The sequence below is a fragment of the Micromonospora sp. LH3U1 genome (assembly GCF_028475105.1).
Classification (GTDB): domain Bacteria; phylum Actinomycetota; class Actinomycetes; order Mycobacteriales; family Micromonosporaceae; genus Micromonospora.
The window spans coordinates 5,070,787-5,128,457 of sequence record NZ_CP116936.1; the positions used below are offsets into that span (position 1 = coordinate 5,070,787).

General features: G+C 71.4%; 49 protein-coding genes and 2 pseudogenes (2 of these 51 only partly in view). 17 read left to right on the top strand and 34 right to left on the bottom strand.

All coding sequences use genetic code 11. The features are described 5' to 3' along the window. From gap to rapZ, 4 genes are all read right to left on the bottom strand, one after another. Nucleotides 1-895 carry the 5' portion of a type I glyceraldehyde-3-phosphate dehydrogenase gene (gene gap / locus PCA76_RS23090; RefSeq protein WP_030491582.1) on the bottom strand. Its footprint begins 110 nt before the window's first position, so the window shows 895 of its 1,005 coding nt (coding positions 1-895); its start codon is at nt 893-895; its stop codon lies beyond the left edge, outside the window. A 266-nt stretch (nt 896-1,161) separates the two neighbouring features. Next, the gene (whiA, locus tag PCA76_RS23095) at nt 1,162-2,142 is read right to left on the bottom strand and encodes a DNA-binding protein WhiA (RefSeq protein ID WP_074312802.1); all 981 of its coding nucleotides are present in this window, start codon (nt 2,140-2,142) and stop codon (nt 1,162-1,164) included. Nucleotides 2,143-2,196: 54 nt separating this feature from the next. Then, entirely contained in the window at nt 2,197-3,228 is a 1,032-nt protein-coding gene (locus PCA76_RS23100; protein ID WP_272612567.1) for a gluconeogenesis factor YvcK family protein, read from the bottom strand. Next, nucleotides 3,225-4,157, bottom strand: a complete 933-nt coding sequence (gene rapZ / locus PCA76_RS23105; RefSeq protein ID WP_442930152.1) for an RNase adapter RapZ — start codon at nt 4,155-4,157, stop codon at nt 3,225-3,227. The genes PCA76_RS23100 and rapZ overlap by 4 nt, the downstream gene beginning before the upstream one ends. Before the next feature lie 161 nt (nt 4,158-4,318). Here rapZ and recQ point away from each other — a divergent pair, with 161 nt between their 5' ends. Continuing rightward, nucleotides 4,319-6,160, top strand: coding sequence for a DNA helicase RecQ (recQ, locus tag PCA76_RS23110; RefSeq protein WP_272612568.1), 1,842 nt, complete (start codon nt 4,319-4,321; stop codon nt 6,158-6,160). Between the two features lie 62 nt (nt 6,161-6,222). Here the strand turns inward: recQ and PCA76_RS23115 are convergent, their stop codons facing one another. The 5 genes from PCA76_RS23115 to rsgA form a co-directional block, all read right to left on the bottom strand. Continuing rightward, nucleotides 6,223-6,882, bottom strand: coding sequence for a C39 family peptidase (locus tag PCA76_RS23115; RefSeq protein ID WP_272612520.1), 660 nt, complete (start codon nt 6,880-6,882; stop codon nt 6,223-6,225). 599 nt (nt 6,883-7,481) lie between these two features. Then, complete coding sequence (uvrC, locus tag PCA76_RS23120) at nt 7,482-9,470, bottom strand: excinuclease ABC subunit UvrC (RefSeq protein WP_272612569.1); 1,989 nt, start codon at nt 9,468-9,470, stop codon at nt 7,482-7,484. A 146-nt stretch (nt 9,471-9,616) separates the two neighbouring features. Continuing rightward, on the bottom strand, nt 9,617-10,099 hold the full coding sequence (locus tag PCA76_RS23125) for a Rieske (2Fe-2S) protein (protein WP_272612570.1): 483 nt from the start codon (nt 10,097-10,099) through the stop codon (nt 9,617-9,619). Nucleotides 10,100-10,332: 233 nt separating this feature from the next. Continuing rightward, on the bottom strand, nt 10,333-13,278 hold the full coding sequence (gene uvrA / locus PCA76_RS23130) for an excinuclease ABC subunit UvrA (RefSeq protein WP_272612571.1): 2,946 nt from the start codon (nt 13,276-13,278) through the stop codon (nt 10,333-10,335). 169 nt (nt 13,279-13,447) lie between these two features. Beyond that, nucleotides 13,448-14,518 (bottom strand): ribosome small subunit-dependent GTPase A, encoded by a 1,071-nt coding sequence (gene rsgA / locus PCA76_RS23135; RefSeq protein ID WP_272612572.1) that lies wholly within the window; start codon nt 14,516-14,518, stop codon nt 13,448-13,450. A gap of 178 nt (nt 14,519-14,696) precedes the next feature. Here rsgA and PCA76_RS23140 point away from each other — a divergent pair, with 178 nt between their 5' ends. Continuing rightward, entirely contained in the window at nt 14,697-15,413 is a 717-nt protein-coding gene (locus PCA76_RS23140) for a maleylpyruvate isomerase family mycothiol-dependent enzyme (RefSeq protein WP_272612573.1), read from the top strand. Nucleotides 15,414-15,420: 7 nt separating this feature from the next. Continuing rightward, nucleotides 15,421-16,074 (top strand): MBL fold metallo-hydrolase, encoded by a 654-nt coding sequence (locus tag PCA76_RS23145; protein ID WP_272612574.1) that lies wholly within the window; start codon nt 15,421-15,423, stop codon nt 16,072-16,074. Between the two features lie 246 nt (nt 16,075-16,320). On the opposite strand, the gene PCA76_RS23150 is transcribed toward PCA76_RS23145, so the two are convergent. Further along, nucleotides 16,321-16,929 (bottom strand): DedA family protein, encoded by a 609-nt coding sequence (locus PCA76_RS23150; protein ID WP_272612575.1) that lies wholly within the window; start codon nt 16,927-16,929, stop codon nt 16,321-16,323. Between the two features lie 103 nt (nt 16,930-17,032). Continuing rightward, the gene (locus tag PCA76_RS23155) at nt 17,033-17,716 is read right to left on the bottom strand and encodes a class I SAM-dependent methyltransferase (RefSeq protein ID WP_336298014.1); all 684 of its coding nucleotides are present in this window, start codon (nt 17,714-17,716) and stop codon (nt 17,033-17,035) included. A 193-nt stretch (nt 17,717-17,909) separates the two neighbouring features. On the opposite strand from PCA76_RS23155, the gene PCA76_RS23160 reads away from it, so the two are divergent. Next, nucleotides 17,910-18,113, top strand: a complete 204-nt coding sequence (locus tag PCA76_RS23160) for a cold-shock protein (RefSeq protein ID WP_229400095.1) — start codon at nt 17,910-17,912, stop codon at nt 18,111-18,113. A 47-nt stretch (nt 18,114-18,160) separates the two neighbouring features. Here the strand turns inward: PCA76_RS23160 and PCA76_RS23165 are convergent, their stop codons facing one another. The 5 genes from PCA76_RS23165 to PCA76_RS23185 form a co-directional block, all read right to left on the bottom strand. Continuing rightward, nucleotides 18,161-19,441 carry an MFS transporter gene (locus tag PCA76_RS23165; protein WP_272612577.1) on the bottom strand — a complete coding sequence of 427 codons (1,281 nt, stop codon included), beginning with the start codon at nt 19,439-19,441 and terminating at the stop codon, nt 18,161-18,163. Then, nucleotides 19,438-20,013 (bottom strand): ArsR/SmtB family transcription factor, encoded by a 576-nt coding sequence (locus tag PCA76_RS23170; RefSeq protein WP_272612578.1) that lies wholly within the window; start codon nt 20,011-20,013, stop codon nt 19,438-19,440. The genes PCA76_RS23165 and PCA76_RS23170 overlap by 4 nt, the downstream gene beginning before the upstream one ends. Before the next feature lie 110 nt (nt 20,014-20,123). After that, complete coding sequence (locus PCA76_RS23175; protein WP_272612579.1) at nt 20,124-21,008, bottom strand: hypothetical protein; 885 nt, start codon at nt 21,006-21,008, stop codon at nt 20,124-20,126. A gap of 158 nt (nt 21,009-21,166) precedes the next feature. Beyond that, entirely contained in the window at nt 21,167-22,849 is a 1,683-nt protein-coding gene (locus PCA76_RS23180; RefSeq protein WP_272612580.1) for a CocE/NonD family hydrolase, read from the bottom strand. Nucleotides 22,850-22,852: 3 nt separating this feature from the next. Next, on the bottom strand, nt 22,853-23,368 hold the full coding sequence (locus PCA76_RS23185; protein WP_272619545.1) for a MarR family winged helix-turn-helix transcriptional regulator: 516 nt from the start codon (nt 23,366-23,368) through the stop codon (nt 22,853-22,855). A 125-nt stretch (nt 23,369-23,493) separates the two neighbouring features. Between PCA76_RS23185 and PCA76_RS23190 the strand changes: the two genes are divergently transcribed. After that, a complete protein-coding gene (locus tag PCA76_RS23190; RefSeq protein ID WP_272612581.1) occupies nt 23,494-25,623 on the top strand; it encodes an MMPL family transporter in 2,130 nt (709 codons plus the stop codon). Nucleotides 25,624-25,684: 61 nt separating this feature from the next. On the opposite strand, the gene PCA76_RS23195 is transcribed toward PCA76_RS23190, so the two are convergent. Both PCA76_RS23195 and PCA76_RS23200 read right to left on the bottom strand, forming a co-directional pair. Next, the gene (locus PCA76_RS23195) at nt 25,685-26,566 is read right to left on the bottom strand and encodes a lytic transglycosylase domain-containing protein (protein ID WP_272612582.1); all 882 of its coding nucleotides are present in this window, start codon (nt 26,564-26,566) and stop codon (nt 25,685-25,687) included. A 36-nt stretch (nt 26,567-26,602) separates the two neighbouring features. Beyond that, nucleotides 26,603-28,021 carry a DedA family protein gene (locus PCA76_RS23200; protein ID WP_272612583.1) on the bottom strand — a complete coding sequence of 473 codons (1,419 nt, stop codon included), beginning with the start codon at nt 28,019-28,021 and terminating at the stop codon, nt 26,603-26,605. Between the two features lie 133 nt (nt 28,022-28,154). On the opposite strand from PCA76_RS23200, the gene typA reads away from it, so the two are divergent. From typA to PCA76_RS23215, 3 genes are all read left to right on the top strand, one after another. Continuing rightward, nucleotides 28,155-30,023: a translational GTPase TypA gene (gene typA, locus PCA76_RS23205; RefSeq protein WP_272612584.1), complete on the top strand. Its 1,869-nt coding sequence runs from the start codon at nt 28,155-28,157 to the stop codon at nt 30,021-30,023. 120 nt (nt 30,024-30,143) lie between these two features. Continuing rightward, the gene (locus tag PCA76_RS23210; protein WP_272612585.1) at nt 30,144-31,004 is read left to right on the top strand and encodes a serine hydrolase; all 861 of its coding nucleotides are present in this window, start codon (nt 30,144-30,146) and stop codon (nt 31,002-31,004) included. Between the two features lie 53 nt (nt 31,005-31,057). After that, complete coding sequence (locus tag PCA76_RS23215; RefSeq protein ID WP_272612586.1) at nt 31,058-31,759, top strand: lysoplasmalogenase; 702 nt, start codon at nt 31,058-31,060, stop codon at nt 31,757-31,759. On the opposite strand, the gene PCA76_RS23220 is transcribed toward PCA76_RS23215, so the two are convergent. Further along, complete coding sequence (locus PCA76_RS23220; protein WP_272612587.1) at nt 31,728-32,525, bottom strand: tyrosine-protein phosphatase; 798 nt, start codon at nt 32,523-32,525, stop codon at nt 31,728-31,730. The genes PCA76_RS23215 and PCA76_RS23220 overlap by 32 nt on opposite strands. Nucleotides 32,526-32,569: 44 nt before the next feature. Here PCA76_RS23220 and PCA76_RS23225 point away from each other — a divergent pair, with 44 nt between their 5' ends. Continuing rightward, nucleotides 32,570-33,667 carry a mandelate racemase/muconate lactonizing enzyme family protein gene (locus PCA76_RS23225; protein ID WP_272612588.1) on the top strand — a complete coding sequence of 366 codons (1,098 nt, stop codon included), beginning with the start codon at nt 32,570-32,572 and terminating at the stop codon, nt 33,665-33,667. A 60-nt stretch (nt 33,668-33,727) separates the two neighbouring features. Next, on the top strand, nt 33,728-34,651 hold the full coding sequence (locus PCA76_RS23230) for a C40 family peptidase (protein WP_272612589.1): 924 nt from the start codon (nt 33,728-33,730) through the stop codon (nt 34,649-34,651). A 37-nt stretch (nt 34,652-34,688) separates the two neighbouring features. Here the strand turns inward: PCA76_RS23230 and PCA76_RS23235 are convergent, their stop codons facing one another. The 3 genes from PCA76_RS23235 to pnuC all read right to left on the bottom strand — a co-directional run bounded on the left by PCA76_RS23235 (nt 34,689) and on the right by pnuC (nt 37,793). Beyond that, the gene (locus PCA76_RS23235) at nt 34,689-35,687 is read right to left on the bottom strand and encodes a TerC family protein (RefSeq protein WP_272612590.1); all 999 of its coding nucleotides are present in this window, start codon (nt 35,685-35,687) and stop codon (nt 34,689-34,691) included. Nucleotides 35,688-36,015: 328 nt separating this feature from the next. Beyond that, on the bottom strand, nt 36,016-37,140 hold the full coding sequence (locus tag PCA76_RS23240) for an AAA family ATPase (protein ID WP_272612591.1): 1,125 nt from the start codon (nt 37,138-37,140) through the stop codon (nt 36,016-36,018). Beyond that, complete coding sequence (pnuC, locus tag PCA76_RS23245) at nt 37,137-37,793, bottom strand: nicotinamide riboside transporter PnuC (protein ID WP_272612592.1); 657 nt, start codon at nt 37,791-37,793, stop codon at nt 37,137-37,139. The genes PCA76_RS23240 and pnuC overlap by 4 nt, the downstream gene beginning before the upstream one ends. 83 nt (nt 37,794-37,876) lie before the next feature. Between pnuC and PCA76_RS23250 the strand changes: the two genes are divergently transcribed. Beyond that, on the top strand, nt 37,877-38,170 hold the full coding sequence (locus PCA76_RS23250; protein WP_272612593.1) for an antibiotic biosynthesis monooxygenase family protein: 294 nt from the start codon (nt 37,877-37,879) through the stop codon (nt 38,168-38,170). A gap of 164 nt (nt 38,171-38,334) precedes the next feature. Here the strand turns inward: PCA76_RS23250 and PCA76_RS23255 are convergent, their stop codons facing one another. The 4 genes from PCA76_RS23255 to uvrB form a co-directional block, all read right to left on the bottom strand. Beyond that, nucleotides 38,335-39,195, bottom strand: a complete 861-nt coding sequence (locus PCA76_RS23255) for a helix-turn-helix domain-containing protein (RefSeq protein ID WP_272612594.1) — start codon at nt 39,193-39,195, stop codon at nt 38,335-38,337. A gap of 237 nt (nt 39,196-39,432) precedes the next feature. After that, the gene (locus tag PCA76_RS23260) at nt 39,433-39,801 is read right to left on the bottom strand and encodes a VOC family protein (protein WP_272612595.1); all 369 of its coding nucleotides are present in this window, start codon (nt 39,799-39,801) and stop codon (nt 39,433-39,435) included. 79 nt (nt 39,802-39,880) lie between these two features. Beyond that, entirely contained in the window at nt 39,881-40,792 is a 912-nt protein-coding gene (locus PCA76_RS23265; RefSeq protein WP_272612596.1) for a helix-turn-helix domain-containing protein, read from the bottom strand. A gap of 82 nt (nt 40,793-40,874) precedes the next feature. Beyond that, entirely contained in the window at nt 40,875-42,983 is a 2,109-nt protein-coding gene (gene uvrB / locus PCA76_RS23270; protein ID WP_272612597.1) for an excinuclease ABC subunit UvrB, read from the bottom strand. 643 nt (nt 42,984-43,626) lie between these two features. Here uvrB and PCA76_RS23275 point away from each other — a divergent pair. Both PCA76_RS23275 and PCA76_RS23280 read left to right on the top strand, forming a co-directional pair. After that, entirely contained in the window at nt 43,627-44,898 is a 1,272-nt protein-coding gene (locus PCA76_RS23275) for a hypothetical protein (protein ID WP_272612598.1), read from the top strand. A gap of 56 nt (nt 44,899-44,954) precedes the next feature. Beyond that, nucleotides 44,955-45,182, top strand: coding sequence for a hypothetical protein (locus PCA76_RS23280; RefSeq protein WP_272612599.1), 228 nt, complete (start codon nt 44,955-44,957; stop codon nt 45,180-45,182). An 11-nt stretch (nt 45,183-45,193) separates the two neighbouring features. Here the strand turns inward: PCA76_RS23280 and coaE are convergent, their stop codons facing one another. Continuing rightward, complete coding sequence (gene coaE, locus PCA76_RS23285; protein ID WP_272612600.1) at nt 45,194-46,375, bottom strand: dephospho-CoA kinase; 1,182 nt, start codon at nt 46,373-46,375, stop codon at nt 45,194-45,196. A 351-nt stretch (nt 46,376-46,726) separates the two neighbouring features. Then, entirely contained in the window at nt 46,727-48,238 is a 1,512-nt protein-coding gene (rpsA, locus tag PCA76_RS23290; protein ID WP_272612601.1) for a 30S ribosomal protein S1, read from the bottom strand. Nucleotides 48,239-48,658: 420 nt separating this feature from the next. Here rpsA and PCA76_RS23295 point away from each other — a divergent pair, with 420 nt between their 5' ends. The 4 genes and pseudogenes from PCA76_RS23295 to PCA76_RS23310 all read left to right on the top strand — a co-directional run. Further along, a complete protein-coding gene (locus PCA76_RS23295) occupies nt 48,659-49,465 on the top strand; it encodes a class I SAM-dependent methyltransferase (RefSeq protein WP_272612602.1) in 807 nt (268 codons plus the stop codon). A gap of 56 nt (nt 49,466-49,521) precedes the next feature. Continuing rightward, nucleotides 49,522-50,124, top strand: a complete 603-nt coding sequence (locus PCA76_RS23300; protein ID WP_272612603.1) for a Uma2 family endonuclease — start codon at nt 49,522-49,524, stop codon at nt 50,122-50,124. A 53-nt stretch (nt 50,125-50,177) separates the two neighbouring features. After that, nucleotides 50,178-50,396, top strand: a complete 219-nt coding sequence (locus tag PCA76_RS23305) for a DUF2945 domain-containing protein (protein ID WP_272612604.1) — start codon at nt 50,178-50,180, stop codon at nt 50,394-50,396. Continuing rightward, nucleotides 50,383-50,730 (top strand): annotated as a pseudogene (locus tag PCA76_RS23310) (DUF3140 domain-containing protein); the annotation flags it as partial. The gene PCA76_RS23305 and the pseudogene PCA76_RS23310, both read left to right, overlap by 14 nt. 67 nt (nt 50,731-50,797) lie before the next feature. Here PCA76_RS23310 and polA read toward each other — a convergent pair. From polA to PCA76_RS23340, 6 genes and pseudogenes are all read right to left on the bottom strand, one after another. Next, nucleotides 50,798-53,496, bottom strand: a pseudogene (gene polA / locus PCA76_RS23315) (DNA polymerase I). Between the two features lie 87 nt (nt 53,497-53,583). Beyond that, nucleotides 53,584-54,390, bottom strand: a complete 807-nt coding sequence (locus tag PCA76_RS23320; RefSeq protein ID WP_336298016.1) for an amino acid ABC transporter ATP-binding protein — start codon at nt 54,388-54,390, stop codon at nt 53,584-53,586. Further along, a complete protein-coding gene (locus PCA76_RS23325) occupies nt 54,390-55,367 on the bottom strand; it encodes an amino acid ABC transporter permease (RefSeq protein WP_272612605.1) in 978 nt (325 codons plus the stop codon). The genes PCA76_RS23320 and PCA76_RS23325 overlap by 1 nt, the downstream gene beginning before the upstream one ends. 3 nt (nt 55,368-55,370) lie before the next feature. Beyond that, nucleotides 55,371-56,282: an ABC transporter substrate-binding protein gene (locus PCA76_RS23330; RefSeq protein ID WP_272612606.1), complete on the bottom strand. Its 912-nt coding sequence runs from the start codon at nt 56,280-56,282 to the stop codon at nt 55,371-55,373. A gap of 37 nt (nt 56,283-56,319) precedes the next feature. After that, nucleotides 56,320-57,030, bottom strand: coding sequence for an ABC transporter ATP-binding protein (locus tag PCA76_RS23335; protein WP_272612607.1), 711 nt, complete (start codon nt 57,028-57,030; stop codon nt 56,320-56,322). Further along, nucleotides 57,020-57,671 carry the 3' portion of an ABC transporter ATP-binding protein gene (locus tag PCA76_RS23340; RefSeq protein ID WP_272619548.1) on the bottom strand. The gene runs 140 nt beyond the window's last position, so the window shows 652 of its 792 coding nt (coding positions 141-792); the start codon falls outside the window, past its right edge; the stop codon is at nt 57,020-57,022. The genes PCA76_RS23335 and PCA76_RS23340 overlap by 11 nt, the downstream gene beginning before the upstream one ends.

Below are 57,671 nucleotides of genomic sequence, written 5' to 3' on the forward strand. Positions count from 1 at the left end.
GCGGCGCGTCGAAGATGCACGACGCCGGGTCGGTGACGATGTCGGAGGAGACGATCGGGTCCTCGTTGTAGACCAGGATGCCCTTGAGCGGGCCGTCCGCGGCGGCCTTCAGCGCGGCGTTGACCTCGTCCACGGTGGTCTCGCGAGCCACGTTGACGGTGAGGTCGGTGACCGAGCCGGTCGGGATCGGCACCCGCAGGGCGTACCCGTCGAGCTTGCCCTTGAGGTCCGGCAGGACCAGACCGATCGCCTTGGCGGCACCGGTGGAGGTCGGCACGATGTTCAGCGCGGCAGCCCGGGCCCGACGCAGATCCGAGTGCGGCGCGTCCTGGAGGTTCTGGTCCTGGGTGTACGCGTGGATCGTCGTCATCAGACCGTGCTGGATGCCGAACGTGTCGTGCAGGACCTTCGCCATCGGGGCGAGGCAGTTGGTGGTGCACGAAGCGTTGGAGATGATGGTGTGCTTCGCCGGGTCGTAGGTGTCGTGGTTGACACCCATGACGACGGTGACGTCCTCGTTCTTCGCCGGGGCGGAGATGATGACCTTCTTGGCCCCGCCGTCGACGTGCGCCTTGGCCTTGGTGGCGTCGGTGAAGAAACCGGTCGACTCGATGACGACGTCGGCGCCGACCTCGCCCCACGGCAGCTTCGACGGGTCCTTCTCGGCGTACGCCTTGATGGTCTTGCCACCGACGGTGATCTCGTCGGCGGTGGCCTTGACCTCGTAGGGCAGGCGACCGAGGATGCTGTCGTACTTGAGCAGGTGGGCGAGCGTGGCGTTGTCGGTCAGGTCGTTCACCGCCACGACCTCGATGTCGGCGTCAGACGCCAGCACTGCCCGGAAGAAGTTACGGCCGATTCGGCCAAAGCCGTTGATGCCAACCCGGATGGTCACAGGTCCCATCTCCTCGCGTTCTGGTCCGCCGGCTTCAGACAACGGGCCGGCGGGAATGGTGTGCGCCGACCGTTGGAGCCGGCCGTCGACGGTTCATCTCGGCCACCCCGCCGCGCGGTCTGAGGACCTGACCGCCCGAGGCGGTGGGCACGACGAGGAGTGCCGGTGTCGGCCCCCTTGCCGTACGCAACGACCCTATCCGAGCGTGCGGGGCCACGCTGCGCCGGGTCGTGCTCCCGGGCGCACCGTGCGCCCCCACCGTCCTATCAGACCACGAGCATGTCGGGCGTGACGGCTGCTTCCGTATCCGGGATGCCGAGGTCCCGGGCCCGCTTGTCGGCCAGCGCCAGGAGCCGGCGGATCCGCCCGGCGATGGCGTCCTTGGTCAGCGGGGGTTCGGCCAGCGCGCCCAACTCCTCCAGCGACGCCTGCCGGTGCTCCAGGCGCAGCCGCCCGGCGTCGGTCAGGTGGTTGGGCGCCTCGTCGGCGAGGATCTCCAGCGCACGGGTGACCCGGGCGGCGGCGGCGACCGCAGCACGCGCCGAGCGGCGCAGGTTGGCGTCGTCGAAGTTGGCGAGGCGGTTGGCGGTGGCCCGCACCTCGCGGCGTACCCGACGCTCCTCCCAGGCCAGCACGCTGGAGTGCGCGCCGATCCGGGTGAGCAGCGCGGCGATCGCGTCGCCGTCCTTGACCACCACCCGGTCCACCCCGCGCACCTCGCGGTTCTTGGCGGTGATGCCGATGCGGCGGGCCGCGCCGACCAGCGCGAGGGCCGACTCCGGCCCGGGGCAGGTGATCTCCAGAGCGCTGGAGCGGCCCGGCTCGGTGAGCGAGCCGTGTGCCATGAACGCGCCACGCCACGCGGAGACCGCGCAGCACACGTTCGCCGCCACCACGTGCGGGGGCAGCCCACGCACCGGGCGGCCCCGCACGTCGAGCAGGCCGGTCTGCCGCGCGAGGGCCTCGCCGTCCTTGACCACTCGCACGATGAAGTGGCTGCCCTTGCGCAGCCCACCGGAGGCCAGCACGTGGATCTCACTCGGATACCCGTAGACCTCGGCGATCTCCCGCCGTAGCCGCCGGGCCACCGCCCCGGTGTCCAGCTCAGCCTCCACCACCACGCGGCCGGAGACGATGTGCAGCCCGCCGGCGAAGCGCAGCAGTGCGGCCATCTCCGCCCGCCGACAGCAGGGCTTGGGCACGTCGACCCGACTCAGCTCGTCCTTGACCGCGGCCGTCATCGCCATTGTGCGTCCCCTCACGGACCGGTTCCGGCGTGTCGCCGGAGATTACGTACGTGTCTAACGATCGGCACCCAGGACAGGCACCAGCGCGGCGCCCAGGGCAACCGGATCATGGCGGGGAGTGCCGTCGGTGACGGCGACGGGGGCGAGGACCAGGCGGGCACCCAGCGATTCTGCCGCACGTTCGACCGGTTCGGGGTCACCCACCGCCTTGGCATCAGCGAGCACAAGATCCACCTTGAGCTCGGGCAGGTACCAGTGCAGAGCCGCGAGATGGTCGGCGACGGAGAGCCCGAGGGTCTCCTTCTCCGCGGCGAGGTTCAGAGTGACCAGCCGCCGGGCCGAGCTGGACACGATCGCGTCGGCCAGCTGCGGCACCAGCAGATGCGGAAGCACGCTGGTGTACCAGCTGCCCGGCCCGAAGATCAACCAGTCCGCCGCCCCGATCGCCTCGATGGCCTCGGCACAGGCCGGCGGGGCGGCGGGCGTGAGCCGCAACGCTTCGACCCGCCCCGTGGTGACGGCCACCTGGTGCTGGCCACGCACGGTGCGCACCTCGTCGGGGGCGGCCGGGTCGGCGCCGCGTACCTGCGCCTCGATGCCGACCGGCTGGCGGGACATCGGCAACACCCGGCCCACCGCGCCGAGCATCATGCCGGCGTGCTCCAACGCGGCCACCGGGTCGCCGAGCAGCTCCGTGAGGCCACTGAGCACCAGGTTGCCCACCGCGTGCCCGGCCAGCCCGTCGGTGCGGGTCGCCGTCCGGTCGGCGTCGCCGGGCACCGCCGGGTCACCGGCGACGACCTGGGGTACGTCGGCCGGCGCGGTGACGAAGCGGTGCTGGAACAGCCCGGCGCTGCGCCGGGTGGCCGGGTGGTCCCCGGCCAACGCCACCAGCGCCTGGCGCAGATCACCCGGGGGCAGACCACCCCGCTCGGCGCGCAGCCGGCCACTGGAGCCGCCGTCGTCACCCACCGTGACCACCGCGGTGATGTCGAGGTCGAGTTCGGGGGCGCAGTGGCGCAGCGCGCGCAACGAGGCGGACAGCCCGTGCCCGCCTCCGAACGCCACCACCCGCCGGGCCGTCATTCCCGCCCCAGGTCGCGGTGCTGGGCGTTCGCCGCCAACCCGGAGTGGCGCAGCCGGCCGGACAACTCCTCGGCGATGGCCACGCTGCGGTGCTTGCCGCCGGTGCAGCCCACGGCAACCGTGAGGTACCGCTTGCCCTCCCGCTCGAAGCCGGCCGTGGTGGCGTTGACCAGGTCGGCGTACGAGGCGACGAAGGCGTCCGCGCCCTCCTGGCCCAGCACGTACGCGCTGACCGCCTCCTCCCGCCCGGTGTGCTCACGCAGTTCCGGCACCCAGTACGGATTGGGCAGGAAGCGGGCGTCCAACACGAAGTCGGCGTCCGGCGGCAGGCCGTACTTGAAGCCGAACGACAGCACGGTGACCCGCAGCCGGCGGGCGTCCTCGCCGCCGAACAACTCCTCGATGCGCCGACGGAGCTGGTTGACGTTCAGGTGGCTGGTGTCGATGATCACGTCGGCCTGGTCGCGCGCCTCCTCCAGCAACCCGCGCTCCACGGCGATGCCGTCGGCCAGCCGCCCGTCACCCTGCAACGGGTGCGAACGGCGAACGCTCTCGAACCGCCGGATCAACACCTCGTCGTCGGCGTCGACGAAGACCACCCGGGGCGAGAACCCGCGCTCCTTGAGCTCCCGGATCGCCCCGGCCAGGTCCGTGGAGAAGGCCCGCGACCGCACGTCCAGCACCATCGCGGTACGCCGAGCCGCGCCGCCCGCCTTGAACGCCAGCTCGGCCATGTCCAGCATCAGTGCCTGCGGCAGGTTGTCCACCACGTAGTAGCCGACGTTCTCCAACGCCCGGGCAACCGTGCTGCGGCCACCCCCGGAGACACCGGTGACCACCACGAGTGTGGTCTCCGACTCGGCCGCCAGTTGCCCGTCAACGGCAGCCGGGTCGTCGATCCGGTCACCGGCTGTGCGCGCCTCGCTCACCCGTACCCCCAAGCCGTGGCGCCGCGGCCGCCATCGGCCGCGATTGGTCAATCAGCGACTCTATCCCGCCGCCGGGTCGAGGCCGGGCACCCGCCACGGGTCGCCGCGCCACTCGGGTGCGCCGGACGGGCGCTGTCGGGGTGGGCTCGTAGACTCCGCGGATGGCTTCTCCCACCGACCTGCGTACCGAGGACGCGCTGCCGGTGCTGCGCCGGGTGTTCGGCTACGACGCCTTCCGCGGTTTCCAGCAGGACGTGATCGACCATGTGGTCGCCGGCGGCGACGCGCTGGTGTTGATGCCCACCGGTGGCGGCAAGTCCCTGTGCTACCAGATCCCGGCCCTGGTGCGCGACGGGGTCGCGGTCGTCGTGTCCCCCCTGATCGCGCTTATGCAGGACCAGGTGGACGCGCTCACCGCGGTCGGCGTACGCGCCGGGTTCCTCAACTCGACCCAGACCCTCGACGCCCGGCGTCGGGTCGAGGCGGCCTTCGTCGCCGGCGAGCTGGACCTGCTCTACCTGGCTCCGGAGGCGCTCGGCGTCCGCTCCACACTCGGCCTGCTGGACCGGGGGCGCATCTCCCTGTTCGCGATCGACGAGGCGCACTGCGTGTCCCAGTGGGGGCACGACTTCCGCCCCGACTACCTGGCGCTGTCGATGCTGCACGAGCGCTGGCCGCAGGTCCCCCGGATCGCGCTGACCGCCACCGCCACCAGCGCCACCCGCACCGAGATCGCCACCCGCCTCAAGCTCGACGACGCCCGGCACTTCGTGGCCAGCTTCGACCGGCCCAACATCCAGTACCGGATCGTGCCCAAGCGGGAGCCCCGCAAGCAGCTGCTGGCCCTGCTGCGCGACGAGCACCCCGGCGACGCCGGGATCGTCTACTGCCTGTCCCGGGCCTCGGTCGACAAGACGGCGGAGTTCCTCACCGCAAACGGGGTCGCGGCCCTGCCCTACCACGCCGGGCTGGACTCGGCGACGCGCGCCGCCAACCAGCAGCGCTTCCTGCGCGAGGACGGCCTGGTCATGGTGGCCACCATCGCCTTCGGCATGGGCATCGACAAGCCCGACGTCCGGTTCGTCGCCCACCTCGACCTACCCAAGTCCGTCGAGGGCTACTACCAGGAGACCGGCCGCGCCGGGCGGGACGGCCTGCCGTCGACCGCCTGGCTGGCGTACGGGCTGCAGGACGTGGTCCAGCAACGCAAGATGATCGAGACGTCCGACGGCGACCTCGCCCACCGCCGCAACCTCGCCGCACACCTGGACGCCATGCTCGCCCTTTGCGAGACGGTGCGCTGCCGCCGGGTCCAACTGCTCGAATACTTCGGCGACACGACGACGTCCGCCTGCGGCAACTGCGACACCTGCCTCACCCCGCCGGAGTCCTGGGACGGCACGGTCGCCGCCCAGAAGTTGCTCTCCGCCGTCTTTCGTCTCGACCGCGAACGCAACCAGCGCTTCGGCGCAGGGCACTGCATCGACATCCTGCTCGGCAAGCAGACCGACAAGATCAGCCAGTACGGTCACGACTCGCTGACCGTCTTCGGCATCGGCTCCGAGCTCAGTGAGGCAGAGTGGCGGGGTGTGGTCCGGCAACTGCTCGCCGAAGGGCTGCTCGCCGTGGAGGGCGACTACGGCACGCTCGCGCTGACCGAGGCGAGCACCGACGTCCTCGGCCGCCGCCGCACAGTGACGATGCGCCGCGAACCGGAGAAGCCGGCCTCGAGCCGCTCATCGAAGCCGCGCGGCTCGTCCACCGTCGTGACCGAGCTGACCCCGGCCGCCACGTCGCTCTTCGAGCGGCTGCGCGCCTGGCGGGCGGCCACCGCCAAAGAACAGGGCGTCCCGGCGTACGTGATCTTCCACGACGCCACGCTGCGACAGATCGCCAGTGACGCGCCGGGCACGCTGGCCGACCTGTCCCGCGTCAGCGGGGTCGGAGAGAACAAACTCGCCAAGTACGGCGAGCAGATCCTGACCGTCCTCACCACCGACTGAGCATGCCGAAGGGCCGGGCCCCCGTGGTGGGGGGTCCGGCCCTTCGGTGTTGTGTTTGTGGGTCAGCTGGTGGAGTAGCCGCGGGTGGCGATCCAGTCGGCGAGGTGCTCGACGCTGATCCAGTAGGAGGCGGTGTTCGGGTCGGCGGAGTCGGCGATCTTCACGGTCTGGCCGTTGTCGCGGTAGCCGACGACGCTGATGTAGTGCCCACCTTCGTAGGAGTGGGTGGTGCCGTCGGTGTCGGTGCTGGTGCCGGCGATGTTCGCGACCACGGCCCGGCCGTCGTCGACGGTGGTCATGACGTCGGTGCGCAGCTTGTCGGTCTGCTTGGCGTCAGCGGCGGGGGTGCTGATCTCCACGGAGTGGTAGGCGTCGGCCTTACCGGTCTCCTTGTTCAGCACCGGGGTGATGTCGTTGATGGAGTTGGTGCCGGCCTCGGTGGTGCCCATCTCCTTGGCCATGTCGTCGACGTTGATGTTCTTGCCCTGCACACTCAGGGCGTTACGGGTCGCGGCGGGACCGCAGTAGTAGAAGTTCGGCTGCGCCTCGTAGCGCACACCCAACTCCCGCTCACCGTTCTTGCGGTCGGTCTGCGTCTGACCGGCCGGCTTGGCGGTGGTGGGGGCGGCGAACGCGGCGCTCACGGGGCCGACGATCGCGCCGCCGGTGAAGGCGAGCCCAGCAGCGGTCAGAGCGGTCTTACGAATCAGATCGGTACGCATGATGGCGTGCTCCTCTGCATCGGGGGTGCGCAACACACCAGGGGGGTGGTGGGCTGCGCGAAGAAGTCCAAGGGGATCTGCCCGGCGGCCCCGGGGGGCCGGCGTCGGGTGTCTCAGGGGGATGTAACCGTGGCGGCCCAGCGGATGTTCCCGGCCGGTGCGCGCCGCCCCACGACCCGAAAGTCGCGGTGGCATGCCAGGTATAACGACCCCGCCCGGCCCACGATTCCGCCGCCGGGGTGGCGCCGACCACGGGACACCGACCCCCAAACCAGACAGCCACCCCAGGACCACATCCGTCGAACCGGACACCGACGCCCCCAACCCCGGGCGCGGGCAATCCAAGATCCGCGCACTTTCCGGGAAAGTGCTGCCTCACACCACGGCGAGGCAGCAAGTTCCCTGAAGCTGCGCGGATCTTGACCAGGGTGCGGATGCCGGACACCGCCCGCGGGGACGCCAAAACGCGACGCGCCACCCCAAGATCGTGCTCGATCCAGGAAACAGGCCCCATCCGGTCGCGACGAGGCCACTACAACCTGGATCGAGCACGATCATGCGTGCCGCACGACTGACCCCGAGACCGCGAGGGCGCGACGTCAGGTGCTGGGGGTCGCCTCCGCGCTTTCGTCGGTCTTCGTGTCCTTGTCGAGGGCGGCCAGGATCGCCTCCGCGGTACGCCGGCCGACCCCGGGCACTTCGGTGATCTCCTCGACTGTTGCGGCGGAGAGCCGCTTGAGTGAGCCGAAGTGACGCAGCAGCGCCTTGCGCCGCACCTCCCCCAGGCCGGGTACGTGGTCCAGCGCCGACTCGGTCATACGCTTGGAGCGGCGCTGCCGGTGGAAGGTGATGGCGAACCGGTGGGCTTCGTCACGGACCCGTTGCAGCAGGTAGAGGCCCTCCGAGGTGCGCGGCAGGATGACCGGGAACTCGTCGTCGGGGAGCCAGACCTCCTCCAGCCGCTTGGCCAGCCCGCACAGGGCCACGTCGTCGATGCCCAGGTCGGCGAGGGCCTGCGCGGCTGCGGCGACCTGTGGGGCACCGCCGTCGACGACCACCAGCTGCGGCGGGTACGCGAACTTCCGCGGTCGGCCGGTGGTCGGATCGATCAGGACACCGACCTGCGGCTCGGCCGCGTCTTCCGGGGCGGCCGGGTCGTCGGCTGACTCCACCCCCACCTCGCCCGTCTCGGCCCTGGCGTCCAGGTAGCGGGCGAAGCGGCGGCGGAGCACCTCGGACATCGCGGAGAGGTCGTCGGTGGCGCCTCGGACGATGAACCGCCGGTACTCGCTCTTGCGGGGCAACCCGTCCTCGAAGACCACCATGCTGGCGACCACGTCGGTGCCCTGGATCTGGGAGATGTCGAAACACTCGATGCGCAGCGGCGAGGTGCGCATGCCCAGTGCCTCGCTGATCTCGTCCAGGGCCTTGCCCCGGGTGGTCAGGTCACCGGACCGCTTCAGCTTGTGCCGCGCCAGCGCGTCCTTGGCGTTGCGCTCGACCGTCTCCATCAGTGCGCGTTTGTCGCCGCGCTGCGGCACCCGCAGCGACACCCGGCTGCCCCGGTGGTTGGAGAGCCATTCGGCCAGCGCGTCGGCATCCGCGGGCAACTCGGGCACCAGCAACTCCCGGGGCACGTCGGCTTCGCCGTGCTCGCCCCCGTACACCTGGGTGCAGAAGTGGTGGACGAGGTCGCCGGTGGTCAGGTCTTCGGTCTTTTCGACGACCCAGCCGCGCTGGCCGCGGACCCGGCCGTCGCGGACGTGGAAGACCTGGACGGCCGCCTCGAGCGGGTCGTCGGCGAACGCGACCACGTCGGCGTCGGTGCCGTCGCCCAACACCACGGTCTGCTTCTCCATGGCGCGGCGCAGCGCGGCCACGTCGTCGCGCAGTTTGGCGGCCCGCTCGAACTCAAGCTGCTCGCTCGCCTCGGTCATCTCGCGCTCGATCTTGCGGACCATGGTGTCGGTGCGCCCGGCCATGAAGTCGCAGAACCCGTCGACGATGGCGCGGTGTTCGTCGGCGGAGACGGTGCCGACGCACGGCGCCGAGCACTTGCCGATGTAGCCGAGCAGGCAGGGACGGCCGACCTGGCCGGCCCGTTTGAACACCCCGGCGGAGCACGTCCGGGCGGGGAAGACCCGCAGCAACAGGTCGAGGGTCTCCCGGATCGCCCAGGCATGTGAATACGGACCGAAGTAGCGCACTCCCTTGCGTTTGGCGCCGCGCATCACCTGTAGCCGTGGGTAGTCCTCGTCGAGGGTGACGGCCAGGTAGGGGTACGACTTGTCGTCGCGGTAGCGGACGTTGAACCGCGGGTCGTACTGCTTGATCCAGGTGAACTCCTGCTGGAGCGCCTCGACCTCGGTGCCGACGGTGATCCAGTCCACCGACTCGGCGGTGGTGACCATCTGCCGCGTGCGGTCGTGCAGGTTCCAGACGTCGCCGAAGTAGGAGTTGAGTCGGCTGCGCAGGTTCTTCGCCTTGCCGACGTAGATCACGCGGCCGGTGCCGTCACGGAAGCGGTAGACCCCCGGTGACTCCGGGATGGTGCCGGGTGCGGGACGGTAGGTCGAGGGGTCAGCCACGCCAGCAAGCCTAGTCCGCAGCACCGACACCCCCGGGCCAGCGCTAGATCCACTCGGTTTCCAGGAAGTCGGGGTGTTGACGGGCGGCGGACACCCCGACTTCCCAGAATGGGAGTTGATCATGCAGCGGGCCGGACCCGCACCGATCAGGCCAGGGAGATCTGGTCTCCGGTGACCTTGATGTTCTTGGGCGGCAGCGGCTTGGTGGCCGGGCCGGCCTTCACCGAGCCGTCCTCGATCGAGAACTTGCTGCCGTGGCAGGTGCAGTTGATGGTGCCGCCGTCGACGTTCGTCACCGGGCAGTTCTGGTGGGTGCAGATCGGGCTGAAGCCCTTGAACTGGCCGGGGGTGGGCTGGGTGATGACGACGCCCTGGGTGGTGAGGACCTTGCCGCCGCCGACCGGGATGTCGGAGGTGGTGGCCAGCGACTGGGCGCCCTGCCGGTCGCCGCCGCCGGCGTCACCGGTGCTGGGCACCGCCGGGCCGCCGCTGGTGGGGGCATCGCTGCCGCTGCCGTCGTCACTGCCGCAGGCAGCCAGGACGACGGCCGCGCCGACCGCCCCGACCCCGGTGAGCAGGGTGCGACGGGTCCGCGTACCCGGATCGGTCAGCGCCTGATCGTCACTCATGCCTCGCCTCTCTGTAGCCCGCTGCGCCGGTCAGAAAGCCGGCCACACTTCTCCACACGGGCAACTGTGCCGGATGGTTCATCGCAGCACTTGTCCGACCCAGGAAATGGGACGGGGCGGGCTCCAGACCGGCTCGCCCGCGCCGCAATCGGCGCGCGCCAACCCGATCGAACCCGCCCCACCACTGCCACGCCGTCGACCGCCGCGGCGGCCTCCGGAACGACGAACCAAGGTCAGCGCGCGCCGGCCGGCACCTTGCGGCTGGCCCGTGCCTTGGTCACACCGTTGGCCTTGGCCGCCCGGGTGGTGGCGGCGGCCGCGCCCTTGGCCTTGCCGTCGAGCTTGAGCACCTGCCGCAGGAACTCACCGGTGTGGCTCTCAGCCACCTCGGCGACTTCCTCGGGGGTGCCGGTGGCGAGCACCATGCCGCCCCGGTGGCCGCCCTCCGGACCCATGTCGATCAGCCAGTCGGCCGTCTTGATCACGTCGAGGTTGTGCTCGATGGTGATCACCGTGTTGCCCTTGTCGACCAGCCCTTCCAGCACCATCAGCAGCTTGCGGATGTCCTCGAAGTGCAGACCGGTGGTCGGCTCGTCGAGCACGTAGACCGTCCGCCCGGTGGAGCGCTTCTGCAACTCGGAGGCGAGCTTGACCCGCTGCGCCTCACCGCCGGAGAGGGTCGGCGCGGGCTGGCCGAGGCGGACGTAGCCCAGGCCGACGTCGACGAGGGTCTTGAGGTGCCGGTGGATGGCCGGGATGGCGGAGAAGAACTCGGCGGCCTCCTCGATCGGCATTTCCAGCACGTCCGAGACGGTCTTGCCCTTGTAGTGCACCTCAAGGGTCTCCCGGTTGTACCGGGCGCCCTTGCAGACCTCGCAGGGGACGTACACGTCGGGCAGGAAGTTCATCTCGATCTTGATGGTGCCGTCACCGGAACACGCCTCGCAGCGCCCACCCTTGACGTTGAACGAGAACCGGCCGGGGCCGTACCCGCGCACCTTCGCCTCGGTGGTCTCGGCGAAGAGCTTGCGGACGTGGTCCCAGACCCCGGTGTAGGTGGCCGGGTTGGAGCGCGGCGTCCGGCCGATCGGCGACTGGTCCACGCCGACGACCTTGTCCACGTGCTCCAGACCGGAGACCCGGGTGTGCCGGCCGGGCACCAGCCGGGCGCCGTTGATCTGGTTGGCCAGCACCGCGTACAGGATGTCGTTGACCAGCGTCGACTTGCCCGAGCCGCTGACCCCGGTGACCGCGATCAGCTGACCCAGCGGGAACGAGACACTCAGGTTGCGCAGGTTGTGCTCGCGCGCGCCGTGCACCACCAACTCCCGGGCCGGATCCTGCGGGCGGCGCTCCGTCGGCGTCGGGATCGACCGACGCCCGGACAGGTATGCCCCGGTGATCGACTCCTTGTTCTTCAGCAGCGCCGGCACGGAACCGCTGTGCACGATCTTGCCGCCGTGCTCACCCGCGCCGGGCCCGATGTCGACGATCCAGTCGGCGGTGCGGATCGTGTCCTCGTCGTGCTCCACCACGATCAGCGTGTTGCCCAGCCCGCGCAGCCGGATCAGGGTCTCGATCAGCCGGTGGTTGTCGCGCTGGTGCAGCCCGATCGACGGCTCGTCGAGCACGTAGAGCACGCCCACCAGGCCGGAGCCGATCTGGGTGGCCAGCCGGATGCGCTGCGCCTCACCGCCGGACAGCGTGCCGGCCGGACGGTCCAGGGAGAGGTAGTCCAGGCCCACGTCGAGCAGGAACCGCAGCCGGGCGTTGATCTCCTTGAGGACCCGCTCGGCGATCATCTTCTGCCGGTCGGTCAGCTCGATGCTGGCGAGCAGGTCGGCGCACTCCCCCACGGACAGGTTGCAGACCTCGGCGATGCTCTTGCCGGCCAGCGTGACCGCGAGCACCTCGGGCTTGAGCCGGGCGCCGCCGCACGCCGCGCACGGCACGTCGCGCATGTAGCCCTCGTACTTGTCGCGGGACCACTCGGACTCGGTGTCGGAGTGCCGGCGCTCGATCCACTGCACCACGCCCTCGAAGCCGGTGTAGTAGGAGCGCTCGCGGCCGTACTTGTTGCGGTAGCGCACGTGCACCTGATCGTCGGAGCCGTGCAGGATCGTCTTCTGCGCCCGCGCCGGCAACGCCCGCCACGGGGTGTCGACATCGAAGTGCTGGGCCTGGCCGAGGGCCTCCAGCAGGCGCAGGAAGTATTCCAGGTTGTGCCCGGTGGACCAGGGCTGGATGGCGCCCTCACGCAGGCTGCGCTCCGGGTCGGGGACCAGCAGCTCCGGGTCGACCTCCTTCTTGGTGCCCAGGCCGGTGCACTCCGGGCAGGCGCCGTACGGCGCGTTGAAGGAGAAGACCCGGGGCTCGAGATCCTCGATGGCCAGCGGGTGGTCGTTGGGGCAGGCCAGGTGCTCGGAGTAGCGGCGTTCCCGGTCCGGGTCGTCCTCCGGGAGGTCGACGAAGTCGAGCAGCACCAGACCAGTGGACAAGCCCAGGGCGGCCTCGACCGAGTCGGTCAGCCGCTGCTTGGCGCTCGGCTTGACGGTGAGCCGGTCGATCACCACCTCGATGGTGTGCTTCTCCTGCTTCTTGAGCTTCGGCGGCTCGGTCAGCGGGTGCACCACGCCGTCGACCCGGGCCCGGGCGTAGCCCTTGGCCTGCAGCTCGGCGAAGAGGTCGACGTACTCGCCCTTGCGGCCACGGATGACCGGGGCGAGCACCATGAACTTGGTGCCCTCGGCCATGGCGAGCACCCGGTCGACGATCTGCTGGGGGCTCTGCCGGGAGATCCGCTCGCCGCAGACCGGGCAGTGCGGCTCGCCGATGCGGGCGTAGAGCAGGCGCAGGTAGTCGTAGACCTCGGTGATGGTGCCGACGGTCGAGCGCGGGTTGCGCGAGGTGGACTTCTGGTCGATGGAGACGGCGGGGCTCAGGCCCTCGATGAAGTCGACGTCTGGCTTGTCCATCTGACCGAGGAACTGCCGGGCATACGACGAGAGCGACTCGACGTAGCGGCGCTGCCCCTCGGCGAAGATCGTGTCGAAGGCCAGGCTCGACTTGCCCGACCCGGACAGCCCGGTGAACACGATGAGCGCATCCCGGGGCAGGTCGAGACTGACGTCACGCAGGTTGTGCTCGCGCGCGCCACGGATGATCAGTCGGTCGGCCACTGTGCGTGTACTCCCGGGAGAAGATGAAGCGAAGGATCTGTCCCGCTCTGGGGTGGTTCGGAGCGGTCGTGCGGGCGCGGAAAACACGCCTCGGCAACTCTAGCTCCGAGGTATGACAGTTTTCCCCGCCCGCACATTCCCCCAGCTCAGCCCGGTCGGCCGCGTCCGGTCAGTAGCCCCCGGGGGCCGGTGGCCGGGCCGCCCGACGCCGGGCCGAACGCCACCCGCCGCGCCGCTCCGCCGCCACCCGCGCCTCGCGCCGTCGGCTCTCGTGGCCCAACTCCCCCTGCAACCGCCGCCAGTTCTCCCACCGGCGGGTGGAGAGCTCGCCGGTGTGCAGCGCATCGCGGACCGCGCAGGCGGGCTCGCCGTCGTGCCCGCAGTCGGCGTACCGGCAGCCCACGGCCAGCCCGGCGATGTCGGCGAACGCCCGGTCGAGCCCGGCCGCGCCGTCCAGCAGGCCGACCGCCCGCACACCGGGTGTGTCGATCACCGCGCCGCCGCCAGGGATTGGCACGAGCGCCCGCCAGGTGGTGGTGTGCCGCCCCTTGCCATCGACCCGTCGGATCGACTGGGTGGGCATCATCACCGCCCCGACCAGGGCGTTGACCAGGCTCGACTTGCCGGCACCGGACGGCCCGAGCAGGCCGAGCGTGCGGCCGGGCGTCACCTCGGCGCGCAGCGGGCCCAACCCGATGCCACGCTCGGCGCTGACCGGCAGCACCGGCACCCCGGGGGCGACCGCGGCCAACTGGCGGGCCAGCGCGGCCGGGTCGGCCGCGAGGTCGGCCTTCGTGAGCACGACCAGCGGCCGGGCGCCGGACTCGTGGGCCAGGGCGAGCAGTCGCTCGATCCGGGCCACATCCGGCTCGGGGTGCACCGGCTCCACCACGGCGGCCGCGTCGAGGTTGGCGGCCAGCACCTGGCCGCTGGCGTCCTTGCCGGCGGTACGCCGAATCAGCGCGGCCCGTCGCGGCAACACCGCCTCCACGGTGACGCGGCGGTCCGGCCAGTGGGTGAGCAGCACCCAGTCCCCGGCGCAGGGCAGCGCGGACGGGTCTCGGGCGGCGGCGGCCAGCACCGCCCCGCCGAGGCTGGCCCGGACCGGCCCGGCCACCGTGAGCACCGTGCAGACCCCTCGGTCCACCCGGGCCACCCGACCGGGGTGGTGCTCGCCGCGTCGCGCGGCGTACGCCGCCCGCTCGGCGTCCCAGCCGAGGGCGGTCAGATCGATCGTCATGGCATCCTCATCGGTGTCGAAGCTGGTGATGGCGGAACACGCGTGCCACGTCCGGCATGATCACCACCTCCGTCCGATGTCCCGGTGCCGCGTCTGCCGCTGACGGTAGGTGGCGGGCCGACGCGCCGAAAGCGATTTCCCCGGCGACGGCGCGCCGGCGGACCGCTAGGGTCGACGGGTGACCACGGATCCGCTGTTGCTGATGGGCGAGGTGGACGCGGCCACCAGCCGGCTCCTGCGTACCGCCGCTTCTTTCGACGCCGCGGACCTGGCCGCCGCGTCGCTGCTGCCGGGATGGACGCGCGGCCACGTGCTGGCGCATCTGGCGCGCAACGCCGACGGCTTCGTCAACCTGCTCACCGCTGCCCGCACCGGGGAGTCGCTGCCGATGTACGCGTCTCTGGCGGCCCGCACGGCGGACATCGACGCCGGCTCGGTCCGGCCACCCGCCGAGCACCTGGACGACCTGCGGCGTACCGCGGACCTGTTCACCGAGGCGGTCGCGGCGATGCCGACCGAGGCCTGGGCGGCGACGGTGCAGGCACGTCGGGGTCCGTGGCCGGCAGCCCTGCTCGTCTGGGGCCGCCTGCGCGAGATCGAGGTGCACCACCTCGACCTGGCGGCCGACTACCGACCCGCCGACTGGTCGGAGACGTTCGCCCACCGACTGCTGCGCGAGGCCGCCACCCATCACGCGAACGGGCCGACACCGCCGTCGATGGTGCTCCGCCTCGACGGCAGCGAGCACGAGGTGGTCATCGGGGACCGCGCCGGCGCCCCGATCGTCGCCGGTCCCGTCTCCGACCTCGCCGCCTGGCTGATCGGCCGCGCCAACGGCGACCCGCTCTCCGTCACCCCCGACGGTCCCCTGCCTACTCCACCGGAATGGATATAGAAACCTCATGACATACAGCGGAGACGTCACCCACGGCAGCGCGCCGGCGGTACGCGAGCTGGACGGGCTGACCATCAGCAAGCTGTCGGTCGGCCCGATGGACAACAACGCCTACCTGCTGCGCTGCACGGGCACCGGTGATCAGGTGCTGATCGACGCCGCCAACGAGGCACCCCGGCTGCTGGAGCTGATCGGCGACGGCGGGCTCACCGCCGTGGTGACGACCCACCAGCACATGGATCACTGGGTGGCGCTGGAGGAAGTGGTCGCCAAGACCGGGGCACGGGTGCTGGTGCACGCCGACGACGCGGCCGGGCTGCCGATCGAGGCGGAGCGCCTGGCCGACGGCGACACCGTGCCGGTCGGCGACTGCGCGCTGGAGGTCATCCACATCAAGGGGCACACCCCGGGCTCGATCGCGCTGCTCTACCGGGACCCGGCCGGCACCCCGCACCTCTTCACCGGCGACAGCCTCTTCCCCGGTGGTGTCGGTAACACCGACAAGGACCCGGAGCGCTTCGCCGCGCTGATCGACGACGTCGAGCACAAGCTGTTCGGCCAGCTGCCGGACGACACCTGGTTCTACCCCGGCCACGGCAAGGACAGCACCCTGGGAGCAGAACGCCCAGCCCTCCCCCAGTGGCGAACCCGAGGCTGGTAACCCCACCACCAAGATCACCAAACGCTGACCGAACACCGCCAAGATCCAACCCCCGTCGGCGGACGCGGCACCAACGGACGAGCCGCCAGCACGACGGGGGCGGGGGCCTGCCGTGCCCGGCGGAGGGATCAAGCCTGACCGCCCGGAGCCGGGCACGGCAGGCCCCCGCCCCACCACCGCAACCAAGAACCCTCGCCCACCACCGCAACCAAGAGCCCCCGCCCCACCACCGCAACCAGAGACAGCTCAGCCGGTCAGAGCGAAGAGCCGTCGCCGAGCCCCCAGCAGCACGACGAATGCCAACACCAGCCCGACCCCCATGGTGACCAGCAGCGGGCTGGGCTCCCCCGGCAGCAGCCCGGCCAGCGACCGGGACGCGGTGCCCAGCGCGAGGTAGAGACCGGCCCAGGCGGCCGCGCCGATCGTCGCGCAGCCGAGGAATCGACGGTACGACATCCGCAGCCCACCGGCGGCCAGCGGAAGCAGCGCGTTGAACACGGGCAGGAACGGCGCGACGACCATCATCCGGCCGCCACCGCGTCGCAGGATTCCCTCCGCCGCCGTCCAGCGCGTCTCACCGATCCAGCCGCCGATCCGACTGTGTCGCAGCGACTCGGAGTAGCGCCGGCCGATCAGGAAGCTCAGGGACCAGCCGGCCAGGCAGCCGACCAGCACCGCGGCGAAGGTGGCCAGCCCGGTGGTCGGGCGGCCCACCCCGACGGCGGCCAGGATCGCCACGTCGCCGGGGATCAGGACACCGAGCAGGGGTACGGCGTCGAAGAGCATGACGAGCCCGAGCGCACCCATCAGCAGCAGGATGGGCAGTTCTCCGATCTGGGCAAGCCATTGCGTCATGCCTCGTACGCTATGGCCGTCCCACCACCCTGGACATCCGGTCGTAGCCCCCAGCAACCCCTGGTTTCCGCCTCGGGGTCGCCCCTGAGGCGGCGTCTCCACCTCAGTCGGGTCGCAGCACCTGCACCCACCGTAGCGACGAGTCGACCGACGGTTCGGTGGTGGGCACCGGGTAGTCGGCCAGCACGGTCAGGCGGTCCGCCGGTAGGTGCCCCCGGCCGGGGTCGCCGACCAGCACCTCGGCACCTCCGGCGGCGGCCCTCTGCAGGTACGGCAGCATCCGGTCGGCCATCGCGCGGTCGTAGAAGACGTCCCCGGCAACCACCAGGTCGGCCTCCGCGTCGGTGCGGTCGAGCAGGTCGTCCCCGAAGGCGTCGACGGCGACCTGGTTGGCCCGCGCGTTGAGTGTGACGGCGGCAACGGCGTACGGGTCGATGTCGTTGGCGATCACCTCTGCGGCGCCGGCCAGCGCGGCGGCGATGGCCACCAGTCCCGATCCGGCGGCGAGGTCGAGCACCCGGCGGCCGGCGGCGAGCTCCGGGTGGTCGAGGATGTGGCGGGCCAGGGCCTGCCCTCCCGCCCAGGCGGACGCCCAGTACGGCGCGGGCAGGGGGTGCCCGGCGGCGGCCTCCATCCGAGCCCACCAGACGATCGCGTCCTCGGCCAGGTACAGACGCACCTCGGGGACGAACGGAGTGGGCATCAACCGGAGCCGGTCCAGCCCTGCGCCCGGCGCGTCGATCTCGCGCTCCAGCTCGGTCAGCGCGTCGGCTGCGGTACCTTTCATCGGCGCAAGCATGCCCCAGCGGAGGGTGGTCGGGGCGGCTTTCACGTGCCGGCGCGCAGAGTTCACCCGACTTCACAGAAAGACCTACGGCACTTCGGCCAGCGGATCCGGGTTTTGCCCGTTACTGTCGGACAGGTACGGGCGATCATCGGCCACAGGCCGAGGGTCAGCCGCTTTGAACAGGGAGAGATGCATGGCAACCGGCACGGTTAAGTGGTTCAACTCGGAAAAGGGCTTCGGCTTCATCGAGCAGGACGGTGGAGGGCCGGACGTGTTCGTCCACTACTCCGCCATCGCTTCGAGCGGATACCGGGAGCTCAACGAGGGCCAGAAGGTCGAGTTCGAGGTGACCCAGGGGCAGAAGGGTCCGCAGGCGGACAACGTCCGCCCGATTTAGCTCGTGCCGGTGACGGCGGCCGGTCTCCGGCCGCCGTCGCAGCGCACTCAAGACGCCGCCGGGGCGGCGGGCAGGTCCCGCCGCCTCCGGATTGGCCCGATCAACAGAATCAACGGGGTGACCGCCAGCCAGGCGGTCATCACGACGATTGCCGTCCTGGCGCCGTAGTGCGCGCCGACGGCACCGGCCAGCACGGCTGCCAACGGGATCGTGCCGTAGTTGAGCAGATGCATGCTCACCGTCACCCGGCCCAGCAGGTGGTGCGGCGTGTAGGTCTGCCGGAAGGCTCCCTTGACGACGTTGCCGATGGTCACGCCGAGGCCGATCAAAAGGCCGCCGAGGGCCGGCCAGGCCAACCCGATGCCGGGCGCGGCCAGCGGGATGAGCAGTGCGGGCGGGCCGGTGAGCACCGCCCCGATCAGCAGTGCCCGTGCGGTGCCACAGCGCCGGGCCAGCGTGGTGGCGAGTAGCGCCCCGATGATCCCTCCGGCGCTCATCACCCCGACCAGCGCGCCCACCAGGCCCGGTTCGAGACGCAACTCACGGACCAGGAAGACCACCAGGACGGCCTGGTAGCCGGTCAGCCCGATGTTGCTGGCCGCGCCGAAGACCGTCAGCACCCGCAGGTACGGGTCTCGGATGACGAAGCGCAGCCCCTCGGCGATGTCCCGGCGCAGTGATCGGGACCGGTCCACTCGGCGAACGCGCGGTTCGACGGTGCGGATCCGCAGCAGCAGGGCTGCGGAGAGCAGGAACGTGAGCGCGTCCAGCAGCAGCGCGGCGACGGCACCGGTGAGCTGGGCGATCAGGCCGGCGAGGCCGGGCCCGACGACGTAGCTCACGGTCTGGGTCGCCTGTAGCTTGGCGTTGCCCTCCGGCAGTTGCTCGGGTCGCAGCAGCACCGGCAGGTACACCTGGTCGGCGGTCTCGAAGAAGACCCGCGCGGCGCCGGCGCTGAGGGCGACCACCAGCAGGTGCATGACGGTGAGCCGGTCCAGCACGGCGGCCAGCGGCACGCTGAGGAACGCCAACGCGCAGAGCAGGTCGCAGATCACCATCACCGGTCGACGGGGCAGACGGTCCACCCAGGCGCCGGCCGGCAGGCCGATCAGCAGCCAGGGCAGCCAGGCCGCGGCGGTGAGCACCGCCACCTGGAAGGTGCCGGCGTCGAGAACGGCGACCGCGACCAGGGGCAACGCGACGGTGGTGACACTGCTGCCGACGCTGCTGACGGCCTGGCCGGCCCAGAGCAGCCGGAAGTCGCGGTGCCGCAGCAACCCGCCGGCCCGGCGGACGGGGGTCGGGTCGCGGCGGGTGGCGGCGGTCACGGTCGCGCCGGCACGCCGTGGACGAACACGAAGACCGGCCGGCGGTCGGCGTCGTCGTCGGGCAGGTCCCGGTTGGCCCAGCGCGAGAGGATGCCGATCATCTCGCGGCTCAGCTCGGCCAGTTCGGCAGGCGTGAGGCGCAGCCAGTGGTCGGTGGAGAACGGCGCGTCGTCCCAGGATGCCTGCTCGGCCTCGTCGGCGGCGTGCCATGCGCGGGCCAGTGCGACGTGCCGGTCCAGGTTGAGCGAGGTGGCGGCGTCGGCGACTGCCCGAGCGGCCGGGTCGGCGTCGAAGTCGGTGTTGGACCAGCGCAGCCCTCGGGTGACGAGCCGCCACCACCGCTCGCGCCGGTCCCGGGCCAGCTCGGGGGCCTCGGTGACCAGGTCTGCGGCCGCGAGGACCTTGAGGTGGTGGCTGACGTTCGCCGGTGCCTGGTCGGTGCGCTCGGCGAGCAGGCCGACGGTCGACGGCCCGTGCACCTTGAGCACGTCCATCAGCCGGCGGCGCAGCGGGTGGGCCATGGCGGCGAGGACCCGCGAGTCGGTGACCTGGCGTACGTCGGAGCTTTCCATGACTGCCAGACTGGCATCCGCAACAACTGTTGCGCAATACTTATTGCCCAACAGCTGTTGCGGAATGAACGTGAAGAGGGGCGACCCGGCGGCTACGGGCCGCCCCTCGCTCAGGCGACCAGCCGGCGGGCCAGCTCGTCGGCTACCTGCTTGGCCATGGTGGGCGGGATCGCGGCGGCGATCTTCTCCGGCGTCAGCGAGGCCAGCACGCCCTGGACGATCGCCGGCTCGTCGGTGAAGTCCTGCTTGGACAGCGCCGTCAGTGCGGTCTGCAGGGTGGTCACCTGCGCGGCGAGCGACTTCAGCGTCGGGTGCGCCGGCACGTAGTTCGGGACGGTGGCATCCTCACCCATCGCCATCCGGGTGTAGATCTGCCCGACCGGGTTGCGGCCGTCCAGCACGGTGAGGTTCTTGTGAACGGTGGCCAGCCAGTTGTGCTCTTCGGGGGTCATGTCGTCGTCCTCCAGGAGTCCGATGGAGCTGAGGTAGCGGCGGAACAATGGCCGCTGGTCGCGACCCGCCTTGGTGGCGTCACGAAAGAAGCTGAAGTGGGTGTGCCAGCGGTGCGAGCTGTCGCCGGTGGTGCGCTTGCCGAGGCGATCCCACCGCTTCACCGTGGTGCCGTTGGTGCTGTAGATAATCTCGCGGATGTCCCGGGTGTCGGCCGCGTTCGCGGCGCACTGCGCCACGCACCAGACCGAGAAGCTGGCCAGGGTGTGCGTACGGCCACCGGAGCGGACCTCGAACCCGCCGACGTCCAGCGCCGCCGCGTCGAGGGTCAGGCCGGCGCGGTCCCGGGGTGACTCGACCACCGAGTAGTCGTTGGTGACCACCCGGTCCGATCCGCAGTGGTAGCCGCCCCGGTGGGCCGGGTCGCCGACGATGCCGACCTCCGCCGGCTCCAGGTCCGCGTCGCGGACGGTCTTCGGGTCGACGTTCAGATGGGTGAGAAGCAGGCTTCGGACGGCCAGTAGGTTAGCCGGGGCCCGGGTCATGGGGTCCCCCTCTCTGCTGAACGGGGACCGGGCACGACGTCACACCGCGTACGCGGTGCTGGGCTTGAGGCGAGCCCGGCCTATTGATGCACGGCGCCGGGCGTTGACTCAACCATAGCCCGCATTTTCGGAGAATGCCCAGCTCAGAAGGGGTCTGTTCAGATTGGAGGCTGCGGCGGAGCAGAGTGGACGATCGGTAACAACAACGCCGAGGGGTGGCCTGGCTCATGCAGAACCTGCCGCCGACCGGCACGCAGCGTCACCGCCGTACCGAGGGGTTCCCCGGTGCCGGGGTTGCGCGCCCACCGCGGATGGGCCCCACCGGCGACCTGCACCCGCAGCCGGTGCCCGGCGGCGAACCGGTACGCCGTCGGCCAGAGCCGCACCGGGACCCGCAGCACCCCGGACGGGTCGGCCGGGAAGCGCTCGGGTGTCACCCGCACCAGACCGTCGCAGACGTTCCACGAACGACCTCGACGGTCCACGTCGCACAGTCGCACGAAGACGTCCAGGTGCGGCAGCTCGCTGCGGACGTGGATCTCGGCGCGTACCGGGCCGATCACCTCGACCGGCCCGCTCAGCGGGGCGCTGGTGTAGGTCAGCACATCGGGGCGGGCCTCGACGCGCCGGTTGTCCACCGGGCCGGCCCGCTGGGCCACGAGCAGCGGCCCACCCAGCGACGGGGTCGGGTCGGCCGGGTCGTACCGGAACTCGTCCGGCGCGGAGGCGACCGGCGGGCGCACCGCCAGCTCACCACCCGGATGCAGGTGCCAGGCGGTCTCGACCGCCGGCGGTGGCCAGTCCGGCAGGTCCCGCCAGCCGCCGCCGGGACCACCCACGTGCAGCCGGACCGGGGCGGACGCGGCGCGGCGGGACCGGCCGCCCGCCGGTGGCGCAGCCGCCAGGTGCTCGTCGAGCCAGGCCAACCCCTCCCGCAGGGCGGCCACGAACAGGCCGGGGCTGCCGTGCGTCCACGGGCCGATCACCAGGCGCGGCTCCGCCCCTGCGGCGCGCAGCGTGGCGTGGTCGTCGAGCTGGGCGGGCAGGAAGATGTCGTGCCAACCGGTGACCATGACCACCGGCGCCCGCACCCGGGCCACCCGGTCGGCGAAGACCCGGGTCCGCCAGTAGACGGCCTCCGGGGTGTGGTGGCGCAGCCATTCCTGGAAGAACGGGATGGTCACGCCGGTGGCCACCCGGTCGGCGGCCTCCAGCGGTAGGTGCTCCAACGCGGCGGCCAACCGGGGTTGTCCCCGCTTGAGCTCCCACTGCCGGGCCAGCCACGGCACGGTCTGCGCGTGCAGCAGCTCCGCCCAGGTCAGCACGGTGTCCAGGGCGAAGGACTCCCCCGCGTACGTCGAGTCCCGGGTGGCCGAGGCGGTCACCACGGCGACCATCGCGCGCAGTTCCTCGCCGGCGTCGGCGGCCAGCGCCCACTGCGCGAAGCCCTGGTAGCTGACCCCGAACATGCCGAGTTGACCGGACCACCAGGGCTGGCGACGCAGCCAGTCCAGCGTGTCCATTCCGTCGTCGCGCTCGTGCACCAGCGGGGCGAACGTCCCACCGGAGCCGTCGGTGCCCCGGCACGACTGGATCACCGCGTGCCGACCCCGCGCGGCGAGCAGCCGGCCGAGCAGCCGCAGCGGTCCGCCCCGCCCGTACGGGGTACGGATCAGCACGGTCGGCGCGTCCCGGAGGGCCGGGGCGTAGTGATCGGTGCGCAACACCACACCGTCGCGGGCCCGGACCGGGATGTCGCGGGTGACCCGCACCGGGCCGGGTCGGGTCGGTGGCAGCCGCAGCACTGCGCCGGCGAGGCGGGTGACGAGGCGGGCCGGCACCGGTCAGCCCGTCGGGCGGCGGAGCGGCTCGGGCCGGGTGGCGCGCACCTCGTCACGGTGCGCCCGCACAGACTCGCTCATCTCCCCCATGAACCGTTGCACCACTTCCAGCTCGTCCTCGCTGAAGCGGGCCATCACCGTGTCGGTACGGGCGCCCAGCGGCCGGAAGAACTCCATGGCCAGGGCGGCGCCCTGGTCGGCGTAGTGCAGCAGCACCTTGCGCCGGTCGACGGTGTCCCGGTCCCGGCGGATGTGGCCGGCCCGCTCCAGTCGGTCGATCAGGGCGGTGACCGAGCCGGAGGAGAGGTTGAGCCGCTCACCGAGGCGGCCGGGAGTGATCGGGGCACCCAGCAGCTCGGCGTCCATCACCGCGATCAACGCCTGCAGGTCGGTCGGGTTGAGGCCGTGCAGGTTGGCGAAGGCGTGGCCCACCTGCTGGGCGTCCGCCGAGTACCGCCGGAGGTTGTTGGTGATCTCCGCGACCAGCTGCTCGCGGCGCGTGTCGCGCCGCCGGTACATGCCGTGAGTCGCCACCTCGCGCCGGTTCTCCCCCCTCGTCGGTCCTCGGAGTTGCAGCATAGATTAGTCGTGGATAGTGTAGGTAATCAAGATACTCGAATTTCGAAGGACCTTGAGGTCACCTGATGTCTTTCTTCACCAGGGTCGCCCGCGGCCGGTTGGCCGCCTGGCTCACCGTTGCCATCGCGATCGTCGTCGGCGCGGCCGTCTTCGGTATGCCCCAGCCGGACAACCCCCAACCGGTCTCGGCCACCGGCCTGTCGGTGGAGTGGCAGTCGACACAGGTGCAGCGCCTGCAGGACCAACTGCCGTCCAACGAGGTCCAGCCCGCCATCGTGGTGGTCAGTCGGGGTGACAGCGCCGCGCTGAGCGAGGACGACCGGGCCGCGCTGGCCACGCGCTCCAACGATCTGGGCCGCTTCGCGGTGGGCGGGCAGGTCAGCCCCCCGCAGATCTCGCCGGACGGCACGGTGGCGCTGGTCGCCGTGCCGCTCAGCACCGCCGGTGGCCAGGACGAGGTCGTCGAAACGGTCACTGAGCTGCGCGCCGCTCTGGCGGCGGACCTGCCCGACGGGCTGACCGCCGAGGTCACCGGCTCCCCCGCGTTCACCGCCGATCTGTCCTCGGTCTTCGACGGCGCCGACGTCACCCTGCTCGCGGTGACCGCCGCCGTGGTCGCGCTGCTGCTGCTGATCACGTACCGCAGCCCGTTCCTGTGGGTCGTGCCGCTCGTGGTCGTCGCGGCGACCGAGCAGATCACCCTGCGCGCGGTGGACACGATCGTGCCGGCCTTCGGCATCAACCTCCAGCAGGGCCAGGTCACCGGCATCGCCAGTGTGCTGGTCTTCGGTGCCGCCACCGACTACGCCCTGCTGCTCATCGCCCGCTATCGGGAGGAGCTGAGGCGCGAGGAGAACCGGTTCGCCGCGATGCGGGCCGCGCTACGCCGCACCGCCGAGCCCATCCTGGCCAGCGGCGGAACCGTGGTGCTCGGCGTCCTCACCCTGCTGCTCAGTGAGCAGGAGACGAACAGGGCACTGGCGGTGGCCTGCGCCACCGGTGTGGTCTTCGCCATGCTCTCCGCGCTGTTCGTGCTTCCCGCCGTGCTGGTGCTCTTCGGTCGCGGCCTGTTCTGGCCGTTCGTTCCCCGCGTCGGTGGCCCGGTCCGCGAGGGCCGGCTCTGGGGCCGGCTCGGCACGGCCGTGGAACGCCGCCCGGTGGTGGTCGCGGTGCTGGCCACCATGCTGCTCGGCGGCCTCGCGCTGGGCGGGCTCGGCATCCGCACGGGCCTGTCCGAGACCGAGCAGTTCCGGGCCCAGCCCGAGGCGGTGGTCGGCGCACAGACCCTGGCCGGGGCATTCCCCGCAGGCAGCACCCAGCCGGTGGCCGTGATCACCACCCCGACGGCGGTGCGGGCGGTCACCGACGTAGCCACCACCGTGCCCGGCGTCGCCTCGGCGCGCCCCGGCGACGCTAGCGACACCGTCGCCCAGGTCGACGTGGTGTTGGACGCTGAACCCGGCACCACCGCCTCGGACCGCGCCATCGAGGCGCTGCGTGCGGCGGTCGCCGCCGTCCCCGACTCCGCACCTCCGGCCGCCGCCGGCGCCGACGCGCCGTCCGGGGCGCTCGTCGGGGGATCCGTGGCCGCCACGTACGACTCCGACGAGGCCAACGACCGCGACCTGCGGCTGATCCTGCCGATCATCCTGCTGCTGGTGGGCGCCGTCCTCGTGCTGCTGCTGCGTGGGCTGCTCGCGCCGGTGCTGTTGGTGCTCACCGTGATCGCGTCGTTCTTCGCCAGTCTCGGTGCGGCGTGGCTGCTCTTCGACCACGTGCTGGGCTTCCCGGCCCTGGACAGCGGCGTGCTGCTGCTCGCCTTCGTGTTCCTGGTGGCGCTCGGCGTGGACTACAACATCTTCCTGGTCACCCGGGCCCGGGAGGACGCCCGCAAGGTGGGCACCCGGGACGGGATGCTGTCCGCGCTGCGGGTCACCGGCGGCGTCATCACGAGCGCCGGCGTGCTGCTCGCCGCGGTCTTCGCCGTGCTCGGCGTGCTGCCGCTGATCACGTTGACCCAGATCGGCATCATCGTCTGCATCGGCGTCCTGCTGGACACCCTGCTGGTCCGCACGGTGCTGGTGCCGGCGCTGGCATTCATGCTCGGCGACCGTTTCTGGTGGCCCGGCCGAATCACCCGCGACCGTGTGGAGGACACCCCGACGTCGCGGGAGCTGGTCGCCGCTCGCGACTGACCGAACCACCACGCATGCGACGGGGCCGTGGCGAATCCGCCACGGCCCCGTCGGCGTCGGGTCAGTAGTCCAGGCAGACGCACTCGGTCATCAGCGCCCGCACGTTGCGCACGTACGACGGGTTGGGGATGACCAGCGGCTTCCCCTCCTGCGCCACCGCACCGTGCCCGAAGTTGTACGCGGCGATGACCGCGTTGAGCAGGCAGGAATTCAGCTCGGCGGTGCACAGGGCCGGATCGAGACGGAAGTCCGACTCGAAGTACATGTCGCCGATGTACTTGGTCGCCCAGGCCAGGTAGGTGGCGCCGAGGTAGGCGTTGTCCCGGTAGGCGTCGATCTCGTAGCTCTTCTCGAACCGCTGGTTCATCCAGGTCGCGGTGCCCGGCATCACCTGCATCAGCCCGACACCGCCGTCGCAGGCGTAGATGTTGGACTGCCAGCCGCTCTCCTGCCAGGCGGTGGCCTTGAGCAGGGTGAGCGGGACCTTGATGTCCGGCGCGGAGGCCGGCCAGTAGGTGCGCCCGGCCGCGTCGGTCAGCGCCGCCTTCACCTCGGCCCGGGTCGCCTGGGTGCCCTTGTACGTCGGCTTACAGGAACTCGGCGCGGGCTTCGGCGGGGCCGGCGGGACCTCGGTCTCGGTGGGCGGCTTCGCGACCGCGCGCGGCTTCGGCGCCGTGCGGGTCGGCTTCTTCGGCGGCTTCTTCGTCGGCGTCGGGGTCGCGCTACTGCTCGGCGCGGCACCCATCGACTCCACGGCGCTCACCGACGGGCTCGGCTCCCCGGTGGCCTCGTCGGCGGGGGCGTCCGTCGGCGCGTCGGTGACCGCGACCGGCGCGGCCAGGTCCTGCGGGCTCTCCCCCTTGGCGGCGCAGCCGACCAGCGCGCTCGCCAACAGGAGCCCGGCGAGCACCGCGGCACCCAACCGTCTGGTCCGTCGAGCCATGCCCTCGGCCTCCCCCGGTGTGACGGTCGCCGCACCCTAGCAAGGTTCGACCGGGCGGCGGTGCCCCTGCGACGGCGGCCGGGCCTGGTCCACCGGCTGCTCCCGATCCCCCACCGCCCGGTCCCGGGTGGCCCAGGCCACCATGAACACCACCGTCCAGAGCACCCCGAGCAGCACCGCCGCGGCGGTCCCGCTCGCGGTGTCCAACCCGAGGTACAGGCGCGCGCCGCCGATCCCGAGCACCCCCGCTGCGGCGGCCGTCCAGGCGGCCACCGCCAGCGGCCAGTGGGCACTGCGCGACACCAACCAGGCCAGGGTGCAGAAGCTCGCCGCGACGACGGCGTTCTGGGTCGAGAGCGGGGCGGCTTCGCCGCCCCCCGGGGTGGTCCCGTTCGGCCCGGTCAGCTCGGCCACCACGGCCAGCACCACCAGCGGCACGAACGCGCCCACCGTGCCGACCACGCTGAGCAGGTCCGCCCGCCAGGGTCGGTTGCGCCACGCCAGCACCGCTGCCACCAGCGCCACCAACACGATCAACAGCGACCCTCGTACCACTGACACCAGGACCATCGTGGCGTCGGCGGCACCCGGGGTGCGCCGCGCGGTGAACCAGCCGGCGATGGCACCGTCCAGCGCGGCCAGCCCACTGTTACGGACCGCCAGGGCGAGCAGACCGGCGATGGCGAGGCCGGCCGCGAAGAGCAACAGGAGCCCGGCAGCCAGATTGAGCAGCAGCGTCCACGCCGGCCCGATCCGCATGGCCACCAGGAAGAACAGCACCCCGTAGCGGGCGGTGAGCCACCGCACCGGGGGCAGCGCGCCCGCCCGGGACAGCAGCGCGCGTACCGGGTCGGGGTTACGACCCAACCAACGGCCGGCGAGCACCACACCCAACAGGCCGGCCAGCAACACCGCCGCCGCGCCGGTGGCCCGGCCGAGCAGCCGGGAGACCGTGTCGTACGACTCACCGGCGAGGTGACCGAGCAGGACCGAGCCGCTCACCCAGGTCACCACCCCGGCCAGGTTCCACAGCGCGAACCGTCGGTACGGCATGCCGGCCGCACCGGCCAGCCGGGGCACCAGCGTGCGGGCGAAGGCCACCCACCGGGCGGCGAACACGCCCCGCCCACCGAGCCGGGCGAGCATGGCGTCGGCCCGTCCCCACCGCTGGGGCCCGACCCGGTGACCCAGCCCGGCACGCAGCCGGGGGCCATACCGCCGTCCGGCACGGAAGGCCAGCCCGTCACCGAGGAACGCCGCGGCGATCATCGCGAGCAGCGCCGGCCCGAGCCGCAAGGTACCGTTGTAGGTGAGGAAGCCGACGAGCAGCAGGGTAGCCTCACCCGGCACGAGCAGGCCGAAGATCACCGCGGTCTCGCCCGCCACGATCAGCGCGGCGACCAGGTAGATCCACAGGGTGGGCAGACCCTGCACCAAGGTCAGCAGGTCGTGCACTCAGGCCCCCGGGACACGGGAGCCAGCATGCCAGCCGGTGGAACCACCGGGACAGCAGTTTCACCATAGATCAGGGGCACCTGGGGGTGACCCCGACGCAGCCTGCGCGAGCGCAGGCGGAAGGATAGAGGGTATGCAGCTTCGCACGGACCTCCGCAACGTCGCCATCATCGCTCACGTCGACCACGGCAAGACCACCCTGGTCGACGCCATGTTGCGGCAGGCCGGCGCGTACGGCGCCCGGGGCGAGAACACCGAGCGGGTCATGGACTCGGGTGACTTGGAGCGGGAAAAGGGCATCACCATCCTGGCCAAGAACACCGGCGTGCGCTACCTGCCGGCGGACGGTTCCGACCCGGTCACCATCAACATCATCGACACGCCCGGCCACGCCGACTTCGGTGGCGAGGTGGAGCGCGGCCTGACCATGGTCGATGGCGTGGTGCTGCTGGTCGACGCGAGCGAGGGCCCGCTGCCGCAGACCCGCTTCGTGCTGCGCAAGGCGCTGCGGGCGCGACTCCCGATCATCCTGGTGATCAACAAGGTGGACCGGCCCGACGCCCGGATCAAGGAGGTCGTGGACGACACCTACGAGCTCTTCCTCGACCTGGACGCCGACGAGGAGCAGATCGACTTCCCGATCGTCTACGCCTGCGCCCGCGACGGCATCGCCTCGCTGACCCAGCCCGCCGACGGCTCGGTGCCGGAGGACAGCACCTCGCTGGAGCCGCTGTTCCGCACCCTGCTGGACACCATCCCGCCGCCCGCGTACGACGAGGGCGCGCCGCTGCAGGCGCACGTGACCAACCTCGACGCCTCGCCGTTCCTCGGCCGGCTGGCGCTGTGCCGGGTGCGCCAGGGCACGATCAACAAGGGTCAGACGGTGGCCTGGTGCCGCACCGACGGCAGCACCCAGCGGGTCCGCATCTCCGAGATGCTGATGACCGAGGGTCTGGAGCGCAAGCCGGCCGAGTCGGCCGGCCCGGGCGACATCATCGCGGTCGCCGGCATCTCCGAGATCATGATCGGTGAGACCCTCGCGGACGCGGAGAACCCGGTCGCGCTGCCGCTGATCACGGTCGACGAGCCGGCCATCTCGATGACCATCGGCACCAACACCTCGCCGCTGGTCGGCCGGACCAAGGGTTCCAAGGTCACCGCGCGGATGGTCAAGGACCGGCTGGACAAGGAGCTGATCGGCAACGTCTCGCTGCGGGTGCTGCCCACCGAGCGGCCGGACGCCTGGGAGGTGCAGGGCCGTGGTGAGCTGGCACTGGCCATCCTGGTCGAGCAGATGCGCCGCGAGGGCTTCGAGCTGACCGTCGGCAAGCCGCAGGTGGTCACCCGGGAGATCGACGGCAAGACGTGCGAGCCGGTCGAGCGGCTGACCATCGACGCCCCCGAGGACTACCTGGGCGCGATCACCCAGTTGCTGGCCACCCGCAAGGGCCGGATGGAGCAGCTGGTCAACCACGGCACCGGCTGGATCCGGATGGAGTGGCTGGTCCCGGCCCGGGGCCTGATCGGCTTCCGCACCGAGTTCCTCACCGACACCCGAGGCACCGGCATTCTGCACCACGTCTTCGAGTCCTACGAGCCGTGGTTCGGCGAGCTGCGTACCCGCAACAACGGCTCGCTGGTGGCCGACCGCAGCGGCGCGGTCACCGCCTTCGCCATGATCAACCTACAGGAGCGCGGGCAGCTCTTCGTCGACCCGACCACCGAGGTGTACGAGGGCATGATCGTCGGGGAGAACTCCCGCTCCGACGACATGGACGTCAACATCACCAAGGAGAAGAAGCTCACCAACATGCGGGCGTCCAGCTCGGACGAGACCGAGAAGCTGATCCCGCCGCGCAAGCTGTCGCTGGAGCAGGCCCTCGAGTTCTGCCGTGAGGACGAGTGCGTCGAGGTCACCCCGACCGCCGTCCGGATCCGCAAGGTCGTGCTCGACCAGCAGCAGCGCGGCCGGGCGGCCGCCCGCCGCAAGCACAACGGCTGACCCACCAGCACCCGGCATCGGGCGCGTCGACCGCTCGCGGTCGACGCGCCCGTCCGCTTTCCGGCGGGGGTACGCCGCCCTACCCGCCCGTCCCGCCGATGATCGGCTACGGTCACCCGCATGACCTGGGATGATCTCGACGCCCACCTGGACCGGGTGCCCGGCACCGTCTCGGCGTACGTGGGCCGGCTCGACGCGCCGCCGACCTGGACCCGCCACGCGGACGCCGCGCACTACGCCGCGAGCACCATGAAGGTGGCGGTGCTCGCCGCGCTGCACCGCGCCGCCGAGGCCGGCTCGCTGGAGCTGGACGCCCCGGTCCCGATCGTCAACGAGTTCGACTCCGCCCAGCCCGGCGCACCCCGGTTCTCCTGCGCCCAGCACTACGACAACGACGACGCGGTCTGGGACCGACTGGGCGGCACGGCGCCGCTGCGCTGGCTCGCCGACCGGATGATCGTGCGGTCCAGCAACCTGGCCACCAACCTGGTCATCGGGCACGTCGGACTGCCCGCGGTCGCCGAGGTGTGGGCGCTGACCGGTGCCCGCACCAGCGTCACGGGCCGGGGCATCGAGGACTTCGCCGCCCGCGAGGCCGGCATCACCAACGCCGTCTCGGCCGCGGACCTTGCCGCCCTGCTCGGCGCGCTGGCCACCGGGGCCACCACCCCGGGCCGGCTCGCGTCACCGGCCGGCTGCACGGCCATGGTGGACGTCCTGCTCGCTCAGGAGCACCGCGAGGACCTGGCCGCCGGTCTGCCCGAGGGCACCCGCATCGCGCACAAGAACGGTTGGGTGAGCGGCGTCCGGCACGGCGCCGGGGTGGTGCTGCCCGACGACGCCCCGCCGTACCTGATCGCTGTCTGCACCACCACCGACCTGGCCGACGGCGGCCCGAGCGGCGACGGAGTCGAGGACGACGCCTGCCGGCTGATCGCCAACGTCTCGGCGCAGGTCTGGGCCGCACGCCACCAACTCTGACCCGCACCCGCCGATCCGGCTAGGCTGCCCCCACCCCCACCCCGGAGCCGCTGATGCCCCGCAGTCGCACCCTTCTTGTCGCCTTCCTCGCCGTTACCGTGGCGAATCTGCTGGCCAACGCCACCGATAACGGCGTGGCCGAGTTGCTCAGCAAGCCGTTGCTGATGCCTCTGCTGGCCGCGTACCTCTGGCGGGCCACCGCCGAGCGCGGAGGCCAGCCGGACCGGCTGGTGCTCGCCGCGCTGGCCTTCTCCACCGGCGGCGACGTGGCGCTGCTGGGCGACGGCACCGGCTGGTTCATCGCCGGCATGGTCTGCTTCCTCGCCGCCCACCTCTGCTACCTCGCGGCGTTCACCCGGCATGGCGCCGCGACCGCGCTGCGCCGTCCGCCGCTGGTCGCGGTCCCGCTGGGGTACGCGGTGCTGACCGTCGTCGCGTTGACCTGGATGTGGGCGGGGCTGACCGACGCCGGGCTGGCCATTCCGGTGGCCGGCTACGCGTTCGCGCTGGCCGCGATGGCCGCCACCGCCGTCACTCAGGGCTGGCGGGTCGGTCTCGGCGCCGCGCTGTTCCTCGGCTCCGACCTCTTGATCGCCACCGGGGTGGCCGAGGTGGCCCAACCACCCGGCGCGCCGGTGCTGGTCATGGCGAGTTACGCCGCCGGTCAGGCGCTGATCGTCATCGGCCGGGCCGCCCGCGCCGGGACACCAGCCGGCGCCCCGATCACTCCAGCAGCCGCGCCCGCAGTGCCGTGAGGTTCTCCTCGGTGAGCCCGAGCCCGTCGCGCAGGTACGCGTCGAACGAGCCGTGCACCCGGCGTACCTCGTCGTAACCGGCGTCGAGGTACTCGGCGCGGACCTCCAGCACCGGCAGCACCGCGTCGACGTTCAGCTCGGGGTTCCGCCGTCGCATCGCCTCGACGATCACCGCGCGCAGGCTGTCGGTCAGCGCGTTGTTGCGCAGGTAGTCGGCACGGATCGCCACCTCGTCCACCCCGAGCGCCGTCAACAGGATGACGGTGAGCCAACCGGTGCGGTCCTTGCCGGCGGAGCAGTGGTAGACCATCGGCAGGTTCTCCGGCTGGGCGGCCAGCCGCACCGCCTCGGCGAAGCCGACCCGCGCCGACTCACCGGTGACGAACCACCGGTAGATCGCCGCCATCGCCTCCGCCGTGCCCTGCCGGGCCAGCTCCGCGTACGCGTCCAGGTCGTGACCGAGCAGCACCGCCGAGACGTACGTGAAGACCGGGTGCTCCGGGTCGTGCACCGGGAGGAACACCACCCGTGGCTCACCGGCCAGCCGATCCGCCGGGGCGACCGCGACCTCCGAGGAGGCGCGCAGATCCAGCACGCACGCCGGCCCCAGCTTCGCGAGCACCGGCAGGTCCTCGTCGGTCAGCCGACCCAGCGCCGGAGTACGGATCAGCTGCCCGACGCGGATCCGCCGCCCGCCGGCGCCGACGAGCCCGCCCAGATCACGCGCGTTCGGTGCACCCACCAGCTCCCAGCCCTGCCCGGTCATCCGGTCTCCCCTCCGGCCGTGTACCTGCGTATAGGGTGCCTCACATGACGATCTCGGCGGTACGCACCCACCGGGTTTCCGCCCCCTTACACACCCCGTTCGTCACCGCGCTCCGTCGTACCACCACAGTAGACACGCTGGTCGTCGAAATCATCGACGCCGACGGCCGGTCCGGCTTCGGCGAGGCGCCCCAGGTCTGGCAGGTCACCGGCGCGTCGGTCGCCGGCGCACTGGCGTGCGTACGCGAACTGCTCGGCCCACAGCTGATCGGTCGTGACCCGGACGACCTGGTGACCCGTTGCGCCGAGGTGCAGCGTGCCGTGGTTGGCAACGAGGCCGCGAAGGCCGCGGTGGACGTCGCGCTGCACGACCTCGCCGCGCGGCGGCTGGGCGTACCCCTGGTGCGGTTGCTCGGGGGCACCACGCTGCGGGTGCCGACGGACGTCACGCTGGCGGCGGGCGACGCGGTGGACCTGGCGGCGGCCGCGCGGCAGCGGCAGGCCGACGGCTTCGGCGTTCTCAAGGTGAAGGTCGGCACCGACGCGGCGAGTGACCTGGACCGGGTGCGTGCCGTGCGCGCGGCCGTCGGCCCCGGGGTGCGGATCCGGCTCGACGCCAACCAGGGCTGGACGCCCCGGGAGGCGGTCCGGGTGATCCGTGGCATCGAGGACGCCGGGCTCGACGTGGAGCTGGTCGAGCAGCCGGTGGCCCGCTGGGACCTGGACGGGCTCGCCTGGGTCAGCGACCGGGTGTCCGTGCCGATCCTGGCCGACGAGGCGGTCTTCGGGGTTCGTGACCTGGTGGAGGTGATCCGCCGTCGGGCTGCCGACCTGGTCAACGTCAAGCTGGCCAAGTGCGGCGGGCTGCACCCGGCGCGTACCCTCCTCGACCTGGCCACCGCCCACGGGCTCGGCACGGTGGTCGGCTCCATGATGGAGAGTCAGGTCGGCATCGGGGCGGCGGCGAGCCTGGTCGCCGCGTACGGCACCACGGCGGTCGCCGACCTGGACGCCGCCTGGTGGCTGGCCTGGTCACCGGTGCAGGGCGGGATACGCTACGACGGGGCGACCGTGGTGCTGCCGAATGCTCCTGGCCTGGGCATTACCGGCCTTGCTGAAGCAAAGGTGCAGACCCGTGGTTGATGACCGTTGGTTTCTTTCATAAGGTCTCCCCTGGACAGCCGACACGATCTGGGGGTTGACGTGGAGTTGCAACCGGGCCGTGAGGCCGTCGTCCGGGTCGCGGTGGCGACGCTGTGGACCTCCCCCGAGGCGGTGCGCCCGGTCGACCGCCCCGCGCTGACCGTCGGCGCCGACATCCCGGCCTGGGTCTCCGGCCTGGACACCGAGCAGCAGGTCGGCGACTGCGTGCTGAGCCAGCTCCTGCTCGGCGAGCGGGTCCTCGTCAGCGAGCTGCGCCCGGACGGCTGGGCCCGGGTCGTCGCCGTCGAGCAGCCAGCCGCCAAGCTGGACCCGCGCGGCTACCCGGGCTGGCTCCCCGCCGACCAGTTGGCCTCCGTCGACCCGGCCGACGCCACCGACACCGACCCGATGGTGGTCGACGCCACGGTCACCGGGCTGCACGCCGACCCGAACGGGCCGGTGGTGCTGTCCGGTGTCGTCGTCGGCACGCGCCTGGTCCCGGCCGGCCCGGCGCGCGACGGCTGGCGACCGGTGCATGTCCCCGGCCAGTCCGCGCCGCTCTGGCTGCCCGACAACCACCTGGTCCCGGCGTCGGCCGCGTCGCCGATCGCCGAGCAGGCGCTCGCGGTAGCGCAGCGACTGCTGGACGTGGTCTACATCTGGGGCGGTCTCTCCGCGCACGGCGTCGACTGCTCAGGGCTGGTGCACCTGGCCTGGCGGCGGTTCGGGGTGCTGCTACCCCGCGACGCCGACGACCAGGCCGTGGCCACCACCCCGCTGGCGTTGGGCGCGGAACGTCCTGGCGATCTCTACTTCTTCGCCCGACCCGGCCGCAAGATCCACCACATCGGCATCGTCACCGCGACGCCCGGCGACGGGGGCCAGCGGCGGATGCTGCACGCCTGTTACCGGCGGCGGCGGGTCATCGAGGAGCCACTGCCGGCCGATCGGACCGCCACCCTGGTGGGCGCGCACCGGGTCTGACCGGCCGGGCGCGTTCCCGCACCCGGCCGGTGACGGGTCAGCGTCGGGCTTCGGCCAACTCCCGGCGCCGGTCCCGGGAGGACTTGACCAGGCTGGCGGCGGTGGCGATGCCCAGCGTGCCGATGATGACCAGCAGCGACAGCCAGATCGGGATGTGCGGCGCCCAGCCAACGTGCTCGCCACCGTTGATGAACGGCAGGTTGTTGTCGGCCAACGCCTCCAACACCAGCTTCACCCCGATGAAGCCGAGCACGACAGCCAGGCCGTAGCTCAGGTAGATCAGCCGGTCGAGCAGGCCACCCAGCAGGAAGTAGAGCTGACGAAGGCCCATCAGCGCGAAGACGTTCGCGGTGAAGACCAGGTACGGCTCCTGGGTGATGCCGAAGATCGCCGGGATCGAGTCCAGAGCGAAGATCAGGTCGGTGGTACCGATCGCGATCATCACGATCAGCATCGGGGTGAACAGCCGCTTGCCGCTCGCGTGGGTGGTGAGCTTCGCGCCGTCGTAGTCCTTGGAGATCGGCAGCGCCTTGCGGCTCCACCGGATCAGCAGGTTCTCGGAGAACTCGTCCTCGTCCGGCTCACCCTGCCGGGCCAGGTTGACCGCGGTGTAGATCAGGAACGCGCCGAAGATGTAGAAGACCCAGGAGAACTGCGTGATCAGCGCCGCGCCGGCGGCGATGAAGCCGCCGCGCATCACCAGTGCCAGCACGATGCCGACGAGCAGCACCTTCTGCTGGTACTGCCGGGGCACCCCGAAGCGAGCCATGATGATCACGAAGACGAAGAGGTTGTCCACCGAGAGGCTGTACTCGGTGAGCCAGCCGGTGTAGAACTGCCCGGCCGCGCTGGCGCCCGAGGTCAACCAGACACCGGCCCCGAAGAGCAGGGCCAGACCGACGTAGAAGGCGACCCAGAGGCTCGACTCGCGCACACTCGGCTCGTGCGGGCGCCGGCCGATAATCAACAGGTCGACGAGCAGGACCGCAGTCAGTGCGACCAGCGTCCCCGCCCACACCATCCCGGACACGTCCAACGTTCATTCCTCCGGCAGACACGCGGCGTCGGGCACACCGTACGCCCCCAAAAGGGCCGGCGTGCCGCTGTCGCTCACTCTGGTGACTGTCGGAGGTCTCTTCCGCCGCCGCCCCTGAACGGGACGGCGACCTACGGGGCCGGGTCGGGCCGCCGTGGTTCCGGCGATCGACCGTGCTGACGACTCCGTTGCGGGGGAATACTCCCCTCCTCGGTGACCATTGTTGCCCACCACGCCCCGTGATCACACCTGGGGCCGTCGGTGTCGACGGCCACCTCGTCGGAGGGAATAGGGGCACGCGCCACACCCCCTCCGCCGTCCTAGGAGGCTAGTGCAAGTCGGGGGTGGCGATCGGGTCAGCGAGCGACCAGCCGGCGGCGAGCAGGTCGTCGCAGGCCCGCACCGCCCGAGCCAGCCGCTCGACGTGCGGCCCGACCAGCTCCACCACCGGCACCCCGCACCCGGCCAGCTCCGTACGGAACCGCTCGGTCATCCAACCCCGCAGGTGCTCGCCGTCGCGCAGCCCGTCATCAGCGAAGGGCACATCCCGGTGATCCGTCAGCAGATACAGCGCCGGCTGGCGGGCCGCCGCCCGCACCTCCGGCGACGCGCTGCCCAGGTAGCGCTCCTCCCACACCGCCGTGGCCCGCGCGTCGGTGTCGCAGACCAGCAGCGGCCCACTCATCCGGGCCGCCGTGTCCTCGGCCGCCTGCTGCTCGCGGACCACGGCGCGAAAGTCGTCCCGGTCCCAGGTGACGTCGAAGACCGTCGCCTCCGGTGTGCGCTCGCGCAGCCGAGCCAGCTTGTGCGCGGTCAACTCCCGGCCATACTCCGGCACCCACCGCGTGCCGTAGTGCGCCGCGAGCGCCGCGGCCATCGTGGTGGTGCCGGTCGACTCGGCGCCGACCACCACCACCCGCCGCACGAACCAGGCACGCACCGGCGGGCTCAACCACCGCCAGTGGCCCGCCGGGTCCGCGCGGACAGCCGTGCCGGACACCGGAACGGTCCGCCGATCCTGATCCACCGACACGGGTACGGCGTCGAAGCGTCGAGCCAGCTCCGCGCCGTACGCCTCGGAGGAGAAGACCACATCCACCTGCCCCGACCCGACCGCCTCGCGGAACACCGCGCAGTGCGCGTCCCAGACGGCCGGGTCGGCGTAGTCCACCGGGTGGTCGTCGTAGCGGCCGACGAAGCGGACCCACGGCGTGTCCGCATGCGCCTCCCGCAGCCAGTCCAGCCGCAGCGCGAGCGGAATGGACTCCCGCCGTGAGGGCGCCACGACGACGGTGACCGTGGCGCAGCGGGCAGCGGCGGCCTCGATCAACGCGTGGTGCCCGGCGTGCGGCGGGTAGAACTTCCCCACCACCATCCCGTGGCCGAACTCGGGGGCAGCCGCCCGCGACGGCGCGCGTGGTGTCGGCGTACGCCCCGGCGCCTCGGCGCTCACGCGGCGACCGGCGCCGGACCAGGAGGAACGGGCGTCGGCCGGTCGACCCGACGCAGGTCGGCCCGCCAGGCACGCAGCCCGAACACACACAGGGCGAGGAACACCAGGTACAGAACGGCGGTCAGGTGCAGCCCCTTGTACGCGTACAACGGGATGTAGATCAGGTCCGCGGCGATCCAGAGCCACCAGCTCTCCACCCGCTTGCGGGTCTGCCCGTACGTGGCCAGCAGGGACAGCGCCGTGGTCAACGCGTCCGGCAACGGCACGGTCGAGTCGGTGGCCCGGTCCAACAGGGCCCACAGCCCGCCGGTCAGCAGCACCCCGACGACGATCAGCGCCAGCCACTCCCGTCGCCCGGTCCGGCTCACCGTGAGTCGGCTCCGCCGCTCGCCACCGAACAGCCAGTGCCACCAGCCATAGCAGCCGAGCGCGACGTACACGACCTGGAGCCCAGCGTCGGCGTACAGCCCGGCGGTCCAGAACAGCAGCATGAGCAGCAGCACGTTGGCGATGCCGATCGGCCAGTTCGCGATCTTCTGCCGGGCCACCAACCACACGTTGAGCACACCGGTCGCGAACCCCAGCAGTTCCGCCCAGGTGGTGCCCGTACCGGCCACCTGGAACGCGGTGCCGGTGAGCCAGTCAACGATCACGACGCCCACCCTAGGGGTACCGTCGACACCGGAACAGACCCCGCGTCGCCGCCGACCCTGCCCACCGTGGGAGGCTTTCCGACATGGTGCTTGAGGTCGCGCTGATCGACGTACTACCCGGACACGAGGACGCGTTCGCCGCCGCGTACGCCGAGGGTCACCCGGTGCTCGCAGGGGCGACCGGCTGCCGCTCCGTGCGGATGACCCGGGGAATCGAGTCCCCGACCCGCTTCGTGCTGCTGGTCGAATGGGACTCGGTCGAGGCGCACGAGCAGAACTTCCGGGCCACCGAACGGTTCGAGCAGTGGCGGGCGTTGATCGGGCCACACTTCGCCGGGCCGCCCGTGGTCGAGCATTTCCTCGACGTACCGGCCTGAGGGACGCTGTCGTACCCCTGACGCTGTCGTACCCCTGACGCTGTCGTACCCCGCGGCTATCGTGCGCTCCGCACGCGCCGGCCGCCGGTCCCGACGGGCTCGGGGGCGCCGGGCCCGGTGGCCGCGCGGCGCGCGACCCTGGGCGTCAGCGGGCCGGCATGGCGCTACTCCTCGCCGACGCGGCGGGCCAGCACGGTGACCGTCTCCTCTGGAGACAGCGCGGACGCCATCAGCGCCTCGGTCATCCGCTCGTAGCGGTCGACGTCGAGCACGGTGGCCAACCGGACGTCGGTGGTCAACGCCTCGAGCATCACCGTCCGCGGGTCCGCCGGGTCGGGAAAGGCATAACAGGAGTACGGCGTGAGCGGGTGCAGCCCGCCACCGGCCGCCCCGCGAGGCAGCAGCCGCACCGTGACATGGGACAGCCCGGTCACGGCGACCAGGTGCCGCAACTGTTCACGCCAGACCGCCACCGGCAGGTCGCCCGGATCGCAGACAGCCTCGGCGAGCACCGCCGTGTAGCGCGGCGGATAGGCCCGCCTCAGCACCTCCTGCCGCAGCGCCCGGGCGCGCACCTCGGCCTCCACATCGACCTCCGGCGTGAGCTGCGCGCCGGCCGCGACCAGCACCCGGGCGTACGCGGGCGTCTGGAGCAGCCCCGGCACGACCGCCGGCTGGTACTCCACGATGTCGGCCGCACCCGCCTCCAACTCGGCGTAGGTGCGCTGCCGTTCGCTCATCTCGCCCAGCGTCTTCCACCAGCCTCGGCTGGTCGCCGCGTCCCGGGCGATCACGATCAGCGCGTCCCGGGCCGGCGTCGGCACCTTGTAGACGTCCAGCAGATCGAGGACGTCGGCGAGGTCCGGGCGGCTCTGGCCGAGCTCGATGCGGGACAGCTTCGACGTCGAGGCCCAGCCGAGCCGGTCGCAGACCTGTTCCAGGGTCAGCGCCTCGCGCCGACGTAGCTGGCGCAACTCTGCGCCGAGACGTGCACGTCGAATGACAGGACTTGTTGGCAGCGGCATCCCGGCCTCCCCACCGAGGGAGACTACGCAGGACGATCACCCAGTGCAATACCTCGCTCGCGCACCGCAACCAGATCCTCCGACGTCGTCGACCGGACGGTCCGGCCCGCGCCTGCCGTTTCCGCACGTCGGCGGCGGGTGCCGGGCCGTGGCGTCCGGGGCCGACCCGTGGAGCCCGCGTCGGCTCGGCCGAGTTCGCGTGCCGGCGCGGTCGAGTCCCGTGCCGGCGCGGTCGAGTCAGGGGCGGTAGGTGCCGAAGGCCCAGACGATGCCGGCCAGGTCGCGGGCGGCGTAGTCGCGGGAGCCGTAGTCGGTGTCGAACGGCTCGCGTGTGATCTCGGCGCCGGCTGCGCGCGCCTGGGCGCAGTGCGCGTCGACGTCCGGCACTGCCACGTAGACCGACCAGTCGTCGTCGGCCGGCCGAGGCGACGCGTCGGCCCGCCCGCCCAGCATGATCATACCGGTGTCGAGGACGAGTTCGGCGTGCGCGACCGCGCCGTCCGGCGCCTCGTGCACGGCATGCACCTGGAAACCGAAGGCGGAGCAGAGCCAGTCGATCGCGGATCGGGGATCGGGGTAACGGAGGATCGGATAGACGGTTCGCATGACCCGATTCTGCTGCCGGTGGCCCGGTCCCGGATTGGACGAATGTGACCTCGGCGGGTCGCCCGTCGGCGGAGCGGTGTCAGTCGGCCGTCGTCGACCGAGCGGCGAGGAGAGCGGCCGGAGTTGCTCCCGCGAACTGGTGAAAGTCGCGGATCAGGTGGGACTGGTCGTAGTAACCGCATCCAGCCGCCACCGCGGCCCAGTCGATGGCCCGTCCCGCGCTGGGCGGCCTCACCTCGACCTCGGACGGTCCAGCGCCGGCCGCCAGCCCGGCACCCGGCCCGCCCAGGGCGCTCGACGCGAAGGGCGCGCCGATGTCGGTCAGCGCCGCGTACGCCTGTTGGAAGCGCAGCAACCGGGCGGCCATCTTGGGCGGCAGCCCGACCTCCTGCCGGAACCGGGACGCGAGGTGCCGCCGGCTCCAGCCCAGCTCGTCGGCCAGCACGCCGACACTCCCCTGCCCGCCGCTGGCGACGAGCCACCGCCACGCCCAGTCGAGCCGGGCGTCCACCGGTGGGGACGCCGCCAGTCGGGCGGTGAGCACCCTGTCGAGCAGGGCGAAACGCTCCGGCCAGCCCGCCGACTCGGCGAGCCGGCAGCGCAGCCGATCCAGCCAACGGCCCGGGAGCTGCCCGACGCCCACGGCCCGGTTGGTCAGTTCGCTCAACGGCAGGCCGAGGAGCCGACGGGCGGTCAGCGGGGCGAGCAACAACTCGACGCCCTCCCCCACACCCACCGTGCGCGTGGTGCACCAGCCGTCGAAGGTGCCGGCCACGAATGAGTCGACTCTCGTGGCACCGCGCTCCGCGCTGCGCGGGTCGGTCACGTCCAGCGGGGCGCCCCACCCCAGGATCAGCACCACGAAGACGCCCGCCGACTCCTGGCGGACCAGCGGCACGTCGGCCCGTTCCCGGTAGCCCACGTACCGGTCGACGAACGGACGCAGGCTGACGTCGGGCAGCCCGAGGACCATCTCGTCGACCGGTGCCACCGCCGTCAACCCCGCCCGCCCTTCGCGCGCCCCCGCCGGCCACGCCCCAGCGAAGCGCTGGTCGTGGCCGGCCGGGTGGCCGTCACTTCACGCCGGCGGCGTCCATGCCGCGCAGCTCCTTCTTCAGGTCGGAGACCTCGTCGCGGATCCGGGCCGCCAGCTCGAACTGCAACTCGCGGGCGGCGGCCAGCATCTGGTCGCTGAGCTCCTGGATGAGCTGGGCGAGGTCGGCGCGGGCCATCCCCTCCCGCGAGGTGGTGGTGGCGGAGGCCCGACTCCGGCTGCGGGTCTCCTTGACCGGCGCCTTGCCCCGGGAAAGCTGACGCACCGCGCCGCCGACCCGGGAGTTTGCGGTGTCCTCCGCCTCGCGGTAGATGTCGTCCAGGATGTCGTGGATCTTCTTACGCAGCGGCTCCGGGCTGATCCCGTGCGCCTCGTTGTGCGCGACCTGCTTGGCCCGACGCCGATCGGTCTCGTCGATCGCCGTCGCCATCGACGGGGTGATCTTGTCGGCGTACATGTGCACCTGACCGGAGACGTTACGGGCGGCCCGCCCGATGGTCTGGATCAGCGACCGACCGCTGCGCAGGAAGCCCTCCTTGTCGGCGTCGAGGATCGCCACCAGCGACACCTCGGGCAGGTCCAGACCTTCGCGGAGCAGGTTGATGCCGACGAGCACGTCGTAGTCGCCCTTGCGCAGCTCGCGCAGCAGCTCCACCCGGCGCAGCGTGTCGACCTCCGAGTGCAGGTAGCGCACCCGGATGCCGTTTTCCAGGAGGTAGTCGGACAGGTCCTCGGCCATCTTCTTGGTCAGCGTGGTGACCAGCACCCGCTCGTCCCGATCGGTCCGCAGCTTGATCTCGTGCATCAGGTCGTCGATCTGACCCTTGGTCGGCTTGATCACGACCTGCGGGTCGACCAGACCGGTGGGCCGGATGACCTGCTCGACGAACTCGCCCTGGGCCTGCTCCATCTCCCACGTGCCGGGAGTCGCGGAGAGGTAGACCATCTGGCCGACCCGCTCCAGGAACTCGTCGAAGCGCAGCGGCCGGTTGTCGGCCGCGCTGGGCAGCCGGAAACCATGGTCGATGAGCATCCGCTTGCGGGACGCGTCGCCCTCGTACATGCCGCCGATCTGCGGGATGGTCACGTGCGACTCGTCGACCACCGTGAGGAAGTCGTCGGGGAAGTAGTCGAGCAGGGCGTGCGGCGGGCTGCCGGGCAGCCGCCCGTCCATGTGCATCGAGTAGTTCTCGATGCCGGAGCAGAAGCCCACCTGCCGCATCATCTCGATGTCGTAGGTGGTGCGCATCCGCAGCCGCTGCGCCTCCAGCAGCTTGCCCTGCCGCTCCAGCTCGGCGAGGCGCTCGGCCAGCTCCACCTCGATGTCACGGATCGCCCGTTCCATCCGCTCCGGACCCGCCGCGTAGTGCGTGGCCGGGAAGATCACCAGCTGATCGACCTCGCGGACCACGTCACCGGTCAACGGGTTGAGGTAGTAGAGCTTCTCCACCTCGTCACCGAACAGCTCGATCCGGATCGCCAGCTCCTCGTACGCCGGGATGATCTCCAGCGTGTCGCCGCGGACCCGGAAGGTGCCCCGCTGGAAGGCCATGTCGTTGCGGGTGTACTGGATGTCGACCAGCCGGCGCAGCAACTGGTCGCGGTCGAGCTCCTGCCCGATCTGCACCTTCACCGCCCGGTTGAGGTATTCCTCCGGGGTACCCAGGCCGTAGATCGCCGAGACGGTCGCCACCACGATCACGTCGCGGCGGGTGAGCAGCGACATCGTCGCCGAGTGCCGCAGCCGCTCGACCTCCTCGTTGATCGAGGAGTCCTTTTCGATGTAGGTGTCGGTCTGCGGGATATAGGCCTCGGGCTGGTAGTAGTCGTAGTACGAGACGAAGTATTCGACCGCGTTGTGCGGCAGCAGCTCGCTGAACTCCTTGGCGAGCTGCGCGCAGAGCGTCTTGTTCGGGGCGAGCACCAGGGTCGGGCGCTGCAACCGCTCGATCAGCCACGCCGTGGTGGCGCTCTTGCCGGTGCCGGTCGCGCCGAGCAGCACGGTGTTGCGGTCGCCGCGCCGAACCCGACGCTCAAGATCGTCGATGGCCGCCGGTTGGTCGCCGGCCGGCTGAAACTCACTGACGACCTGGAAGCGGTTGTCGAGCCGGGGAATGTCGAGCGCCATGCCGTCAACGGTACGCCGCAGGTCCGACAGGAACGGCCGTCACGCCAGGTACGTGATCAGCTTCAATATTCCCATTGTGTGGCGCATGTCACCGGGACTACCCTCTTCATGTAGGCCGCTCGCGGCGGCCGACCGGGCCGGTGGCCAGGCCGTCATCACGGCCGGCCGCCCCCGGCACTGCGGTCGCAGCACCCGGCTCGTCCGGCGTGCGCACCCGTGTGGTCGCGCTCGAGGCGCAGACCGGCCGCCGCGAGCGCCCCTGCTCGTCACCCCGGCGCCTCCCCGCCCGTTTCATCTCCGTGGACACCACTCCGACTCCGGCACCCGACCCCGCCCCCGGGACGCGTCCCGCCCAGACGGCAGGGCTAGCGGCACCGGCAGCCGCACCAGCACCGATGCCGGCACAGGCACGGGCACGGGCACGGGCACGGGCACGGGCACGGGCACGGGCAGCGGGCGGCACCGCACCGGCTCGACCGGCGACGCAGCGGAAGCCACCCGGACCGGCACCGGGAGCAGGTCCACGACCGGCCGGCCCACCGGCACGCGCCGCGCCGACACCGTCCGCGACGCCCCAACACGCCGGACCACCACCGGCCGGACCACCACCGGCCAGACCACCACCGGCCGGAGCCCCGAGGACATGGGGACGACCACCCGCCGCGACGACACCGCCGACCCTGCCGCCAGCATCGCTGACCCCGCTGATGAGACGGCAGACATCGCCGGCCCGGCCCCGACCAGCCGCCGCCGGCGTACGGTCCTGCTGTTGCTCGGTCTGACCGCGGTGACGTCCGCGACGGCGTTGGTGCTCGGGCTGTTGAGCTGGGCCCCCGACCCGCCCGAGCCGGCCCGCCCGCTGACCCTCGCCGAGGGCGAGCGACTGGCCGCCGTGCGGGTCACCAACCTGCGGGACCTACGCGCCGGGGTCCGCGTCACCGCCGGCACCGACGCCGCCCGAATCGAACTGGTGGGCTGGGTGGACTGGTCGCGGTCACTGCTCTACCTCGACGTGGGCGGCCCGGGCGCGGGTGCCGAACGCGGGCTGTTGCAGAGGGTCGGCCCGATGCTGGTGATCCGGCCCGACCCGGCGGCGGTGCCCACCCCCGCCGCACCGCCACTGGTGCCTCCGACGGACCGCTGGCGGTTGCACCGCATGGCACCCGAGGCGAATCTGGCGCCGGTGCTCGATCTGCTCCTGGGCCTCGCCGCCGACCGCCCGGACCCGACCCAGACGGTGCCGGGCAGCGGTGCGCGCTGGCTGGCCCGGGACACCGTGGCGGACGGCCCGGTGGACGTCCTTCAGGCGCCACTGGCCGCGGGGACACCACCCGCCCCCAGCACCGCATCGGCCAGCACCGCACCCGGCGGCACCGCGGTACCCGCGCCGATCGCCGGGTCGACGGGCACCGACTCGGACACACAGGCCCGGTACTGGCTCGACCAGGACGCCCGCCTGCACAAGCTGGTGACCCAACTCCCCGGTGTCGGCCCGGTCACGATGATCCTCAACCGGGCGGACCGGCCGACACTGCGGCCGGTGGACGCACTCGGCGGCCGCCCCGGTCTGCCCCGCGCGCTGACCGGCGCCGAGCAGGGTCGGCTGGACCGGCTGCCGGCCCGGCTACGCGCCCAGGGTGGTGCCACGGTGACGCTGACGGCACCGATGGGCACGGACACGAACCTGCGGGGCACTGGCTGGTTGAGCTGGACGGCGCGTACCGCGTACCTCGCGGTTGCCGATCTGGGCCTACCGGATCGGCGGACCCTGCTGCGGCGCGACACCGCCGGTCTGGCCCGGGCGGACCTGCCGGCGGTCGCCGCTGGCGGCGGCACCGCGGAGGCGCCGGGTCGGCCACCGCTGCCACCCCGGCCGGGGCGTGGCGGGTCTCCCGATCCGGCGGGGACGACCTGAGTCTGCTGGTCGACACCGCGCTGGCCGCCGGCTCCTTCGGCCAGCGCGGTGCGGCCGTGCGGGTACGCGAGGACGTCGTCGTCGGGCGGACGGTGGACGTCGTCGAGGTGGGCCCGACCGACGCGCGGCTGCGTTGGTGGATCGACCGGGACGGGTCGCCACGCCGCCTGGAACTGCACACCGGCGCCGGCGTGTGGGCCCAACTGGATCTCCACCCCGCCGTGGTGCCCCGACTGCCTCCGGTGCCCCGCCCGGCCGCCACCCCTCGGCCCCGCACCCACTGAACCCGTGACCCTCAGGGCCGCCAGTTGGTCTGCGCGGCCCACTCCTCGGCTCGCAGGTACTCCTCGTCGAACCACGGGTCGCGGGCCGTGCCGGAGCCGCCGGCACCCGGCGCCGAGTCGGCCAGGTCCCGCTTGACAAGCAGGTACGCGGCCCGCTGATCCGGGTCGGCACGCAGGTGGTCGCGCATCAGCAGCGCGTACCGCCAGCCCGGCGAGTCCGCCACCCGCACATGCAGGCGAACCGGGCGGGCCGGGTCCGCGCTGCCGTGCAGCCGCTTCTCCCACCGACCACTGCCGGCCGGGCGCGGATCGTCCCACCACTGCCCCGGCACCCGCGGGAACCCGGCGTTCGCCAGCCGGTCGGCCAGCGGCCCGTCGGCGTCGGCGAGGTTGGTCACGGCCACCTGCACGTCGATGACGTCCTGGGCGGCGTGGCCGGGCACCGCGGTCGCACCGATGTGGTCGATCCGCAGGGCGTCCGAGGCGAGCGCGTGTCGGATCCGGGCGGCCAGCCGCTCGTACTGCCCGGACCAGTTGGTACCGGCGCCGGCCACGTCGCCCCGGCCCGGCGGGACCACCCGCCGCTCGCGCAGGTTGTCCTCGTAGGGCAGCAGCCGCTGCTGCCAGAGCGCGTCAACGTCGTCGTGCAGCTCCGCCAGGCTCCCGTCGTTGGTCAGCACCACGTCCGCAGCCGCCCGGCGACGGGCGTCGTCGGCCTGGGCGGCGATCCGCCGCTCGGCCTCCGCGCGATCCATCCCCCGGTCGCGCGCCAGCCGTTCCAGTCGGGTCGTCACGGCCGTCTGCACCACGATCACGAGGTGGTACGTGGGCGCGAGACCCACCTCGACCAGCAGCGGTACGTCGTTGACGACGATCGAGTCGGGTGCCGCCGCGGCGGCCAGCTCAGCGGTGCGGGCCCGGACCCGGGGGTGGGTGATCGCCTCCAGCCGACGGCGGGCGGTCTCGTCGGCGAACACCACCGCGCCCAGTGCGGCACGGTCCAGTGCGCCATCGGCATCCAGCACCGCGTCGGAGAAGGCGGCAACGATCTCGGCCAGCCCCTCCGTGCCGGGTGCGACGACCTCCCGGGCCACCCGGTCGGCGTCGATGAGCACCGCACCCCGCTCCACGAGCCGCGCGGCCACCGCGCTCTTGCCGGACCCGATTCCGCCGGTCAATCCCACTCTCAGCACCCGACCAGTCAACCGGATCACGAGCCCGGCCGCCAAACCCACCGACAGCCCGGCACGGTCGTCCTCGATCACGCGGCTCGGGCCCCGACCCCCGGGCTCGGGCCCCGACCGCCGGCTCGGGCCTGACTCCCGGCTCGGGGCTCCGGTCCGTCCGGCGAGATCGTGCTCGATCCAGGATGTAGTGCGGTGCTGGCGGCCCGGACGCCCCTACATCGTGGATCGAGCACGATCGTGTAGGTCCGCGCCGGCCTCCGCGCACGGCGGGCTGAGCGCACCTTCCGGGGAACGGCGAGGGCCCCGCCCCCAGCGATCCGGAGATCGCGGGGACGGGGCCCGTCGTCGTTCAGCGGGTCACTTACCGCCGGCGAGCTTCTCCCGCAGTGCGGCGAGCGCCTCGTCGGTGGCCAGGGTGCCGGCCGGCTCCTCGGCCTGCCGGCTCGGGGCCGGGCTGGACGAAGAGGTGGTGCCACCGCCGCCACCGCCGCCAGCGGCCGGGACGACCGGAGTCGGGTTGGCAGCAGCCTCGGCGTCGGCAGCCCGAGAGGTCTGCACCTGCTTGGTGTGGGCCTCCCAGCGCACACGAGCCTCGGCGTACTGGTTCTCCCAGGTCTCGCGCTGCTTGTCGTACCCCTCGAGCCATTCGCCCGTCTCCGGGTCGAAGCCGTCCGGGTAGATGTAGTTGCCCTCGGTGTCGTACGTCGCAGCCATGCCGTAGAGGGTCGGGTCGAAGTGCTCCTCGCCCTCGACGAAGCCCTCGTTGGCCTGCTTGAGCGACAGCGAGATCCGGCGACGCTCCAGGTCGATGTCGATGACCTTGACCATGACCTCGGAGCCAACCTGGACGACCTGCTCCGGGATCTCCACGTGGCGCTCGGCCAGCTCGGAGATGTGGACCAGGCCCTCGATGCCGTCGTCCACGCGGACGAACGCACCGAACGGGACCAGCTTGGTGACCTTACCCGGCACGATCTGCTGGATCGCGTGGGTGCGGGCGAACTGCCGCCACGGGTCCTCCTGGGTCGCCTTCAGCGACAGCGAGACGCGCTCGCGGTCCAGGTCGACGTCCAGGACCTCGACCTCGACCTCCTGGCCCACCTCGACGACCTCAGACGGGTGGTCGATGTGCTTCCAGGACAGCTCGGAGACGTGCACCAGACCGTCGACGCCGCCAAGGTCGACGAATGCGCCGAAGTTGACGATCGAGGACACGACGCCCTTGCGGACCTGGCCCTTCTGCAGCTTGTTGAGGAACTCGGTGCGCACCTCGGACTGCGTCTGCTCCAGCCAGGCCCGGCGGGACAGAACCACGTTGTTGCGGTTCTTGTCCAGCTCGATGATCTTGGCTTCGAGCTCCCGCCCGACGTACGGCTGCAGGTCGCGCACACGACGCATCTCGACCAGGGACGCGGGCAGGAAGCCGCGCAGCCCGATGTCGAGGATGAGGCCGCCCTTGACCACCTCGATGACCGAACCGCGGACGACGCCGTCCTCGTCCTTGATCTTCTCGATCGTGCCCCAGGCCCGCTCGTACTGTGCCCGCTTCTTGGAGAGGATCAGACGACCCTCCTTGTCCTCCTTCTGGAGGACCAGGGCCTCGATGTGGTCACCAACCGTCACAACCTCGGCGGGGTCCACGTCGTGCTTGATCGACAACTCACGAGAGGGGATGACACCCTCGGTCTTGTAGCCGATGTCGAGCAGGACCTCGTCCCGATCGACCTTGACGACGGTGCCTTCGACAATGTCGCCGTCGTTGAAGTACTTGATGGTCTCGTCGATCGCGGCGAGGAATGCCTCCTCGGAACCGAGATCGTCGTGAGTGACCCGGGTGGCGCTCGAGGGGGCCTCGATGCTGCTCGTCATGTGGGCGGTTGCTCCGGTCGGTGGGTTGTCACAGCAGGCTGGTGTCGCAGTGACCTGTTCGCGCCAGCGGATCCGTCGCCGGGCACACCGAACGATCGCCTAGTGAGATCATGATGTGGCTCCGACGACCGCGTACCTGCTCCCTGCCGAGGCAACGCGATCCGCGAGCGCATCGTCTAGCCTACCGTGCGCATTACCACAGCGTGCAAGCCCTCCCGGCTTCTCTCCGTGTGATGACCTGCGAAAGCCGAACAATCGCCCAGAAACGACCCCTGCTGTCGCTTGCGTCACAGCAGCCCCAGCCGCCACAGGACCCCCCGCTCAAAATGTCGGGGAACTGCCGCCCGCCGCAGGGTTGGGCTCGGCGGGTCGCGCCGGCCCAGCGCGGAAATCGGCCACGGTGGGGCCTAGCGTGAGCGCGTGGATGACGACAGCCGGGTCACCCGGCGCCGGGTGGGTGACGCCGAGGCCCGGCGGGCCAACCGCGGCTGGTGGGACACCGACGCCGACGACTACCAGGCCGCGCACGGCGCGTTCCTCGGCGAGGTGGACTTCGTCTGGTGCCCGGAGGGGCTGCGCGAGGCCGATGCCCGCCTGCTCGGTGACCTGCCCGGGCAGCGGGTGCTCGAGGTGGGCTGTGGCGCGGCTGCCGCCGCCCGCTGGCTGGTTACCCAGGGTGCCTGGCCGGTCGCCTTCGACCTGTCCGCCGGCATGTTGCGGCACGCCGTCGAGGCGGCCGACCGCACCGGGGTACGCGTACCGCTGGTGCAGGCCGACGCGCTCGCCCTGCCGTTCGCCGACCGGTCGTTCGACGTCGCCTGCACCGCCTTCGGCGCGATCCCGTTCGTGGACGACTCGGTGGCACTGCTCGCCGAGGTGCATCGGGTGCTGCGCCCCGGGGGGCGGTGGGTGTTCTCGGTGACCCACCCGATGCGCTGGATCTTCCTCGACGACCCTGGCGAGGGTGGGCTGACCGCCACGCACTCGTACTTCGACCGCTCCCCCTACGTGGAGCAGGACGAGTCCGGCGTGGCCACCTACGTCGAGCAGCACCGCACGCTCGGCGACCGGGTTCGGGAGCTGGTCGACGCCGGGTTCCGGCTGCTGGACCTGGTGGAGCCGGAATGGCCGGAGGGACACGAGGGGATCTGGGGGCAGTGGAGCCCGCTACGGGGTCGACTCTTCCCCGGCACCGCCATCTTCGTCACCGAAAAGCCCGCCGGCTGAGCGCGCCGCACCCGCAGTCCGACCTGCGTCCCATCGATCGCCGGTAGGCTCGCCCCATGAGCGCGGAGCCCATCCCGACATCACCTGGCCCCTGGTGTCCGGACCCGATGCGGCAGCAGCGTGCCGACTACACGCTGGAGGACCTGCTCACCCTGCCGGACGACGCTCCCCGCATCGAACTCGTCGACGGAGTTGTCCAGGTGACGCCCTCCCCCACCCTGGGCCATCAGGACATCTGCGGCCTGCTCTGGCTGTGGCTACGCTCCCATGCCCCGGCTGACCTTCGTGCCGCCCAAGCGGTCGGAGTCGGACTCAGCCGCAACACCAGCCGACAGCCGGACGTGCTGCTCTGCCGCGCCGAGGTGCCGTCCGACCGGTCCTTCGTGCCGCCGGAGGACGTCGTCCTCGCCGTGGAGATCGTCTCTCCGGGCACACGACGGATCGAGCGCTTCGCGAAACCGGGTGAGTACGCCGCCGTCGGCATTCCGTTCTACTGGCGCATCGAGCAGGACCCCGTGCACGTCTACGCGTACCGGATCGGCGACCGGGTAGGGCCCGGCGGTGAGCGGCAGTACGAGCTGGTCGCCGACGGGTCCGACGTGATCGAGCTGACCGAACCGTTCGAGATCAAACTGCCGATCGCCGAGATCACGCCGTAGTCCGCCGGGCCGGCCGGTCGTTTCGCCCCGGCGGTGTCGGGTAGCCGAGGACCATGGCCGAACAGAGGTTCCACAACGGCGACCATGTCTCCTGGTCGGCCCACGGCAGCCGCGCGTACGGCGTGGTGCAGGAGACGATCACGGAGCGGACGCGGATCCGCGGGCGGGCCGTGAACGCGGCACCCGACGACCCGCAGTACCGGGTCCGCAGCGACGGGACGGGCCGCGACGTGGCCCACCGCCCCGAGGCGTTGCGTCATGAGCAGGGCTGACGACCAGGGCCGGGACACCTACCGGGAGTTCACCGATGCGGTGAACATGAAGCCCGGCGAGCTGTCCACATGGCTCGAAACCGATGAGTCGAAGCAGGTTGGCTGGCACAAGGGCGGCCGCGCTGGTGGTGGCGAGTCCGTTGGGCACGAGTCCGGCCGGAAGATCATCAACCTGCTCCGACGCAAACGCGGCGACCTGTCCGACGGCGACTACAAGCACATGCGCAAGGTGGTGGGTTACGTACGCCGGCACATGGCGCAGCGCCCCTCCGGCAACGTCCGCGACACCAAATGGCGCTGGTCCCTCATGAACTGGGGCCACGATCCGATGAAGTAACCCGCCTGATGATCACTCATCGGCGCAGGGCCGCCGAGGGTGAGCCGCCGCGACCAACGAAAGATCAGTGATCCGCACTGTTCCAGTCCCGGCCCAAGCCGACCGACACCTCCAACGGCACCGACAGCGGGTACGCCCCGCCCATCTCCCGCCGGACCAGTGCCTCCAACGCCTCCCGCTCACCAGGGGCGACCTCGAAGACCAGTTCGTCGTGCACCTGCAACAGCATCCGCGAGCGCAGCCCGGCCTCGCCCAGCGCGGTGTCGACGTGCAGCATCGCCACCTTGATGATGTCGGCCGCGGAGCCCTGGATCGGGGCGTTGAGCGCCATCCGCTCGGCGATGTCACGGCGCTGCCGGTTGTCACTGACCAGGTCGGGCAGGTAGCGGCGGCGACCCAGGATGGTCGAGGTGTAGCCGTCCTGGCGTGCCCGGGCCACCACCTGCTGCAGGTAGTCGCGCACCCCGCCGAAGCCGGCGAAGTAGTTTTCCATCAGCCCGCGCGCCTCGTCGGTGCCGATGTTGAGCTGCTGGGACAGGCCGAACGCGCTCAACCCGTACGCCAGGCCGTAGTTCATGGCCTTGATCTTGCGACGCTGGTCCGCGGTGACGGCGTCGACCGGCACCCCGAAGACGGACGACGCGGTGACGGCGTGGAAGTCGGCACCCGAGTTGAACGCCTCGATCAGCGCGTCGTCCGACGAGAGGTGCGCCATGATGCGCATCTCGATCTGGCTGTAGTCGGCGGTGAGCAGGCACTCGTAGCCCTCCCCCACCACGAAGGCCCGACGGATCCGCCGGCCCTCCTCGGTGCGGATGGGGATGTTCTGCAGGTTGGGCTCGGTGGAGGAGAGCCGACCGGTGGCCGCCACCGTCTGGTTGAAGGTGGTGTGGATCCGGCCGTCGTCGGAGACCGACTTGAGCAGACCGTCGACGGTCGACTTGAGCTTGGCCACGTCCCGGTGGCGCAGCAGGTGGGCCAACACCGGGTGCGGCTGCTGCGCGTAAAGCCACTGCAGAGCGTCGGCGTCGGTGGTGTAACCCGTCTTGATCTTCTTGGTCTTCGGCAGGCTCAACTCGGTGAAGAGGATCTCCTGCAACTGCTTGGGCGAGCCGAGGTTGAACTCCCGACCCACCGCCTCGTACGCGCCCTGGGCGGCGGCCTTCACCTCGGCGGCGAAGTGCGCCTCCAACTCGGACAGATAATCCGTGTCGGCGGCGATGCCGGTGCTCTCCATGCCGGCGAGCACCCGCATCAGCGGCAGCTCCACCCCGGCCATCAGCCGGGCGGACTGCTCGCCGTCGCGGGACAGCTCCGCGTCGATCGCGTCAGCCAGGTCGAGGGTGGCCCGGGCCTGGAGCATCAGGTTCTGCTCGACCACGCCTTCGTCGCCCAGCCCGTCGAGGGTGAGCTGGCCGGACTCCGGAACGTCCACCCGCAGCTCCCGGTGCAGGTAGCGCAGTGCCAGGTCGGTCAGGTCGTAGGACCGCTGATCGGGGCGGGCCAGGTACGCGGCGATCTGGGTGTCCCGGACGATGCCGGCGAGGTGCCAGCCGTGCGCGGCGCAGGCCAGCACGGCCGGTTTGCTGTCGTGCAGCACCTTGGGTCGCTGCGCGTCGGCCAGCCAGCCGGCCAGGGCGCCCTCGTCGGTCGGGTCGAGCCCGGCCGGGTCGACCCAGGCCGCCGCACCCCGGCGGTGGCCAGCGCCAGACCGGTGATCGAGGCGCTGTGCCGGCGGTTGGGGCCGGTGTCGAGCTTGACCGCCAACCCGACCGGGGTGCCGGTCGGGGCGTGCGTGGTCAGCCAACCGGCCAGCGCGCCGGGCTCGGTGAGCACCTCGCCGGTGAGGTCGAACCCGGACTCGGCCTCCGGCTCGACCGCTTCCAGGTACTGGTAGAGACGGTCGCGCAGGATGCGGAACTCGAGGGTGTCGAAGACCTGGTGCACCGCTTCCCGGTCCCAACCGGTCCAGCGGGTGTCCTCCGGGCGGAGCGGCAGCTCGAGGTCGGTGATGAGGCGGTTGATCTCGTAGTTGCGGATCACGTCGGCGAGCCGCTCGCGCAGGCTGTCGCCGGCCTTGCCCTTGATCTCGTCGGCGCGGGCGATCACGCCCTCCACCCCGCCGTAGGTGGTGATCCACTTGGCGGCGGTCTTCGGGCCGACGCCCGGGATGCCGGGCAGGTTGTCGCTGGTCTCGCCGACCAGCGCGGCCAGGTCCCGGTACTGCTGCGGCCCGACGCCGTACTTCGCCTCGATCGCCGCCGGGTCCATCCGGGCCAGGTCGGAGACGCCCTTGCGCGGGTAGAGGACGGTGACCTGGTCGCCGACCAGCTGGAACGCGTCCCGGTCACCGCTGCTGATCAGCACCGACATGCCCTGGTCGCGGGCCTGGCAGGCGAGCGTGGCGATGACGTCGTCGGCCTCGAAGCCCTCCTTCTCCACCACCGGGATCTGCAGCGCGGCCAGGACCTCCTTGACCAGGCTGACCTGACCCTTGAAGTCGGTCGGGGTCTCGCTGCGGCCGGCCTTGTACTCCGCGTACCTGTCGGTGCGGAAGGAATGACGGGAGACGTCGAAGGCCACGACGATGTGGGTGGGCTGCTCGTCGCGCAACACGTTGATCAGCATCGAGGTGAAGCCGTACACCGCGTTGGTCGGCTGACCTGTCGTGGTGGAGAAGTTTTCCACCGGCAGGGCGAAGAAGGCCCGGTATGCCAGGGAATGTCCGTCGACGAGGAGCAGGCGCGGCGTCGTAGCTGTCACGGCAGCGACTCTAGCCCGCCACTACGACAGACCGGGACACCGGCACGGCACCCGGCGCGGCCGTCGGACGACCGCGCCGGGTACGGCTCAGAGCACCTTGGCCAGGAACGCCTTCGTCCGGTCGTGCCGGGGGTTGGCGATCACCTCGCGCGGCGCGCCGGACTCGACCACCACCCCGTCGTCCATGAAGATCAGCGAATCGCCGACCTCCCGGGCGAAGCCGATCTCGTGGGTCACCACGATCATCGTCATGCCGTCGCGGGCCAGGTCCTTCATCACGTCTAGCACCTCGCCGACCAGCTCCGGGTCCAGCGCGCTGGTGGGCTCGTCGAAGAGCATCAGCTTCGGCTGCATCGCCAACGCCCGGGCGATCGCCACCCGCTGCTGCTGCCCACCGGAGAGCTGCCCGGGGTAGCTGCCCAGCTTGTCACCGAGCCCGACCCGCTGGAGCAGCGCGGCGGCCCGGTCCCGGGCCGCGGCCTTGCGCTCCCGGCGCAGCAGCACCGGCGCCTCGGCGACGTTCTGCAGGGCGGTCATGTGCGGAAAGAGGTTGAACCGCTGGAACACCATGCCGATCGCGCGGCGCTGGGCGGCGATCTCCTTCTCCCGCATCTCGTGCAGCTTGCCGCCGCGCTCCCGGTAGCCGATCAGGTCGCCGTCCACCCGGATCCGGCCGGCGTTGATCTTCTCCAGGTGGTTGATGCAGCGCAGGAACGTCGACTTGCCCGAGCCGGAGGGCCCGAGCAGGCAGCAAACCTCGCCGCTGCGGACCTCCAGGTCGATGCCCTTGAGCACCTCGATCGGTCCGAACGACTTGTGCACCTGCTCGGCCCGGACCATCACGCCGTCGCTGGTCGTCTGCCCGGCCCCCGCCGATGTCGTCGCCTGAGTCATCACCGACCCGCCTCGCTCACGCTGCCGCCGGTCTCCGCGGCGATCCCGCGCAGTCTGATCTTCGCTTGGGCGCTCTTGCCGAACCCCCTGGAGAAGTGCCGCTCCAGGTAGTACTGACCGACGAGGAGCACGCTGGTCAGCAGCAGATACCACAGGCACGCCGCCACGTACATCGGGAATACCTGGAACGTCCGGTTACCCACGGCCTTGAGCTGGAAGAACAGCTCGGTAGAGACCGGCACGAAGGCCACCAGCGAGGTGTCCTTGAGCATCGCGATGGTCTCGTTGCCGGTCGGCGGGATGATCACGCGCATCGCCTGCGGCAGCACGATGCGGCGCAGGATCTGGGTACGGCTCAGGCCCAGCGCCTGCGCCGCCTCGGTCTGCCCCTCGTCCACCGACTGGATCCCGGCCCGGACGATCTCGGCCATGTACGCCGCCTCGGAGAGCCCGAGCGCCAGCATGCCGGCGACGAACCCGGTGAGGATCTCCAGTGCGGAGAAGCCGAAGAGGCGTGCCTCGAAGTTGTCGACGCCGAAGAGCGCCCCGAGCTGCCGATCGAACGGGAGCCCGAACTCGATCCGGGCCCAGAGGATGCCGAGGTTGCCGAAGAGGATCGCCAGCACCAGCCGGGGCACCGCCCGGAAGAACCAGGTGTACGCCCAGGAGACGCCGCGCAGGATCGGGTTCTCCGACAGCCGCATGATGGCGATGACGACGCCGAGACTGACGCCGATCAGCATCGCGAGCACGGTCAGCGCGAGCGTGCCGCGCAGTCCCTCCATGATCGGCGGCCGGAACATCTCGTCGACCATGAACGACCAGTTGAACGCCTTGTTCGTCACCAGCAGGTGGACGAACATGGCCACCAGCACCCCGATCACGGCAACCGCGACCCAACGCCCGGGATGCCGGACGGGCACGGCCTGGATGGGTTCCGGCCGTGCCCGCTCGGTTGTGTCCGTTTCCGACGACATGCGTCAGTTGGCGGGGTTCAGCGCCGAGGTGGTGATGACGCCGCCCTCGACGCCCCACTTCTTCAGCGCGGTCTCGTACGTGCCGTCGGCGATGACCGCCTGGACGGCCTCCTTGAGCACCTCGGCGAACGCGGTCTGGTCCTTCTTGACGGCGTAGCCGTACGGGGCCGACTCGTAGATGTCGCCGACCAGCTCCAGCGCGCCGTTGCTCTGCTTCACCGCGTACGCCCCGACCGGGGAGTCGGCCAGCATGGCGTCGTTCTTGCCGCTGACCACGGCGGCGGTGGCGTCGCTCTGCGCCTGGTACTGGTCGATGGTGATCGCCGGCTTGCCGCCGGTGGTGCACTTCTTCGACCGGGCGGTGATGTCGTCGAACTGCACGGTGCCGGTCTGCACGGCGATCTTCTTGCCGCAGGCGTTGTCAATGTCGATCTTGGCCGGGTTGCCGGCCTTGGTCGCCCACTGGGTACCGGCGGCGAAGTAGCTCACCATGTTGACGCTCTTGAGCCGCTCGGCGTTGATCGTGAACGACGACACGCCGATCTCGTACTTACCGGAATCGACACCGGGCAGGATCGAGTCGAAGGGCGACGACTGGTACTCGGCCTTGAGGCCGAGCTTCTGCGCCACCGCGTTGAACAGCTCGACGTCGAACCCGACCACCGTCTTGCCGTCGGCGTCGAGGAACTCCGCCGGGGCGTACGTCGAGTCGGTGCCGACCTTGATCACACCGTCGGCCTTGATGGTGTCGGGCACCTTCCCGGCCAGCGCCGAGTCGGCCGCCGCCGTGACGGTCGGGCCGGCACCGGGCTGGGCCGTGTTCTCCTTCTCCCCACACGCCGTCAGCGAGAGGGCGAGCAGCGCCGCGCTGGCGGCGCCGAGCGCCGCCCGCCGGGCACCGTTGGTATTGAACATGTCTCTGCACTCCTTGCGTGAGGGGTGTGACGGCCGCTCAGGCCACGCCGAGGTATGCCTCTTTGACCGCCGGGTCGTGCAGCAGCTCGGCACCGGTTCCGCTCTTGACGATCCTGCCGGTCTCCAGCACGTACGCCCGGTGCGCTCGGGCCAGCGCCTGCTGCGCGTTCTGCTCCACCAGCAGGACGGTGGTGCCCTGCTCGTTGATCTCCTTGATGATGTCGAAGATCTGCTGGATCAGCATCGGCGCCAACCCCATCGAGGGCTCGTCGAGCAACAGCAGCTTGGGCCGGCTCATCAGCGCCCGGCCGACCGCCAGCATCTGCTGCTCGCCGCCGGAGAGGGTACCCCCGGCCTGCTTACGTCGTTCCGCCAGCCTGGGGAAGAGATCGAGCACCCGGGCCAGGTCCTGGGCGATCCCGGCCCGGTCGCGCCGGGTGTACGCCCCCATGTCCAGGTTCTCCAGCACCGACATGCCGGGGAAGATCCCCCGACCCTCGGGCGCCTGGCAGAGCCCCCGCCGGACCCGCAGGTCCGCCCGGAGCTTGGAGATGTCCTCGCCCTCGAAACGGATGCTGCCGGTGGCGATCGGCCGGATACCGGAGACCGCCCGCATGGTGGTCGACTTCCCGGCGCCGTTGGCGCCGATCAGCGCGACGATCTCCCCCTCGGCCACGGTCAGGCTGATGCCGTGCAACGCCTGGATCCGCCCGTAGAGCAGGCTCACATCGTCGATCTCAAGCAACATCGTCCGGCACCCCCAGGTACGCCGCGACCACCTTCGGGTTGTCCCGCACATCGGCGGGCAGCCCTTCGGCGATCTTCTTTCCGAACTCCAGCACGACGATCCGGTCGGTGACGCCCATGACCAGGCGCATGTCGTGCTCGATCAGCAGCACGGTCACGCCGGTGTCCCGGACCTGCCGGATGAGCTGGAGCAGCTCCTCCTTCTCCGCCGGGTTGAAGCCGGCGGCCGGCTCGTCCAGGCAGAGCAACACCGGATCGGTGGCCAGCGCCCGGGCGATCTCCAACCGCCGCTGCTCCCCGTAGGAGAGGTTGCGGGCGAACTCGTGCAGCCGGTGCCGGATGCCGACGAACTCCAGCAGCCGCTCGGCCTTCTCCCGCCCCTCACGCTCCTCGCGCCGGTGCCGGGGCAGCCGGAACAGCGCGGAGATCACGCTGGTCTTGTGGTGCGCGTCCGCGCCGACCTGGACGTTCTCCAGGGCGGTCATCTCGGGGAACAGCCGGATGTTCTGGAACGTCCGGGCCATGCCCATCTGGGTGATCTGGTGGCGCTTCTTGCCGCTGATCTTGCCGCCGCGGAACCGGATCTCACCCTGGGTGGGCTGGTAGATGCCGGTCATCGCGTTGAAGCAGGTGGTCTTGCCA

Coding starts and splice junctions, on each gene's coding strand:
- whiA (WP_074312802.1), bottom strand. CDS start 2,142: ATGGCGATGACGGCCGCGGTCAAGGACGAGCTGAGTCGGGTCGACGTG.
- PCA76_RS23100 (WP_272612567.1), bottom strand. CDS start 3,228: ATGACGGCCCGGCGGGTGGTGGCGTTCGGAGGCGGGCACGGGCTGTCC.
- recQ (WP_272612568.1), top strand. CDS start 4,319: ATGGCTTCTCCCACCGACCTGCGTACCGAGGACGCGCTGCCGGTGCTG.
- PCA76_RS23115 (WP_272612520.1), bottom strand. CDS start 6,882: ATGCGTACCGATCTGATTCGTAAGACCGCTCTGACCGCTGCTGGGCTC.
- PCA76_RS23125 (WP_272612570.1), bottom strand. CDS start 10,099: ATGAGTGACGATCAGGCGCTGACCGATCCGGGTACGCGGACCCGTCGC.
- rsgA (WP_272612572.1), bottom strand. CDS start 14,518: ATGACGATCGATCTGACCGCCCTCGGCTGGGACGCCGAGCGGGCGGCG.
- PCA76_RS23145 (WP_272612574.1), top strand. CDS start 15,421: ATGACATACAGCGGAGACGTCACCCACGGCAGCGCGCCGGCGGTACGC.
- PCA76_RS23150 (WP_272612575.1), bottom strand. CDS start 16,929: ATGACGCAATGGCTTGCCCAGATCGGAGAACTGCCCATCCTGCTGCTG.
- PCA76_RS23155 (WP_336298014.1), bottom strand. CDS start 17,716: ATGAAAGGTACCGCAGCCGACGCGCTGACCGAGCTGGAGCGCGAGATC.
- PCA76_RS23160 (WP_229400095.1), top strand. CDS start 17,910: ATGGCAACCGGCACGGTTAAGTGGTTCAACTCGGAAAAGGGCTTCGGC.
- PCA76_RS23170 (WP_272612578.1), bottom strand. CDS start 20,013: ATGGAAAGCTCCGACGTACGCCAGGTCACCGACTCGCGGGTCCTCGCC.
- PCA76_RS23175 (WP_272612579.1), bottom strand. CDS start 21,008: ATGACCCGGGCCCCGGCTAACCTACTGGCCGTCCGAAGCCTGCTTCTC.
- PCA76_RS23185 (WP_272619545.1), bottom strand. CDS start 23,368: ATGTACCGGCGGCGCGACACGCGCCGCGAGCAGCTGGTCGCGGAGATC.
- PCA76_RS23190 (WP_272612581.1), top strand. CDS start 23,494: ATGTCTTTCTTCACCAGGGTCGCCCGCGGCCGGTTGGCCGCCTGGCTC.
- PCA76_RS23195 (WP_272612582.1), bottom strand. CDS start 26,566: ATGGCTCGACGGACCAGACGGTTGGGTGCCGCGGTGCTCGCCGGGCTC.
- typA (WP_272612584.1), top strand. CDS start 28,155: ATGCAGCTTCGCACGGACCTCCGCAACGTCGCCATCATCGCTCACGTC.
- PCA76_RS23210 (WP_272612585.1), top strand. CDS start 30,144: ATGACCTGGGATGATCTCGACGCCCACCTGGACCGGGTGCCCGGCACC.
- PCA76_RS23215 (WP_272612586.1), top strand. CDS start 31,058: ATGCCCCGCAGTCGCACCCTTCTTGTCGCCTTCCTCGCCGTTACCGTG.
- PCA76_RS23220 (WP_272612587.1), bottom strand. CDS start 32,525: ATGACCGGGCAGGGCTGGGAGCTGGTGGGTGCACCGAACGCGCGTGAT.
- PCA76_RS23225 (WP_272612588.1), top strand. CDS start 32,570: ATGACGATCTCGGCGGTACGCACCCACCGGGTTTCCGCCCCCTTACAC.
- PCA76_RS23250 (WP_272612593.1), top strand. CDS start 37,877: ATGGTGCTTGAGGTCGCGCTGATCGACGTACTACCCGGACACGAGGAC.
- PCA76_RS23255 (WP_272612594.1), bottom strand. CDS start 39,195: ATGCCGCTGCCAACAAGTCCTGTCATTCGACGTGCACGTCTCGGCGCA.
- PCA76_RS23260 (WP_272612595.1), bottom strand. CDS start 39,801: ATGCGAACCGTCTATCCGATCCTCCGTTACCCCGATCCCCGATCCGCG.
- uvrB (WP_272612597.1), bottom strand. CDS start 42,983: ATGGCGCTCGACATTCCCCGGCTCGACAACCGCTTCCAGGTCGTCAGT.
- PCA76_RS23275 (WP_272612598.1), top strand. CDS start 43,627: ATGGGGACGACCACCCGCCGCGACGACACCGCCGACCCTGCCGCCAGC.
- rpsA (WP_272612601.1), bottom strand. CDS start 48,238: ATGACGAGCAGCATCGAGGCCCCCTCGAGCGCCACCCGGGTCACTCAC.
- PCA76_RS23300 (WP_272612603.1), top strand. CDS start 49,522: ATGAGCGCGGAGCCCATCCCGACATCACCTGGCCCCTGGTGTCCGGAC.
- PCA76_RS23305 (WP_272612604.1), top strand. CDS start 50,178: ATGGCCGAACAGAGGTTCCACAACGGCGACCATGTCTCCTGGTCGGCC.
- PCA76_RS23320 (WP_336298016.1), bottom strand. CDS start 54,390: ATGACTCAGGCGACGACATCGGCGGGGGCCGGGCAGACGACCAGCGAC.
- PCA76_RS23325 (WP_272612605.1), bottom strand. CDS start 55,367: ATGTCGTCGGAAACGGACACAACCGAGCGGGCACGGCCGGAACCCATC.
- PCA76_RS23330 (WP_272612606.1), bottom strand. CDS start 56,282: ATGTTCAATACCAACGGTGCCCGGCGGGCGGCGCTCGGCGCCGCCAGC.
- PCA76_RS23335 (WP_272612607.1), bottom strand. CDS start 57,030: ATGTTGCTTGAGATCGACGATGTGAGCCTGCTCTACGGGCGGATCCAG.